At 66.7% G+C, this 57,671-nt stretch carries 50 protein-coding genes and 2 pseudogenes (2 of these 52 only partly in view); 32 read left to right on the top strand and 20 right to left on the bottom strand.

The window, feature by feature from the left end:
• Both LZP97_RS15530 and LZP97_RS15525 read right to left on the bottom strand, forming a co-directional pair.
• Positions 1–447, bottom strand: partial view of an NAD(P)/FAD-dependent oxidoreductase gene (locus tag LZP97_RS15530; protein WP_010593403.1) — the 5' portion only. The gene continues 792 nt to the left of window position 1, outside the view; the window shows 447 of its 1,239 coding nt (coding positions 1–447); the start codon lies at positions 445–447; its stop codon lies beyond the left edge, outside the window.
• Positions 444–1,775 carry a cytochrome P450 gene (locus tag LZP97_RS15525; protein WP_064065721.1) on the bottom strand — a complete coding sequence of 444 codons (1,332 nt, stop codon included), beginning with the start codon at positions 1,773–1,775 and terminating at the stop codon, positions 444–446. Before LZP97_RS15525 ends, LZP97_RS15530 begins: the two co-directional genes overlap by 4 nt.
• A 563-nt stretch (positions 1,776–2,338) precedes the next feature.
• On the opposite strand from LZP97_RS15525, the gene LZP97_RS15520 reads away from it, so the two are divergent.
• The 5 genes and pseudogenes from LZP97_RS15520 (at position 2,339) to LZP97_RS27485 (ending at position 7,400) form a co-directional block, all read left to right on the top strand.
• Positions 2,339–3,415, top strand: a complete 1,077-nt coding sequence (locus LZP97_RS15520) for a LuxR C-terminal-related transcriptional regulator (RefSeq protein WP_010593401.1) — start codon at positions 2,339–2,341, stop codon at positions 3,413–3,415.
• 117 nt (positions 3,416–3,532) lie between these two features.
• On the top strand, positions 3,533–3,757 hold the full coding sequence (locus tag LZP97_RS15515; RefSeq protein ID WP_010593400.1) for a hypothetical protein: 225 nt from the start codon (positions 3,533–3,535) through the stop codon (positions 3,755–3,757).
• Between the two features lie 180 nt (positions 3,758–3,937).
• Positions 3,938–4,711, top strand: a pseudogene (locus LZP97_RS27495) (serine/threonine-protein kinase); the annotation flags it as partial.
• Positions 4,712–4,991: 280 nt separating this feature from the next.
• Positions 4,992–5,357, top strand: a pseudogene (locus tag LZP97_RS27490) (AAA family ATPase); the annotation flags it as partial.
• 57 nt (positions 5,358–5,414) lie between these two features.
• The gene (locus LZP97_RS27485) at positions 5,415–7,400 is read left to right on the top strand and encodes a hypothetical protein (RefSeq protein ID WP_442792844.1); all 1,986 of its coding nucleotides are present in this window, start codon (positions 5,415–5,417) and stop codon (positions 7,398–7,400) included.
• Positions 7,401–7,440: 40 nt separating this feature from the next.
• Here the strand turns inward: LZP97_RS27485 and LZP97_RS15505 are convergent, their stop codons facing one another.
• The 5 genes from LZP97_RS15505 to LZP97_RS15485 all read right to left on the bottom strand — a co-directional run bounded on the left by LZP97_RS15505 (position 7,441) and on the right by LZP97_RS15485 (position 12,975).
• Positions 7,441–7,692, bottom strand: a complete 252-nt coding sequence (locus LZP97_RS15505; RefSeq protein ID WP_010593398.1) for a DUF3263 domain-containing protein — start codon at positions 7,690–7,692, stop codon at positions 7,441–7,443.
• Positions 7,693–7,767: 75 nt separating this feature from the next.
• Positions 7,768–9,213 (bottom strand): aldehyde dehydrogenase, encoded by a 1,446-nt coding sequence (locus tag LZP97_RS15500; RefSeq protein ID WP_010593397.1) that lies wholly within the window; start codon positions 9,211–9,213, stop codon positions 7,768–7,770.
• A 39-nt stretch (positions 9,214–9,252) separates the two neighbouring features.
• A complete protein-coding gene (locus tag LZP97_RS15495) occupies positions 9,253–10,359 on the bottom strand; it encodes an NAD(P)-dependent alcohol dehydrogenase (protein WP_029539947.1) in 1,107 nt (368 codons plus the stop codon).
• A gap of 2 nt (positions 10,360–10,361) precedes the next feature.
• Positions 10,362–11,648 (bottom strand): NAD(P)/FAD-dependent oxidoreductase, encoded by a 1,287-nt coding sequence (locus LZP97_RS15490; protein WP_099528045.1) that lies wholly within the window; start codon positions 11,646–11,648, stop codon positions 10,362–10,364.
• A 4-nt stretch (positions 11,649–11,652) separates the two neighbouring features.
• Entirely contained in the window at positions 11,653–12,975 is a 1,323-nt protein-coding gene (locus LZP97_RS15485) for a cytochrome P450 (protein WP_099528044.1), read from the bottom strand.
• Between the two features lie 368 nt (positions 12,976–13,343).
• Here LZP97_RS15485 and LZP97_RS15480 point away from each other — a divergent pair, with 368 nt between their 5' ends.
• Positions 13,344–13,664 (top strand): 2Fe-2S iron-sulfur cluster-binding protein, encoded by a 321-nt coding sequence (locus tag LZP97_RS15480; RefSeq protein WP_010593392.1) that lies wholly within the window; start codon positions 13,344–13,346, stop codon positions 13,662–13,664.
• Positions 13,665–13,736: 72 nt separating this feature from the next.
• On the opposite strand, the gene LZP97_RS15475 is transcribed toward LZP97_RS15480, so the two are convergent.
• Positions 13,737–14,684, bottom strand: coding sequence for a helix-turn-helix transcriptional regulator (locus LZP97_RS15475; protein WP_010593391.1), 948 nt, complete (start codon positions 14,682–14,684; stop codon positions 13,737–13,739).
• A 28-nt stretch (positions 14,685–14,712) separates the two neighbouring features.
• Entirely contained in the window at positions 14,713–15,843 is a 1,131-nt protein-coding gene (locus LZP97_RS15470; protein ID WP_234574749.1) for a LuxR C-terminal-related transcriptional regulator, read from the bottom strand.
• Between the two features lie 249 nt (positions 15,844–16,092).
• On the opposite strand from LZP97_RS15470, the gene LZP97_RS15465 reads away from it, so the two are divergent.
• Together LZP97_RS15465 and LZP97_RS15460 are read left to right on the top strand one after the other, a co-directional pair.
• Positions 16,093–16,872 (top strand): enoyl-CoA hydratase/isomerase family protein, encoded by a 780-nt coding sequence (locus LZP97_RS15465; RefSeq protein ID WP_234574747.1) that lies wholly within the window; start codon positions 16,093–16,095, stop codon positions 16,870–16,872.
• A gap of 269 nt (positions 16,873–17,141) precedes the next feature.
• A complete protein-coding gene (locus LZP97_RS15460; RefSeq protein WP_099528043.1) occupies positions 17,142–18,827 on the top strand; it encodes an AMP-binding protein in 1,686 nt (561 codons plus the stop codon).
• Positions 18,828–19,146: 319 nt separating this feature from the next.
• On the opposite strand, the gene LZP97_RS15455 is transcribed toward LZP97_RS15460, so the two are convergent.
• Positions 19,147–19,563, bottom strand: coding sequence for a MaoC family dehydratase (locus LZP97_RS15455; RefSeq protein WP_010593387.1), 417 nt, complete (start codon positions 19,561–19,563; stop codon positions 19,147–19,149).
• Positions 19,560–20,012, bottom strand: coding sequence for an FAS1-like dehydratase domain-containing protein (locus tag LZP97_RS15450; protein ID WP_010593386.1), 453 nt, complete (start codon positions 20,010–20,012; stop codon positions 19,560–19,562). The genes LZP97_RS15455 and LZP97_RS15450 overlap by 4 nt, the downstream gene beginning before the upstream one ends.
• Before the next feature lie 65 nt (positions 20,013–20,077).
• Here LZP97_RS15450 and LZP97_RS15445 point away from each other — a divergent pair, with 65 nt between their 5' ends.
• Positions 20,078–21,253, top strand: coding sequence for an acyl-CoA dehydrogenase family protein (locus LZP97_RS15445; protein WP_010593385.1), 1,176 nt, complete (start codon positions 20,078–20,080; stop codon positions 21,251–21,253).
• A gap of 2 nt (positions 21,254–21,255) precedes the next feature.
• Entirely contained in the window at positions 21,256–23,214 is a 1,959-nt protein-coding gene (locus tag LZP97_RS15440) for an AMP-binding protein (RefSeq protein WP_099528042.1), read from the top strand.
• A gap of 92 nt (positions 23,215–23,306) precedes the next feature.
• On the opposite strand, the gene LZP97_RS15435 is transcribed toward LZP97_RS15440, so the two are convergent.
• The gene (locus tag LZP97_RS15435) at positions 23,307–24,026 is read right to left on the bottom strand and encodes a FadR/GntR family transcriptional regulator (RefSeq protein ID WP_006934213.1); all 720 of its coding nucleotides are present in this window, start codon (positions 24,024–24,026) and stop codon (positions 23,307–23,309) included.
• A gap of 165 nt (positions 24,027–24,191) precedes the next feature.
• On the opposite strand from LZP97_RS15435, the gene LZP97_RS15430 reads away from it, so the two are divergent.
• The 14 genes from LZP97_RS15430 to LZP97_RS15365 all read left to right on the top strand — a co-directional run bounded on the left by LZP97_RS15430 (position 24,192) and on the right by LZP97_RS15365 (position 38,344).
• A complete protein-coding gene (locus LZP97_RS15430; protein WP_029539944.1) occupies positions 24,192–25,283 on the top strand; it encodes an acyl-CoA dehydrogenase family protein in 1,092 nt (363 codons plus the stop codon).
• Positions 25,284–25,341: 58 nt separating this feature from the next.
• The gene (locus tag LZP97_RS15425; RefSeq protein ID WP_010593382.1) at positions 25,342–26,508 is read left to right on the top strand and encodes an acyl-CoA dehydrogenase family protein; all 1,167 of its coding nucleotides are present in this window, start codon (positions 25,342–25,344) and stop codon (positions 26,506–26,508) included.
• Positions 26,508–27,257, top strand: coding sequence for an SDR family NAD(P)-dependent oxidoreductase (locus tag LZP97_RS15420; protein ID WP_010593381.1), 750 nt, complete (start codon positions 26,508–26,510; stop codon positions 27,255–27,257). Before LZP97_RS15425 ends, LZP97_RS15420 begins: the two co-directional genes overlap by 1 nt.
• Positions 27,257–28,450, top strand: a complete 1,194-nt coding sequence (locus LZP97_RS15415) for a thiolase family protein (RefSeq protein WP_010593380.1) — start codon at positions 27,257–27,259, stop codon at positions 28,448–28,450. The genes LZP97_RS15420 and LZP97_RS15415 overlap by 1 nt, the downstream gene beginning before the upstream one ends.
• The gene (locus LZP97_RS15410; RefSeq protein ID WP_099528041.1) at positions 28,450–29,688 is read left to right on the top strand and encodes an acetyl-CoA hydrolase/transferase family protein; all 1,239 of its coding nucleotides are present in this window, start codon (positions 28,450–28,452) and stop codon (positions 29,686–29,688) included. Before LZP97_RS15415 ends, LZP97_RS15410 begins: the two co-directional genes overlap by 1 nt.
• 30 nt (positions 29,689–29,718) lie before the next feature.
• Complete coding sequence (locus LZP97_RS15405) at positions 29,719–30,642, top strand: hydroxymethylglutaryl-CoA lyase (protein WP_234574746.1); 924 nt, start codon at positions 29,719–29,721, stop codon at positions 30,640–30,642.
• A 55-nt stretch (positions 30,643–30,697) separates the two neighbouring features.
• A complete protein-coding gene (locus tag LZP97_RS15400) occupies positions 30,698–31,456 on the top strand; it encodes an SDR family NAD(P)-dependent oxidoreductase (protein WP_010593376.1) in 759 nt (252 codons plus the stop codon).
• A 111-nt stretch (positions 31,457–31,567) separates the two neighbouring features.
• Complete coding sequence (gene menB, locus LZP97_RS15395; RefSeq protein ID WP_029539943.1) at positions 31,568–32,425, top strand: 1,4-dihydroxy-2-naphthoyl-CoA synthase; 858 nt, start codon at positions 31,568–31,570, stop codon at positions 32,423–32,425.
• A gap of 64 nt (positions 32,426–32,489) precedes the next feature.
• On the top strand, positions 32,490–33,275 hold the full coding sequence (locus LZP97_RS15390) for an enoyl-CoA hydratase-related protein (RefSeq protein ID WP_010593374.1): 786 nt from the start codon (positions 32,490–32,492) through the stop codon (positions 33,273–33,275).
• Between the two features lie 5 nt (positions 33,276–33,280).
• Complete coding sequence (locus tag LZP97_RS15385; protein ID WP_010593373.1) at positions 33,281–34,231, top strand: EamA family transporter; 951 nt, start codon at positions 33,281–33,283, stop codon at positions 34,229–34,231.
• An 84-nt stretch (positions 34,232–34,315) separates the two neighbouring features.
• The gene (locus LZP97_RS15380) at positions 34,316–35,506 is read left to right on the top strand and encodes a CaiB/BaiF CoA transferase family protein (protein ID WP_234575073.1); all 1,191 of its coding nucleotides are present in this window, start codon (positions 34,316–34,318) and stop codon (positions 35,504–35,506) included.
• Between the two features lie 60 nt (positions 35,507–35,566).
• On the top strand, positions 35,567–36,376 hold the full coding sequence (locus tag LZP97_RS15375) for an enoyl-CoA hydratase/isomerase family protein (protein WP_010593371.1): 810 nt from the start codon (positions 35,567–35,569) through the stop codon (positions 36,374–36,376).
• A gap of 5 nt (positions 36,377–36,381) precedes the next feature.
• Entirely contained in the window at positions 36,382–37,233 is an 852-nt protein-coding gene (locus LZP97_RS15370) for an enoyl-CoA hydratase/isomerase family protein (RefSeq protein WP_051009371.1), read from the top strand.
• A 76-nt stretch (positions 37,234–37,309) separates the two neighbouring features.
• Complete coding sequence (locus LZP97_RS15365) at positions 37,310–38,344, top strand: phosphotransferase family protein (protein ID WP_010593369.1); 1,035 nt, start codon at positions 37,310–37,312, stop codon at positions 38,342–38,344.
• A gap of 37 nt (positions 38,345–38,381) precedes the next feature.
• Here LZP97_RS15365 and LZP97_RS15360 read toward each other — a convergent pair whose 3' ends face one another.
• Together LZP97_RS15360 and LZP97_RS15355 are read right to left on the bottom strand one after the other, a co-directional pair.
• A complete protein-coding gene (locus LZP97_RS15360; RefSeq protein WP_010593368.1) occupies positions 38,382–39,227 on the bottom strand; it encodes a PaaX family transcriptional regulator in 846 nt (281 codons plus the stop codon).
• Between the two features lie 77 nt (positions 39,228–39,304).
• Positions 39,305–40,411 carry a CaiB/BaiF CoA transferase family protein gene (locus LZP97_RS15355; protein WP_234574744.1) on the bottom strand — a complete coding sequence of 369 codons (1,107 nt, stop codon included), beginning with the start codon at positions 40,409–40,411 and terminating at the stop codon, positions 39,305–39,307.
• A gap of 159 nt (positions 40,412–40,570) precedes the next feature.
• Between LZP97_RS15355 and LZP97_RS15350 the strand changes: the two genes are divergently transcribed.
• The 6 genes from LZP97_RS15350 to LZP97_RS15325 all read left to right on the top strand — a co-directional run bounded on the left by LZP97_RS15350 (position 40,571) and on the right by LZP97_RS15325 (position 48,044).
• A complete protein-coding gene (locus LZP97_RS15350) occupies positions 40,571–41,719 on the top strand; it encodes a 2-hydroxyacyl-CoA dehydratase subunit D (protein WP_234574743.1) in 1,149 nt (382 codons plus the stop codon).
• A gap of 30 nt (positions 41,720–41,749) precedes the next feature.
• Complete coding sequence (locus LZP97_RS15345; protein WP_010593365.1) at positions 41,750–43,090, top strand: 2-hydroxyacyl-CoA dehydratase subunit D; 1,341 nt, start codon at positions 41,750–41,752, stop codon at positions 43,088–43,090.
• A 30-nt stretch (positions 43,091–43,120) separates the two neighbouring features.
• Positions 43,121–44,074 (top strand): acyl-CoA dehydratase activase, encoded by a 954-nt coding sequence (locus tag LZP97_RS15340; RefSeq protein ID WP_234574741.1) that lies wholly within the window; start codon positions 43,121–43,123, stop codon positions 44,072–44,074.
• Positions 44,074–44,874 (top strand): SDR family NAD(P)-dependent oxidoreductase, encoded by an 801-nt coding sequence (locus LZP97_RS15335; RefSeq protein ID WP_010593363.1) that lies wholly within the window; start codon positions 44,074–44,076, stop codon positions 44,872–44,874. Before LZP97_RS15340 ends, LZP97_RS15335 begins: the two co-directional genes overlap by 1 nt.
• Before the next feature lie 236 nt (positions 44,875–45,110).
• Complete coding sequence (locus LZP97_RS15330; RefSeq protein ID WP_234574739.1) at positions 45,111–46,769, top strand: AMP-binding protein; 1,659 nt, start codon at positions 45,111–45,113, stop codon at positions 46,767–46,769.
• 171 nt (positions 46,770–46,940) lie between these two features.
• On the top strand, positions 46,941–48,044 hold the full coding sequence (locus LZP97_RS15325) for an acyl-CoA dehydrogenase family protein (protein ID WP_325051603.1): 1,104 nt from the start codon (positions 46,941–46,943) through the stop codon (positions 48,042–48,044).
• A gap of 162 nt (positions 48,045–48,206) precedes the next feature.
• On the opposite strand, the gene LZP97_RS15320 is transcribed toward LZP97_RS15325, so the two are convergent.
• Positions 48,207–49,220, bottom strand: coding sequence for a DUF7064 domain-containing protein (locus tag LZP97_RS15320; protein ID WP_010593360.1), 1,014 nt, complete (start codon positions 49,218–49,220; stop codon positions 48,207–48,209).
• Positions 49,221–49,246: 26 nt separating this feature from the next.
• A complete protein-coding gene (locus tag LZP97_RS15315; RefSeq protein WP_010593359.1) occupies positions 49,247–50,548 on the bottom strand; it encodes an MFS transporter in 1,302 nt (433 codons plus the stop codon).
• Positions 50,549–50,813: 265 nt separating this feature from the next.
• Here LZP97_RS15315 and LZP97_RS15310 point away from each other — a divergent pair, with 265 nt between their 5' ends.
• A complete protein-coding gene (locus tag LZP97_RS15310) occupies positions 50,814–51,971 on the top strand; it encodes a LuxR C-terminal-related transcriptional regulator (RefSeq protein WP_010593358.1) in 1,158 nt (385 codons plus the stop codon).
• A 149-nt stretch (positions 51,972–52,120) separates the two neighbouring features.
• Entirely contained in the window at positions 52,121–53,116 is a 996-nt protein-coding gene (locus LZP97_RS15305) for a helix-turn-helix transcriptional regulator (RefSeq protein ID WP_234574738.1), read from the top strand.
• A 125-nt stretch (positions 53,117–53,241) separates the two neighbouring features.
• Here the strand turns inward: LZP97_RS15305 and LZP97_RS15300 are convergent, their stop codons facing one another.
• From LZP97_RS15300 to LZP97_RS15285, 4 genes are all read right to left on the bottom strand, one after another.
• Positions 53,242–54,909 (bottom strand): AMP-binding protein, encoded by a 1,668-nt coding sequence (locus LZP97_RS15300; RefSeq protein WP_010593356.1) that lies wholly within the window; start codon positions 54,907–54,909, stop codon positions 53,242–53,244.
• Between the two features lie 236 nt (positions 54,910–55,145).
• The gene (locus LZP97_RS15295) at positions 55,146–55,943 is read right to left on the bottom strand and encodes an SDR family NAD(P)-dependent oxidoreductase (RefSeq protein WP_234574736.1); all 798 of its coding nucleotides are present in this window, start codon (positions 55,941–55,943) and stop codon (positions 55,146–55,148) included.
• Positions 55,944–55,970: 27 nt separating this feature from the next.
• On the bottom strand, positions 55,971–57,125 hold the full coding sequence (locus tag LZP97_RS15290) for an acyl-CoA dehydrogenase family protein (RefSeq protein WP_064065744.1): 1,155 nt from the start codon (positions 57,123–57,125) through the stop codon (positions 55,971–55,973).
• 210 nt (positions 57,126–57,335) lie between these two features.
• Positions 57,336–57,671 carry the 3' portion of a MarR family winged helix-turn-helix transcriptional regulator gene (locus LZP97_RS15285; RefSeq protein ID WP_010593353.1) on the bottom strand. The gene runs 192 nt beyond the window's last position, so only the last 336 of its 528 coding nucleotides appear in the window; the start codon falls outside the window, past its right edge; its stop codon occupies positions 57,336–57,338.

Raw genomic sequence — 57,671 nt, 5'->3', positions numbered from 1 at the left:
GCGCCCTTCCCCGACCCACTTGCGCAGGGCGCGGGCGTCGCCGAGATTGCGTAGCGCACCGACGCCGGCCAGGCCGGCGCCCGCCACCGGCAAGGGACGGGGACGGGACCCGGTGGCCAGGACCAGCACGTCGTAACCGATCCGCTCGCCAGAGGCCGTGACAATCCTGCCGGCTTTACGGTCGATCTCGGTGACCTGTTCGCCGAGGCGCACCTCGACGTCCTGCTCCCGGTAGAACTCCGGGGGTCGCAGCCACTGCTCGAGCTCTCCCTCGGCGAACTTCTTCGACAACGGCGGCCTGTGGTACGGGTAGTCGAGTTCCTCACCGAGCATCGTGATCCTGCCGGTGTGTCCCTCCTGTCGGAGCAGGCCCACGAGTGAGGCCGCGGCATGCCCTGCGCCCACGACCACCACATTCCGGTCGGCCGCCGACAGCGTGGTGGTCATGTGAGTTCCAATCGGACGGGAAGGTTCTTCAATCCACCGACAAAGTTGGTCTGCACGACTTTTCGCTCACCGGTGACCTCGATCGTGTGGATGCGCGGGAGCAACTCCTCGAACATGATCCGCAATTCCTGCTTGGCCAGATGCTGCCCGGTGCACATGTGCGGTCCGTATCCAAAGGCTATGTGTCGATTGGGCTTCCGGTCGAATCGAAACTCGTCAGGCGCGTCGAAGACCTCGGCGTCACGGTTGCCGGACTGGTACAGCATCATCAGCCTGTCACCGGCTTTGATGTGCCGACCCCGAAGTTCGTAATCCTCGGTGGCCTGGCGCATGAAGTGCTTCGCCGGTGAAATCCAGCGCAGACCCTCGTTGACCAGGTCACCGATCAGCGACGGGTCTCGCTGCAACGCGGCGAGTTGCTCGGGATGATGAGCAAGTGCTTCGAGGGTGCCGGCCAGGGTGGAAGCGGTGGTGTCGTGCCCGGCGGTGGAGATCGTCACGAACCAGCTGTAGGCAAACTTCTTGGGCCAGTACTCCCCATCGGCCTGCCGTGCGTTGGCGATGAGGGAGGCGAGATCATTTCGGGGATTGGCGCGGCAATCTTCTACCAGTACATCGAAATAGGCGAAGAAGTCCGAAAGGGCGTTGGCCCACTGCTTGGCCGCAGCTTCCGGGCTGAGCGGTTCGACGTCGTCTCTGGCTTCGTCCGGGTCGGCTGTTCCGAAGAACTCCTGCGTCAACGCCAGCATCCGTGGCTCGTCTTCCTCCGGAACTCCGAAGAGGGTCATGATGACGTGTAACGGGTAGAACATGGCGAAATCCTTGACGAGATCGATCTCGTTCACTCCCGGTCGCAGCCGCCGCGCAATCTCATCCACGGCCAGCGTTCGGATCCGGTCCTCCCAACGCTTGAGGTTGGCCGGACGGAACCAGTCCGCCGCGACATCCTTGACCGCGGTGTGCTCGGGCGGATCCAGGTAGGGCAGGGCATCGAAGATGCGGAGGCTCCCACCGGTGAGGCTTTTGGTGAAGGCATCGCCGGCCTGGTTGGTCAGGATCGGATTGTGCGAGCCGGGTTCGGACCCGCCCCCGTTGGAGAAGAGTTGCGGTTGGCGTTCGATCTCCATGATGTCGGCGTGCTTGCTTACCAGCCACAGCGGGTCGTAGCCTTCCACGTGCACCTTGGCGAGCGGATTGTTTTCCCGGAGCCATTTGTAGGCTGCGAACAGAGTGGTTTCGTCTCGGTGACCCTCGGGAAGAACGATCTGGCGGGCAATTTCGTCCGGTACGGGTCGGGTGGGACCCGTGATGGCCTCGATGGTGGTCACAGTTTTCCTCCGATGGGTGGCAGCAATGTCGCGGAGACGTCGCGGTCCGGCCGTCCGTTGCGTGACGCCGATCACTCGAGTCCCGATAATCTTCGATCCCGGGCGGGGTGATGCGCATCACTCCCTGGGCGCACGTTTCTCATCCCAACGGCTGACTCGGCCTCGACGACCACCTGCGCCCAAGGGGGACGAGCGCGTCGCCACGCCTATCGTTCGACGGACAGGAGGAAGATTCGAAAACATGCATCCATGTCTCACCCCGCGGTCGAGTGGCTCGGCGGACGGGCTCCTGGGCGCGGTCGGCGCGGGCGAGCGAGAAACGCCACCAGTCCGGGCTCGAACGAACTACGCCGATCGGATTCCTTCAGAAAACCCGGAGTATTGAGACATGCATGCATGATTTGCTAACGTTTCTCTTATCTGCTCTGGCAATATGGCCGGGAAGGAGCACCGAATACGTGGTACCGACGATGCCTTTCGGGTCGACCGCGGCCGGCCGCGCTTCTTCGCCTGCGCTACGCCCTGTCGGGAGTGTCGGCGAGGAGTTGGAGCGGGCCCGGGGCGTGCTGGCACTTGCCCACGAGCTCCTGGGACGGGGCGCCCCGGCGGATCCGCGCACTGCGGCCGACCTCGACGAGGCCGATATCGCCCTCGAGGTCGTCGAGGAGGCCCTCACGCGCAGGCTCGGTGAAACAGCGCCAGGCGCGGAGATCGCACGTCTGCTCGGATTGTCTCAGCAGGTCGGTCACGCGCGGGTGATGTTGCGCCAAGCCGAGTTGGCGCAGCGATCGGAGGCGATCGCCGGAGTCGGGCGGGCGCTCGATGCGCTGCGGACCGTCGGGTCGGTAGCCGACCTCGTCCGGTTCGCCCCGACCCATGTCGGCGAGCTGGGGTATCAGCGGTGCATGCTGTCCCGCGTCGAGGGCAACCGCTGGGTGGCGAAGTCGTGCTACGTGCGGAACGATTCGGCGCTCGCTGCCGAGATCCTTGAGGTCGGCAGTCGCAGCAGAACCCTGGGCCACCGGCTCATCGAAAGCGAGATCGTGCGGCGCCGTTCTCCGGTGCTGGTCCCCCGGGCGCAGGCCGACGACCGCGTGGATCCGGGCTTCAAGCAGGTCACAAGCACATCCTCCTACGTCGCCGCTCCCATCATGGTCGGCTCCGGAGTGTTCGGCTTCGTCCACGCCGACAGCCCGAGCGACGGGCGGGAGGTCGGCGAGTTCGATCGGACGCTTGTCCGCACGTTCTCGGAATGTCTCGGCTATGCCCTGGAACGTCTCTACTACCAGGAACGCCTCCGGACGATCCGGCGGCAGGTCACCGCCGTCATGGATGCCTCGCCGGACATGCTGGACGAAATGATCGGTTCCAACGAAGAGCCGGCGAACGATTCGGTCGTTGCGCTTCCGGGATATCGCCACCCGATGCAGTCTGGCCACCCTGCGGGGAATGTGGACCTGCTGACCCGGCGGGAGCTCGAGGTCCTTGCGCACATGGCCGAGGGCGACTCGAATGCCCGCATCGCGAACCGGCTGTTCATCTCGGAGGCCACCGTCAAGGCCCACGTGAGGCACATTCTGCGCAAACTCGGTGCCGCCAACCGAGCCGAGGCGGTCTCCCGCTACCTTCGGGCGGGGTAACTCCCTCCGGCGTCGAGGAATCCGACGCGAGCGGGGGCGGGGTGCCCTGCGGTCCCGGCTCCGGCTCCAGGAATCGGGGATCGCCGAGTCCGGTCTTCCGATGCTCCGGGGCCCGCTGTGACCGGACTCGAGCCGGGCGGCATGTTTTCACCGATGGTTCTGTGGCACGCCGAAATCGCTTCTCCCGTGCTGGAATTAGACAACCGCGCGATCGCCGCGCTCAGCATCGCAGGTGCCGTCGACCGATTCGGGCCCGAGCTCCACGCCTCCTCGGTCCGGGCGGGGGCAACCGGGGCGGCCGCCACCATCGCGAATCGGGCGCACATGCCGGAAGACACGTGAGATGTGGCGCCATGAGTGCGGGACGGGTCTGCTCCGACTTCCGTTACTCTCGCCGGCCTCGACTCCCGCCTCAGTCTGTGCCGGTAAGGCTAGAATGAGGAACCAACCCCAGGTAGAGCCATGAGTAACCATGATCCGACCGGAGACAGTCAGTGGCGTAACAGTCGGTGAGGACGAACCGTGTCCGACGAAGCCGTCGAGCATCCCTCGAATCAGTTCGAGGCAGAGATAGCGAACGAGCTGGCTGCTGTCGGATTCGACGAGCCTCGGGTGCTGGGCCGCGGCGGGTTCGGCATCATCTACCGTTGCCGTCAACCTGCCCTGGACCGGGTAGTGGCGATCAAGGTCTTGAGCTCGAGCCCCGGTGAGTCCGACCGCACCCGCTTCCTGCGTGAGCAGCAGGCGATGGGCCGGCTGTCGGGGCATCCGAACATCGTGCACGTGCTCGAGGCCGGCGTCACCCATACCGGGCGTCCCTACATCGTGATGCCGTTCCACCGCCGCGACTCGCTCGAAGCGTGGATCACCCGACGCGGGCCCCGCACGACCGCCGAAGTTGTCGACATAGGCATCAAGCTGGCCGGAGCCCTCGAGACGGCGCATCGGGCCGGAGTGCTGCACCGGGACGTCAAACCGGCGAACATCCTGATTTCCGAGTACGGCGAACCGCAACTCGCCGATTTCGGGATCGCCCGACTGTCGGACCGGCAGGACACCACCCGGGGGCTCATAGTGGGTTCTCCCGCCTACACCGCGCCGGAGGTGTTGCACGGACATCCTCCATCGGTTGCCTCGGACGTCTACGGGCTCGGCGCGACCTTGTTCACCGCCCTGGCCGGTCGACCGGCCTTCGCGCGCCACCGGGGTGAGGAACTGGTGGCGCAGCTGCTGCGGATCAGCACCGAACCGATCCCCGACCTGCGCGAGAACGATGTCCCGGAGGGCGTCCGGGTGGTGATCGAGCAGGCGATGGCCCGCGCCCCTGCCCACCGCTTCGGGACGGCGGCGGCGCTGGGGGAGGCGTTGCGCCGGGCCGGGACGGATCTGGGATACCTCATTGCCGACCTGCCGCTGCCGCTGGCGTGGGACGAGGAAAGCTCACCGCAGCGGGAAAAGCGTGAACCTGCGGGCACCGCGGCGTACCTGCGCCTCGATCCGTCGGCCGGGGCGTCCGGGCCCGTCCCTCCGCCCGCCGTGACCACCAAGTACCGCCCCCCCGGTCACGGCGCACGCGATGGTGCCGCGCGCCCGGCTGCTCGGCAGGCTCGGGACCGGAACCCGACCCCGGTTGATCTTGATTCATGGTCCGGCCGGATACGGCAAGACCACCGTGGCCGCCCAGTACGTGCAGATGCTCGAGCGCACCGGGGGGACGACCGCCTGGTTGTCGATCGACGAGGACGACAACACCCCGGCGTGGTTTCTCGCGCATCTCGTCGATGCGGTCACGGTGACCCTGCCCGGGTTGGGCAGAGAGCTGACCCGGGCGCTGGAGGGACACGGGGAGGGTGCCGAGCGGTTCGTGCTGACGACGCTGATCAACCGGGCGCACACGGGTGGACAGCACATCGCGGTGGTCCTGGACGACTGGCACCGGGTGACCAACCCTGCGAGCCGGGCCATCGCCCGGTTCCTGCTCGAGCAAGGGTGCCACCACTTGCAGCTGGTCGTCACCAGCCGGGCCCGGCAGGGTCTGCCGCTGAGCGGCCTGCGGGTGCGCAACGAGTTGATCGAAATCGACTCGGCCGCATTGCGATTCGACCTCGACGAGTCCCGGGAACTACTCACCGGCGCCACGGATCTGCAACTCGAGGACGAGGAGGTCGTCGATCTGGAGGAATCGACCGACGGGTGGGTGGCGGCGCTGCAATTGGCCTCGTTGGCCCTGCGCGAACACCGCGATCCGCGTGCGGCGATCCGGCACCTGTCCGGCCGGCACCGGGCTATCGGCGAATACCTCGCCGAGAACGTCCTCGACACCCTCGAGCCGGATCTGCTCGACTTCCTGCTTGCCACGTCGATCACCGAGCGCACGTGCGCTGCCCTGGCCACCGCCTTGACCGGTCGGGGGCATACCCAGACGGTGCTCGAAGACATCGAGGCGCGGAACCTGTTCCTGACGCGTCTCGACGAGGACGGGCAGTGGTTCCGCTACCACCACCTGTTCGCCGAATTCCTACGCCGCCGACTCGAGCGTGACGATCCGGAACGCCTGATCGGTTTGCATCTCACTGCCGCCCGGTGGTTTCTCGGACAGCATCTACTCAGCCCGGCTGTGGATCACTTCCTCGCCGCCGGCAGCGACGACGACGCGATCGATGCCGTCGAACACGAGGCGATACCGCTGCTCGAGCGCTCCCAGATGAGTACCCTGCTCGGGCTGGCCGCAAAGCTCCCCGGCACATCCAGCGCGCGTCGGCTGCGCCTGCAGACCGCGCTGGCCTGGGCGCACGCCGTCCTGCATCATCGCGCTGCCGCTGCCGAGGCGCTCGGCAACATCGCGGCAACTCTGCCGTCGGCAAGTGCCGACGAAGCTGACATCCGAGCCGAAGCAGCGCTCATCCAGGCCACGGTCAACGCCTTCGACGACCGGCTCGACGGTATGGATGCGGCGGTCGAGGCCTGCAGTGCCCGTTCCGACCGGCTACGCCCCTGGGTCGTGTGCGGCACCGCTGACGTCGCGTCGTTTCGCTCGATCCATCGGTTCGACTTTGCCGACGCCCGGCGTTGGCAGCAATGGGTACGTCCATACCATCGGCGGTCTTCCGGGCCCTTCAGCGTCATCTACGGGTACTGCCTCGACGGGCTGGCCGCAAGAGAACAACTCGACCTCGACGGTGCCGAGGCCAGTTTCCGCCACGCCATGCAGCTGGCAACCGAGCGAGGAGAGGAACTGTCCTACGGCTCCCGGCTCACCGGGGCCCTTCTCGGAGACCTGCTGTACGAACAGGGGAACCTGGCCGAGGCCGAGCGATTCCTCGACCAGAGCTACAGTCTCGGGGCAGAAGGCGGCACGGTCGATTTCATGCTGTCCACCTACGTCGTCGGTGCGCGCCTGAAGCACCGGCTCGGCAGGTACGACGCCGCTGCCGAGCGATTGAACGAAGGCGAACAGCTGGCACGCACCCTGCACCTTCCGCGCCTGTCGGCGCACCTGGTGAACGAGCGCATTCGCCTGGGAATCGGATCCGGGTATTTCAGCCCGGACAGCTTTCCTCGGCAGCTCTCGCAGGAACCGCAGGACGGTATCAGTCGGGTCACCACCGAGATCGCAGAAGAATCGGTCATCCGGCTCCTTGTTGCCGGCTCGCCCGGCGCCCGGACACAAGCCTGTGACAGGGCTCGCGTGCTTGCAGAGTCGATCGACGCCACCCAGCGGCCGAGAGCATCCCTCTATGCGGGCGTCTTGCTGACCGAGTGCCTCGCCACTGCCGGGTCGAGCCGTGAGGCGGAGCGCGTGGTTCTTCCGTTGCTCGAGCAATGCGCCGGGGTGAGGATCGTCCAGCCGTTGCTGGATGCAGGATCGGCCCTCCGCGCCCTTCTACACCGCCTCGCGCAGGAGGGAAGCGCCCACGCTCTCAGTCCCGCCACGGCTCTCTACCTGGACCGATTGCTGGAGAGCCCGTACCACCCACCGGGCTGATGTGGCTGTCCCGGGTCGCGTATCGGATCCGCCGTGCATGTCACCGTCGTCGGCTGCGCGACATCGGCTTCTGCTGGACGACTGGTGGATAGCCGAGTTTGCGTGTGCAGAGGTTCTTCAGACGGCGGCGGGTCCCGGCGTCGATCTTCGGTTGCGCGTCGAGGAGACATCGCAATCGGTGGTAGAAGTCGGTGGGGACGAGTCCGAACTCGGGAAGGATATGCTCGTCGCCGCCGCCGTAAGGTGCCCACTGCACCGCGAAGTCGAGCAGCGCGACTTCATCTTTCGTCATTGTGTCTCCTTTCCTGACACCTACCGCCGCGGGCGCGGTCGCATGCACGTGCATGCGACCGCGCCCACGCCGGGGTCATCGCATGTCGAGGTAGATGCTCTTGAGTTGTTGGTAGCTTGCCAGTCCTTCGGGTCCGAGTTCCCGTCCGAGTCCGCTGTTCTTGATGCCGCCGAAGGGGGCGGTGGGATCGTTGGCGTAGCCGTTGATGCCGACGGTGCCGCTGGCGATGTTGCGGGCGAACCGGGTACCGCGGTCGGGGTCTGCGGTCCAGACCGAACCGCCGAGGCCGTAGTCCGAGTGGTTGGCGATGGCCACGGCCTCGGCCTCGTCGGTGTAGGGGATGACCGACAGCACCGGGCCGAAGATCTCCTCTTGGGCGATGGTGTGCCCGGTCTGGACGTCGGCGAAGATGGTGGGCTCGACGAACCAGCCGTGCTCCGCGCCGGCGGGACGCTTGCCGCCGGTGGTGATGCGTCCGCCGTCCGACTTGCCCTTCTCGATGTAGCCTTCGACGCGGTCGCGTTGGCGGGCCGAGACCAGCGGTCCCATCTGGGTCGTGTCGGAGAGCGGGTCGCCGACCGCGATGCCCTTCGCGAGATCGGTGATGGTGTCGACGATCTCGTCGTAGCGTGAGCGCGGCGCCAGGACGCGGGTGCCGAGCCAGCAGATCTGCCCGTTGTTGAGCAGAGTCGCCGCGTAGAAGGATTCGACGTTCGCGGCGAGGTCGGCGTCGTCGAGGATCACGGCGGCGGACTTGCCGCCGAGTTCGAGGGTGACCGGGCGCAGCAGTTCACCGCAGGTGCGGCCGATGGCCCGGCCAGCGGCGGTGGAGCCGGTGAACGAGACCTTGTCGATGCCCGGGTGCGCCACCAGGTAGGCGCCGAGTTCGCGGCCGCCCGGGACGATGTTGAGCACACCGGCGGGCAGTCCCGCCGCGATCGCTGCTTCGGCCATCAGGAAGGCGTCGAGCACCGTCTCCGGAGACGGCTTGAGGACCACGGTGCAGCCGGCGGCGAGTGCCGGAGCGAGTTTGAGGAACGTGATGGCCTGGGGGACGTTCCACGGCACGATCGCGCCCACCACGCCGATGGGGGCGCGGGTGACGAGGGTCGCTCCCCCCAGCATGCCGGGACGGATCTCGTCCTCCTGCTGGGCCGCCATCTCGGCGTAGTAGCGCAGCAGGAGGGGCGGGAAGCCGCCCTCGAACTGCCGGGCCAGGCCGATGGGCATGCCGTTCTGGCTGCTCACCCGGGTTGCGGTGTCCTCGGCGCGGGCTTCGAGTTCGTCGGCGAACCGGCCCAGGACTTCGGCGCGCCGGGCGGCGCTCCAGGACGCCCAGCCGTCCGGGCCGGTGAATGCTGCGCGGGCGGCGTCGATCGCATCGTCGAGGTCGGACTCGGTACCGTCCGGGACCGAGCCGATCCGCTGTTCGGTGCTCGGGGAGATGACCGGGATCGTGGCATCGCCGGACGGTCGTACCCATCCGCCGCGGATGTAGAGCTCGGTGTAGTCGATCGTCATCGGGGTGTCCTTCTCGGGAAGTGTGTCGGGGTGGGGTGGTCAGTCCTGCACGAGCACGGGTTTGAGCACCTCGCCCCGGTGCTGGGCCGCGATCGCGTCGTTGATTTTCGCGAAGGGGAAGGTGGTGACGAGCTTGTCGAGCGGGAACCTGCCCGCCTTGTAGAGCTCGACCAGTTCGGGGATGAACTCGTCGGGGACACTGTCGCCTTCGATGATCCCGGTGATCGTCAGTCCCATGGCGAGGGAGTTGATGATGTTCAGCGGTACGGAGGCCGCCGGGTCGGCGGGCACGCCGATGAGGCCGATCTTGCCGTGGAAGGTCATGGCGCCGACGAGCGACTCGATCACGGCCGGGACGCCGGAGGTGTCGATCGCGTAGTCGACACCGGCCGGGACGATGGCACGGACCTGCTCGACGAGGGGGCCCGCGGCCGGATCGACGACGTGGGTGGCGCCGAGTTCGAGGGCGAGGTCGCGCCGGGACCGGTGGGGTTCGACGGCGATGATGGTGGTGCAGCCCTGCACGACGGCGCCCATGACGGCGGCCAGGCCGACCGAGCCGGCGCCGGCGACCAGGACCGCGGAGCCGGGCCGGCAGTCGAGGGAGCGCATCACCGCGCCGGCACCGGTCTGGATGCCGCAGCCGAGGGGGGCGAGGAGTTCGGCCGGGAGGTCGTGGGGAACCTTCACGACATTGCGTTCGAAGGCGAGGCTGTGGGTGGCGAAGGAGGACTGTCCGAAGAACAGGCCGGTGAGGCGTTCGCCGTCGGTGGTGGACAGCGGGCCGGTGCCGTCCTCGCGCACCCCGTCGTAGGCGAGGTGCATGAACTGGTGGCAGTAGGAGGGTGCCCCCGTGGTGCACGACGGGCAGGTCCCACAGCTGTGGAAGGTGATGCCCACGCGGTCGCCGGGTGTCACCTTGGTGACGCCGGAGCCGACTTCTCTTACGATGCCGCATCCTTCGTGGCCGAGGACGGCGGGCAGCGCGGTCGGGAGGGCGCCGTCGCGCGCGGCGAGGTCGGTGTGGCAGATGCCGACGGCCTCGATCTCGACGAGGACCTCGCCGGCCCTCGGTCCCTCGATGATGATGGGCTCGAGGGTGAACTCGGCGTGCGGCTCTCTTGCGACTGCTGCGAGTGCTTCCATCGTCACGTACTCCATGTCTTGTGGGCCGGCCCGGTCGGGGCGGCGGAAATCGTGATGCTCTGCAGAACGGCGTCCCGCATCGAGGTCGCGGGATCGGCGAGTGCAGTGGGATCGAGCTTGGTGCGGTTACCGATGAAGCGTTTGCCGGCCATGAATTCGGCTGCGGCGTTCACGGTCTCGACGGCGACAGGCACGCCGTCGCTGTCGAGGTGGAACAGGGCGAAGGAGGACTCGGACGGATTCCCGCGCAGGACTGCCCGGGTCTCGGGATCGACCATCCCCGCCATCTTCATCTTGAGGTCGAACTGGTCCGACCAGAACCACGGCACCTCGTGCGGTGGCAGTGGCGCACCGGTGATGACGGCTGCCGCCTGCTTCGCCTGCTCTACCGCGCTGGGAATGCTCTCCAGTCGCACCATCTTGCCCAGTGTGTCGTGCAGGCGGTAGGTCACATCCCCGATGGCGAGGACATGCGGATCGCTGGTGCGCGCGGAACCGTCCACCACGATCCCGGTGAGACAGTCGATGCCCGCGTCCCGAGCCAGCGCGTCGTTGGGGATCGCTCCGACGCCCACCAGCACCAGGTCGCAGTCGAGGTGGGTGCCGTCGGCGAGGGTGACTCCATCGACTCGACCGGCTGTCCCGGTGATCTCCCGGACCTCGGCTGCCGTGAGGATGCGTGTGCCGCGGTCGCGGTGGAACCGGGTGAGGACGGCCGACAGCTCCGGGCTGGCGACCCGCGCCAGCACCCGATCCTCACGCTCGACGACTGTGACTTCGCAGCCGCGGGCGCGGGCCGAGGCTGCGACCTCGAGTCCGACGTACCCGCCGCCGACGATGGCCAGGGAGGAGCCGGTGTGGACCGCCGCGCGCAGTTGTGTGGCGTCGGCGAGGGTGCGCAGGCTCAGGACACCGTCGAGGTCGCTTCCGGGGAGTGTCAGTGTCCGCGGTGTGGCGCCGGTGGCGAGGACGAGCGTCGTGTACTGGAGGATCTCGCCGGATGATGTCGTCGCGGTTCGCGCGTCCCGGTCGATGTGCACGACCGGATCGCCCAGCCGGGTCTCGATGGCGTTGTCGGCGTAGAAGGAATCCGGCTTGAGCCATTGCACGAACTCGTCGTCGGCGTACTTCTTCGACAGCGGCGGCCGGTGATACGGCAGATGTGCTTCCTCCCCGCACAGGACGATGCGGCCGTCGAACTTCTGTTGCCGCAGCATGCCGGCGAGTGTGCCGCCGGCATGCCCGGCCCCGACGATCACCACGGTGGGTGACGGGTGTGGCGTGAGCATCGTGTTACCCGGTGAACTCGATCTTGACGGGCATGTTCTTGAGTCCACCGACGAAGTTGGTCTGGATCATCTTGGTCTCGTCCACCAGCTCGAGGGACTCGATGTGGGGGAGCAGTTCCTCGAACATGATGCGCAGTTCCAGCTTCGCCAGATGCTGGCCGATGCACATGTGCGGGCCGTAGCCGAAGGCGATGTGCTTGTTGGGCCGGCGGGTGATGTCGAAGCGATCGGGGTCGGGGATGACCTCCGCGTCGCGGTTGCCCGACTGGTACAGCAGCATGAAGCGGTCGCCCTTCTTGATGTCGCGGCCGCGCAGCGTGTAGTCCTGCGTCGCCTGACGCATGAAGTGCTTCACCGGCGAGGCCCAGCGCAGCGACTCGTTGACGAGGTGCGGAGCGAGCGCCAGATCGGCCTTCACCTTGGCGAGCTGGTCCGGGTGGCGGCCGAGCTCGAGCACGCCGCCTGCGAGGGTGCTCGAGGTGGTGTCGTGGCCCGCGGTCGCGATGGCGATGAACCAGCCGTAGGCCATCTCGTTCGGGTAGTACTCACCGTCCTTGTCGCGGGCCAGGGAGATGATCGTCGCGAGGTCGTCTTTAGGGTTGGCGCGGCGATCCTGGAGCAGCCGTTCGAAGTACGCGTAGAAGTCCTGGATCGTGGCCACCCACTGCTTGGCGGCGGCGTCCGGGGTGAGCGGTTCGACATCCTCACGGACGGCGTCGGGGTCGGCCGTCCCGAAGAACTCCTGTGTCAGGGCCATCATGCGGGGCTCGTCCTCTTCCGGCACCCCGAACAGGCTCATGATGACGTGCAGCGGGTAGTTCAGGGCGAAGTCCTTGACGAAGTCGATCCGGCCGTCCGTATCGAGGAGTCGGGCGACGGACGCCTTGGCGAGGTCACGGATGGTGGCTTCCCACTTTGCGAGGTTGGTCGGCCGGAACCAGTCGATCGCGATGTCCTTGATCTCGGTGTGCTCCGGCGGATCGAGGTAGGTGAGGGTCTCCAGGATGCGGAGACTGCCGTTGTTGATGCTCTTGGTGAACTCGTCGCCGGCCTGGTTCGCCAGGATCGGGTTGACGGACCCCTTGTCCTCGCCGCCCGCGCTCGTGAAGATGTCGGGCTGGCGCTCGATTTCCATGATGTCGGCGTGCTTGCTCACCAGCCACAGCGGGTCGTACCCCTCGACCACGGCGCGGCCGAGCGGGTTGTTCTCGCGCAGCCAACGGTAGGCGTCGAACAACGCGTCGTTGTCCCGGTGTCCTTCGGGAAGGACGATCTGACGGGCGACGGTGTCCGGGATCAGCTCCGTGACCTGCTCTGTAGTGCTCATCGATTCCCCTTCGTGGTGCAGTGAGATCTTCGTGGTGCGGTGAGATGTAGCGCCGTACGTTGCGGCGCTCACGCTGACTGGAGTGAGTTCAGCCTGTCAGCCGTTAGGGTGAGGGGCATCACACCAGCGAACGAAAGTTGTCCACCTAACGGGGGATGTGTGCCCGGTCACCCCCGCTGCCCCGTGCCGGTCCGGCCGCAACTTTCACCCTCGGGGAGGGGGGTAATCGGTCGATGTGGTGATGCGTACGCCGAGTGACCGGCGACACAATGTGGACATGGAGAACGCGCCGCACCTTCCGGGTACGGCACTCGGCCCCGCGAGGCGGCCGCGCAGATGTTCACCGGTCGAACCTGAAGGAGATCGCCATGCCCACTGTCGTGTACCAGCTTCCGGACGGCTCGACGTCGTCCGTCGACGTCCCGGCCGGCCAGAGCGTTATGGACGGATCGGTACGCAACAACCTTCCCGGCATCGTCGCCGAATGCGGCGGCAGCTGCTCGTGCGCCACCTGCCACGTGTACGTGGACGAGGACTCCGCCGCGGTGTTCGGGCAGCCGACGGCAGAGGAGCAGGATCTTCTCGAGTTTCTCGACGGCGTCCAGCCGTGCTCTCGCCTCGCCTGCCAGCTCGTGCTGACCCCCGAGGTGGACACCATCACGGTGACCGTGCCACCTTCGGACGCCTGACGACGCGGCGCAGTGGGCCTGCATCGCCGGGCCCACCACGCCTGGACGAGTCACGGTGTCGGAGACGCCGAGTCACCGCGGGGTGGACTGATACTTCGCGATCAGTTCGGCGCGGTTGGTAGCGCCCAGTTTTCGGAGGATGCGTTTCACATGCGACTTGACCGTGTCAACGGTGATGACCAGCTCGGCGGCGATCGCGGCGTTCGAAGCGCCGGTGAGGATCAGCCGAACGACGTCCGCTTCGCGCTCGGTGAGCGGATCGAGCAGGCGCCGGTCCACGTCGTCGTGTTCTGTGTGGGACGGCGCGCTGTCGGGCGTGTCGCGTGGGAGCAGCGCGTCGAAGTCGGTGTCGCTGCCCCACCGCCGGGCGCTCTCGCGGAGGAGAAGGTCCTGGCGTTCGCGTCGCGATTCGAGGCCGACCCGCTCGAAGCAGCCGCCGAGCATTTCCGCGAACACGCTCAGGGCGTGGCGTCGTGGACCGTCCAGCACTGTGTCGACGTGCACGAGCGCAGTTGCCTTCCCGTCGACGACGACCGGAGCGGTAGAGAAACCATTGTCGCCCAGGGCATCTCGGAACGACTCGGCAACCACTTCGTCTACCGTGACCGTGTTCGTCGCGAGCGCGTGCGCTTCGGGCGAACCCGGCACGAGGTCGAACCCGGGGGGCAGCGACGGCGACGTGCCGGGGTCGGTGCTGAAGGAGATCACGGGAACGATTCGATCTCCCTCGAGCCGAGACAGGAGGACCTTCCGCGCAGAGCAGAGTTCGGCGACACGCTCGCACGCGCGTCGCAGGAGTTCCGCACTCGAGGCGGCATCGTCCAGGGCATGGACGGCACGATCGATGCCTGACGCAAGTGCACCGATCTCGGCGGACCGCTTCTCCGCGAAGGCCTTTCTGTGATCGAGGAGAACGACGAGGCGCCGGCCGAGCTCGGTGGCGCGTTCGGTGGTCGCGGTGCGCATGTCGGTGAGGATGTCCGAGATGGCGCGATCGAGCTCGGCGTCCCCGGTGTTCATGTCCGGATGTGCATGCGCTTCGGGTACGTCAGGCGCCACCGGTCACCGTCTTGGCGTTGGCGTACAGCGCTGCCACCTCGGCGCGCGTCGATACCCCGAGCTTTTTGAAGATCCGCTGGACATGGCTCTTGACGGTGCCGTCGGAAATGCAGAGCCGCCGGGAGATTGCCGCGTTGGTCGCCCCGGTCGCCAGGAGGGTGAGCACTTCGCGCTCGCGAGTGGTCAGCGACTGCGCGCGCGGAACGCCCGGGTCCCGCGACCCACTGTCCAGGGCCGCTACGTCGGAGCGGGACAGTTCACGGGTACCAAGTTCCGGCATCGTGACGGGTGCCTGCTCGAGGTGCCGTATTGCCCGGGTGAGACGTTGGATCTCGGCCTCGACGTGCTCGTTGCGCGCATGGATCTGCTGCCGCAGGTCGGCGCGTTCCTTCGACGAGGCGCACATCGCGGCGAGCGCGCCGACGATGTGGACGTCGGTGTCGGACAGTCCGTCGCTCTGCCGGTCGACGTGGATCATCGCCACTGCGCGGGAGCCGACGACGACGGGAACGGCGATGTATCCCGCCGGACGCGACAGGTCTATGAGGGGGCGGTACGTGTGCCGGTAGGTGTCGGCCGCCTCCACTGCGTACGGCCGGCGACGTCGGACCAGTTCGGCTTCCCGCGGGGCTTCCCGCAGGGAGATCTCCCGACCGTCGATGGCCTCGAGAAGTGGGTGGAAATCCCCTGTCAGTTCCGGATGGACGGCGAGCGCGATGGGTGACCAGATGGAACCGCGGACGACGGAGAACATGGCCTTGGCGTATCCGAGGTTCGTGCACAGTTCCTGCGTCACGGTCCGTGCGATCTGGTCGGCTCCGGCGTCGATGGTGCGCATCGCGTGTTGGAGCGCCTCGAACTGCTCGGTGTGCACGCGCAGGCGACGCGCAATGTCGTCACGTTCGGCGGCGTCGAGTCGTATGACGAGTTCGGCGAGCCGCACCGCCTGCTCGGGGGAGTTGGCGCCCTCCCGGAGTGTGCGGGCTGCGAATGCGCGGATCACCGCGGGGTCGGGCGCGCCACCGGCCGGGCGAACCAGGTTCGACTCGCTTCCGAGTAGTTCCTGCAGTTCTGCAATTGCCTGCTCGGCAAGCTCGAACGAACTCGTCGAAATGACCACTCACTACTCCTCGCGCCACGGCGGCCACACGGACGGCGGCGACGCCGTCGCGCCTCCCTGTGGCACAACACACAGTATAGAGAGTTGCATCGCCGGGACGTCCGGTCGCCGTCTGCGGCTCCCCTTCAATGTATATGGTCAGTCCAATCCCGTCAACCCCTTGGCGGGAATCGCTGCGATCGGCTCTTGTCTCCATCTGATCGCGACGCTAGGGTCGAATGGTAAGACCAAAATGGAAGGATGGGCAGTATGGCTCACCCCGTGCGATACGACGTCGACGAGCACGTCGCCGTCCTCACTCTCGACCGCCCGGAAACCCGCAACGCTTTGTCCGACGACCTGTTGGACGAACTCCTGGCCGCGCTCGAGCGCGCGCGGGCGGACGACGATGTGCGGGTTGTCGTGCTGGCCTCGTCGCACGAGAAGGTCTTCTCGGCGGGCGGGGACCTGAAGGCGTTCGCGAGCGACACCCCGACGATCGTCAAGTATGCGGGCCTGGACCGCTTCCCGCGGTTGTACCGACTCATCGGCGGTCTCGGGAAACCGGTGATCTGCGCCGCCGGTGGCGACGTGCTTGCGGGTGCGTTCGGGCTCGCGCTCGCCTGCGACTTCGTGCTGGCCAAGGAGTCGGCTCACTTCGGGTGCCCGGAGATCAATGTCGGCGTCTTCCCGTTCATGATCTCCGCGCTCATCTACCGGAACGTCGGCCGGCTCAAGGCCAATGAGCTGATGATGTATGGAGAGAAGCTCACCGCCGCGGAAGCTCGCGAACTGGGACTGGTGAATCGCGTGTTCCCGAACGGCGACTTCGATGCGGAGGTGTGTGCGTGGGCGCGCCGACTGGCGAGAAAGTCACCGCTGTTGATGCGCCTGGGCAAGGATGCGATCAACAACACTCGTGACATGTCGCTGCCGGACGCACTTGCGACGCTGCAGTCTCAACTGGCCCTTGCATTCACTACCGAGGATCTCGTCGAAGGTGTCACGGCTTTTCGTGAGAAGCGTTCGCCTGTGTGGAAAATGCGATGAAGGCTCCAGGGTCGTCTCCTGCGGTGCCGCCGTCGACAGGAACCGCGCTTATTGCCGGCCCGGCGACGGCCTCGAGGGATGCGGACGGCATGCGACATCGGTTGAACAGTGTGCCGTCGATGGTGAACATCTCTGGGCCCCTTTGCTTGCCGATCGACCGACGGGTGCGATGAGCGCTCGCGAATGTCACCGAAGGTGGTTGCCACTTCGGTCTAACCATTCTAATCTTTACGTGAACGTGTGGCAGAGCAAGAAGGACGGAATCCTCCATGACGCGCGAACGAAACCTCGGCCGATACACCCCTCAGCAGGTAGAGGAGTTCTATGCCAGTGGCCAATGGGCCGACGAGAACCTCACCGAGCTTCTGCGGGCACGTGCCGAGAGCAGTCCCGACAAGATCTTCGTCACCGACGGCACGCAGGAGCTGACTTTCTCGCAGCTCTACGACAAGTCGCAGCGGCTGGCGCTCGGCCTCCACCGAACAGGGCTCCGGGCCGGCGACCGTGTCGCCGTTCAACTGCCCAACTGGGGGGAGTTCGTCGTCGTCGCAGCTGCGCTCGCTCGGCTCGGCGTGGTGACGGTGCCGATCATGCCGATCTACCGGGCGGATGAGGTGTCACACGTTGTCGCCGACGCCTCGATCCGGATGGCGATCGCGCCGGCACAGTTCAAGGGCTTCGACTATGTGTCGATGTTCGACGGTATCCGGCGGTCGTCGCAGACGCTGGAGACGATCATCGCGGTGCGCGCTTCGGACGGGAGCCGTCAGACACTTGCCGAGCGGGACATCGAGGTTCTCGAGAGCCTCGTCGTGGACGCGGACCTGGACGTCATCGACACGGAGCTCGACTTCCGTGCCCACCCCGACGATCCGTTCGTCATCGTGTACACGTCCGGAACCACGTCGCGTCCCAAGGGCTGCCTCCACACCTTCAACACCTACGCTTCGGGCGCACGTGCGCTGAAGACGGCCTTCGGGCACACCGAGGCGGATGTCCAATTCGGGCCGTCCCCGATCACGCACACCACAGGGCTCGTCACCAGTGTGCTCATCCCTCTGCTCAGCGGCGCGGCGACCCACATCATGGCGGAGTGGGACCCCGAGCGCGGGTTGGCCGAGATCAAGAAGTTCGGATGTACGGCCGCGGTCACGGCCACCACCTTCCTGCAGACGTTGTTGGCTGCGGCCGAAGAGGATCCGGACGCCGATCTCTCCTCCCTCCGGGTCTGGGTGTGCGCCGGCTCCCCGATCCCGGCGGCCGTGGTGGAGAAGGCGAAGTCCGACCTGCCCACCACCGCCATCCTGTCGCTGTACGGGAGGAGTGAGAACCTCACCACGACGACCTGCACCGTCGAGGACGACCCGAGCCGGGCGGTCACGTCCGACGGCGCCGCGCTGCCGGGGGCAGAGGTCAAGGTTGTGGGCGAGAACGGCCTCGAGGTGGCACGGGGGAGTGAGGGCGACATCGCCTATCGCGGGCCCTCGCATATGATCGAGTATCTGAACCGGCCCGAGGACACTGCGGAACTCTTTACTCCCGAAGGATTCTCGAGGTCCGGAGATCTCGGAGTCATGGATGCCGATGGGTTCGTCCGGGTTACCGGCAGAACCAAAGACATCGTGATCCGCGGCGGCATGAACATCAGTGTGCGTGAGGTCGAGGACAAGTTGGCAGAGCACCCCGATATCCTCGCTCTCGCCGTAGTGGGGATGCCCGACGAGCGGCTCGGGGAGAAGGTGTGCTGCTACGTGGTGCCCAAGGAGGAGCAGAATGCTCCCACCCTGGACCATCTCCGCAACTATCTGCTGGAGCGGGGAGTTGCGATTCAGAAGGCCCCTGAACGCGTCGAGGTGGTCGCCGAATTGCCCATGACCGCCACCGGGAAGATTCAGAAACACCTCCTCCGCAAGCGCATCGCGGCAGAGTTGGCTGCCGGTGCCCAACGCCCATGAAGGTTGAAAGGCAGGTGAACTCCTGGTAGCTCGTCGAGTGGCTTACGCCACGACCGACCAGGAGTTCACCTGCGCTCATCGCGCCATGCCCGTCCTGCCCCGACGCTGACACGGTGCCCGGACACGGGGGTGCGATGTACCCGTCGTCGCCGACCGACCCCCGGTGGCGGCAACTGCCGGTGGAATTCTCCGCCGGCGACGACGGTGTACGCGATCGTCGCCGGCTGCGTGCGGGCCGCGTCGCGGCTGCGGATCCACGACGTCGTGTGCGGGATCCGGGTCGCCGAATACGCGGCCTTGGAATCCGGTCAGCGAGCTGTCAGGCCTCGGCGACGACGACCGTCGCCGACCCGGTGACCACCGGCCCCTTCGCTCCGGAGACGACGAGATCGAGCTCGGCCCGCGCCTCCCCATCGGTCTCGGTGATCGCCGTGATCGTCCCACCGACGGTCAGGGTGTCGCCCAGGAAGACCGGCGCGACGAAGCGGACGCCGAAAGCCCGGACGTGCTCGACGCCGAAGATGTCGGAGAGCCAGCCGGCCAGGATCCCGGCCTGCATCTGGCCCATCGCGATGACGCCCGGAAAACCCGACGTCGCGACGAACTCCGGATCGTGGTGCAGGGGGTTGAAGTCGCCTCCGGCGCCGGCGAATCGCACGATGTCCGTCTGGGTGATCGGGCCGACGACACGCGTGTCGACGACCGCACCGATGCGGGCCTTCGTAGGTGCTCTCATCGTTGTTCTCCTCGTTCGATCAGCATTTCCTCCAGTCGCACCACCGGATCACCGTCGGCGTCGACGTATTCGGTCTCCAGCGTTACGACGCGCATCGATCCGCCGCGCTTGCCCTCGCGCCGCGCGTCGTCGACGACGCGCCGCGTGCCGACGACGTGGTCGCCTGCAATCAGGGGTCGAAGGTATGTCCACTTCACCGAGCCGACCACCACTCGTTCGAGCGCCAGGCCGAGCGTTTCGACAAACCTGCGCTGGTCGCGCTGGTGTCCGGCGACGACCGTGTGGGTCAAAGTCGCGGGGACATCGGCGAATCCGGCGGCGTGCGCGGCGGCCCGGTCCGTGTGGGCGGGATCGGTGGTGAACGTCGCACGGGCGAACTCACGAATCTTGCCGCGCTCGACGTCGTACTCGACTCGGTCCACCTCGCCGCAGTGGAGTGGTTCTGGCATCACGGTCCTCCTCTTTTGGACTGACCTATAGTATCATTTGGCCTAAATATGTGAGGAGGGGTTCTATGGAGCTCGCTGATTCCCCGGACGAAGCCCGGTTCCGCGCAGAAGTCCGAGAATGGGCCGAGAACGCAGTCACGACGTTGCCCTGGCCCGAACCGGTGGATCTGGTCGACAAGGTCCCGTTCTGGCGACAATGGCAGCGGTTGCTCTTCGACGCCGGCTACGGAGGAATGTCGTGGCCGAAGGAGTACGGCGGGCAGGCTGCCGACCCCATTCGCAAAGCCATCTTCACCGAGGAGATGGATCGCGTGGGCGCGCCGGAGCGACTGAACACGATCGGTGAGGACTTCGCCGGTCCCACCATCATCGACTTCGGCACACCGGCCCAGAAGGAACGGTTCCTCCGCCCGATCCTCACCGGAGACGAGATCTGGTGCCAGTTGTTCTCCGAACCGGAGGCCGGGTCCGACCTCGCGTCACTGCGCACCAAGGCCACGAAGGTCGACGGCGGATGGAAGATCAACGGGCAGAAGATCTGGACCAGCCGCGCTCACATCGCGGCTCATGCCATCCTGCTCGCGCGCACGGGCGGGGGGCCACGTCACAAGGGCATCACCTTCTTCCTCGTCCCCATGGACAGCGAGGGAATCACGGTTCGCCCGCTCGCTCATATGCTCGGTGAGGCCGAATTCAACGAGGTCTTTCTCGACGACGTGTTCATCCCCGACGATCTCGTCGTCGGCGACGTCGACGGCGGGTGGAAGGTGGCCATGGGCACGCTCGCCTACGAGCGAGTGGCGATCGCCACCGGCCGGGTCAACACCAAACGGGCCGTCGACGACATCGTCGGCGACATCGCAGAGATGACCGACGAGTCCGGCCGCCCGCTCGGTTCGGATCCGGTGATCCGGCAGAAGGTCGCGGACCTCTACGGCCGCGCGCTCGTGCACTATCTCATCGGCCAGCGCGTGATCACCTTGGCGGCGAACGACGGCCCACCCGGTCCGGTGACGTCGATCGGCAAGCTGTTCTTCTGCCCGCTCGTCGAAGAACTGGCGGATTTCCGTCTGTCCCTCGAGCCCGCCGGCGGCCAGTTCGCGCTCGACGACGAGCAGCAGCGAACGTCGCGCTGGCTCCGGCTGGCGTATCAGGCGCGCGGCACCGCCATCGCCGGTGGTTCCACCTTCATCCAGCGCAACATCGTCGCCGAGCGCATGCTCGAGATGCCGAGGAGCTGACAATGTCCGACTACACGTGGGTCCCCACTGCCGACTACGTCGACAACGCCAACGTCACGCGGCTCGCCCGCGCGCACGGCCTCGGCGGCCTGGACGAGTTGCGTGCCCGTTCCGTCGCCGACGTGCGGTGGTACTGGGATGCGGTGGTCCGTGATCTCGAGCTGCCGTTCCACGTGCCGTATCGCGAAGTTCTCGACACCTCGCGCGGCATCGAGCATCCCGACTGGTTCGTCGGCGGACGGACGAACGTCGTCGATGCGTGCCTGCGGCGCTGGGCCGCGGATCCGGTGGCCGCCGATCGGCTCGCCGTCGTGCACGAGGCGGAGGACGGCACTGTCCGCACGCTGACATATCGCGAGCTGGAGGCGGAGGTGGAGCGTGCGGCCGCGGGACTGCGGGAGCTGGGAGTGGGCCGGGGCGACGCTGTCGCCTTGTTCCTGCCGATGATTCCGGAGGCCGTCGTGTCGGTGTACGCGGTCGCCCGGCTCGGTGCGGTTCTCGTGCCGCTGTTCTCGGGGTTTGCGCCCAGCGCGATCGCGTCCCGCATTCAGGATGCGGATGCGAAAGTGGTGGTCGTTGCGGACGGCACCGTACGCCGGGGCAAGTCGGTCGCGATGAAGCCGGCCCTCGACGAGGCCCTGAGGACCTGCCCCACGGTGAAGTCGGTGGTCGTGGTCGACAACCTCGGTGCCGGAGCAGGATCGGGTGAGCACGAGATGTCCTGGACCGGACTGCGCGCGAGCCGTGATGCGGGTCCGATCGAGGCGATGGACGCCTCCGAGCCGTTCGCGCTGGCCTACACGTCCGGCACGACCGGCAAGCCCAAGGGCGCCGTTCACACCCACGCCGGGTTCCTGGTGAAGACGGCGAGCGAAGTGGCGTACTCGTTCGATCTGAAGCCGGGCGGAGTGTTCTGCTGGATCACCGACATGGGCTGGATCATGGGTCCGTTGTCGATCGTCGGCACGCATGCCAACGGGGGGACGCTGCTGCTGTACGAGGGCTCACCGGACGTACCGGACCGGGACCGGCTGTGGCAGCTGACCGAACGGCATCGAGTGACGATGCTCGGAGTCTCGCCGACGCTCATCCGGACGCTGCGCGGGCAGGGAAGCGATGTCGCCGCACGGTACGACCTGTCCTCGGTGCACACGATCGGCTCGACCGGGGAGCCGTGGGACCCGGACTCGTACGAGTGGCTCGCACGCGAGGTGTTCGGTGGCCGCGTCCCGATCATCAACTTCTCCGGCGGTACCGAGGTCGGCGGATCGTTCCTCGCACCGTATCCGGTGCAGCCGATCCGCAGCTGCTCGCTGGGCGGTCCGTCGCTGGGCATGGACGTCGACGTCGTCGACGATGCTGGCCGTCCGCTGCGCGGTGAACAGGGCGAGCTGGTGTGCCGGCAGCCGTGGCCGTCGATGACCCGCGGGGTCTGGAAGGACGAGGAGCGGTACCTCGAGGCGTACTGGTCGACGTTCCCCGGTATGTGGCGGCACGGAGACTATGCGCTTGTCGACAGCGACGGGCAGTGGTACATCCGGGGCCGGTCCGACGACGTCATGAACGTGGCCGGCAAGCGCCTGGCTCCGGCGGAAGTCGAGGCGGTCCTGACCGCGCACCCGGCCGTGTCGGAGGCCGCGGCGGTCGGTGTCCCGGACCCGAAGAAGGGGGAAACGGTCTGGGCGTTCTGGGTGCCCCGCCCGGAGGCGGACGGGACGGACATCTCGGGGGAGCTGGCCGCCAGTGTGGCCGCAGAGCTGGGTAAGCCGTTTGCGCCCAGCGTGGTTCATCGGGTGTCGCGTCTGCCGAAGACGCGGTCGGCGAAGATCTTGCGCCGCGCGGTGCGAGCGGCGGCGTTGGGCACCGATCCCGGTGACTTGTCCGGTGCCGAGAATCCGGAGGCGGTGGAGGAGATCCGCGCCGTGGTGACCGGCGCCGAGCCGGGCGCCGTACGAACGTAGGCAACACGATGGCCGCCCGTACCGAAGTGGTACGGGCGGCCATCGTTTCTGTCCGGTGAGGGGACGCCCGCGAGCCTGGGCAGGGGCGTCGCTCAGGACTCCTGGTCCAGTGGAATGTCGGTTCGCTCTTCGAACTCCCGGATCGACTCGGCGTACGAGTGGACGTGGCGGCTCATGCGACGGACCGCAGCATCGGGGTCGCGGTCTCGGATCGCTCTGGTGACCGAACGATGCGCCTTCACGGTGATCTCGCGGACCTTCTCGTCGATGAAACCCTCGTTCTCGGTGGCAGCGTAGATGGCACGGGACAGCGAGATCATCAGACCCGACAGCAGTTCGTTGTGGCTCGCGCTGGCCACGGCGATGTGCCAGTCGACGTTGGCCTGGAGGAACGCGTCGAGCTTGTCGCCGGCGGCCGCGATGTCCTCGTTCGCGGCGTCGAGCCGCGCGAGATCCTCGTCGGTCCGATGACGGGCGGCCAGTTGCGCGCAGAACGGTTCGATCGCCTCACGCGTTTCGAGCAGCGCACCCAGGCGGATCTGGCGTCCTCGGATGAGCAGCGCCACGGTGTCGGCCATCGACTGCTCGCCGGGTCGCTGGACGAAGGCACCCCCGGCGCGTCCCGCCTTGATTCGTACCAGGCCCTGTACCTCGAGGATGCGCAGAGCCTCGCGCACCGTGGTCCGGCTCATCTTCGTCTGGACGACGAGTTCGCGTTCCGGGGGAAGCGGGGTCCCTTCGGTGTATTCGCCGCTGAGGATGCGTTCGCGCAGCTCGTTGGCAAGAACATCCGACGCCTTGGGAACCTCCATCGGAGTCAGCTGGATGGAGGAACGTCCGGTCCGGGTCGTACTCGGTGCGGCTGGTGACATGACTCCCCGCCCTCTCTGGTCTAACGGTCAGACCTAATATACCATCGAATCGTCGCTGCATTCATCTTGCAGGGTATTCCCCGACTCATCGAGAGGACCAGTTCCATGCGTTGGGAGCTGTCAGAAGAGCAGGAAATGTTCACCGAAGCCCTCGGCGGCTGGCTCGAGCGATTCGCGGCACCCGCGAACGTGCGGAAGTGGGGCGAAGCGGGTGAACCTGCAGAGTTCGAGCGCAGGTTCGTGGACGAGGGGTGGTTCTCGGCCGGTCTGCCGGAGGACATGGGCGGACAGGGCGGCGGTCTGCTCGAGCTCGCGCTGACCGCCGAGGCGCTGGGCCGGTATGCCGCACCGGCGAGCGCGTGGACCGCCTCGGTGCTCGCGGCCCCTCTGTTGCCGCCTGATGTCGCCGACGCGGCACTCACCGGTGGCGAATTCGCTTCCCTGGCAGTCGATTCCAGTCGCCCCCTCGGGCTCCGCGATGCCGTGCGCGTCGACGAGCGAGGGGTGCTGACCGGTCGCGTGTCCGCCGTGCTCGGCGCCGAACGGGCCGCCCGGCTCGTCGTCCCCGCCGACGACGGCGACGGAACGGCCCTCTACCTCGTCCGGGTCGCAGACCCGGGCGTCACTGTCACGCCGCGGCGCTTCCTCGATCCGTCCCGGGGCGCGGCCGACCTCCGGTTCGAGAACGTCGTCGCGCAGCGCCTCGACGTCGACGCGCCGGCCGCGCTGACCGACGCGGGATTGCGCGCCGCCGTGCTCGTCTCCGCGGACGCGCTCGGCGCGATGGAGCGGATGCTGCACTTGGCAGTGGACTACAGCCGAACACGCCACCAGTTCGGTGTGCCGATCGGTTCCTTCCAGGCGATGAAGCACGCTGCCGCAACGATTCTCGTGTCCGTGGAGGCTGCTCGGTCCATCGCCTACTATGCCGCGGCCTCGGTGGACCTCGGGCTCGGGGAGCGCGCGATGCATGCGGCGATCGCGAAGGCGCAGGTGACCCGGAGCGCGGTCCAGGCCGCCGACAGTGCCCTCGTGATGCACGGCGCGATCGGCTACACGTGGGAGCACGACCTGCAGCTGTTCTACAAGCGCGCCAAGCTCGACGAGAAGCTGTTCGGTAGCCCGGAGGTGTGGAACGAGCGTCTCGCTCGGGATCTGCCTCTTCTGCCGGCGGCCGGCCGAGTCACCGTTGACTAAATGGTCTGTCCTTTAGTAACTTAATGCCAAACGGTAGCGACGACGACGGGACTGTGTTGTGGACTTCGATCTGACCGAGGATCAGGCAACGATCCGAGATGCGGTACGAGAACTCGCCGGCAAGTTCGACGAGCAGTACTGGGTGGAGAAGGATGCCGCCCACGAATTCCCCACGGAGTTCTACGACGCGTTCGCCAAGGGTGGCTGGCTGGGCATCACCACCCCCGAGGAGTACGGCGGACACGGCCTGGGCATCACCGAGGCCTCGATCCTGCTGCAGGAGGTCGCCGCGTCCGGCGCCGGTATGAACGGCGCCAGCTCGATGCACCTGTCGATCTTCGGCATGCACCCGGTGATCGTGCACGGCTCCGAGGAACTCAAGCAGCGCACCCTGCCGCGGATCGTCAACGGAGACCTGCACGTGTGCTTCGGGGTCACCGAGCCCGGCGCGGGCCTGGACACCACCAAGATCACCACCTTCGCGCGGCGCGACGGCGACAAGTACATCGTCAACGGACGCAAGGTGTGGATCTCGAAGGCGATGGAGTCGGAGAAGATTCTCCTGCTCACCCGCACCACCAAGTTCGAGGACGTGACGAAGAAGACCGACGGTCTCACGCTCTTCCTCACCGACCTGGACCGGACGAAGGTCGAGATCCGCCCTATCAAGAAGATGGGCCGCAACGCCGTCACCTCCAACGAGTTGTTCATCGACGGCCTCGAGATCCCCGTCGAGGATCGGGTCGGCGAGGAGGGCAAGGGCTTCAAGTACATCCTCGACGGGCTCAACCCGGAACGGATGCTCGTCGCTTCGGAGGCCCTCGGCATCGGCCGTGCCGCCCTGCACCGCGCCACCCAGTACGCCACCGACCGTGAGGTGTTCGGCCGCCCGATCGGCATGAACCAGGGCATCCAGTTCCCCCTCGCGGATTCCCTCGCCCACCTCGACGCCGCCGAGCTCGTCCTGCGCAAGGCGACCTGGCTCTACGACAACGGCCGCCCCTGTGCACGCGAGGCCAACATGGCCAAGTACCTGTGCGCCGACGCCGGCTTCCAGGCCGCCGACCGTGCCCTGCAGACCCACGGCGGCATGGGCTACTCGGAGGAATACCACGTCGCGCGCTACTTCCGTGAGGCGCGCCTGACCCGCATCGCACCGCTGAGCCAGGAAATGGTTCTCAACTACCTCGGCGAGCACGTGCTCGGCCTTCCCAGGAGCTACTGATGTTCGAACTCACCGGAAGATCCGCCCTCGTGACCGGCGCGGGCAGCGGCATCGGCGCCTCCGTGGCGCACGCCTACGCCGCCGCCGGCGCTGCCGTCCTCGTCACCGATGTCAACGAGGACGCGGCCGCCGCCGTCGCCGCGGAGATCATTGCCGCCGGCGGTACCGCCAAATCCGCCGTGCTCGACGTCCGCAACGCCGCGCAGGCCGCCGCGGCGGCGGAACAGGCCGCCGCACTCGGTGGCGGCGTCGTCCACATCCTGGTCAACAACGCCGGGGCCATCGCACCGGCGATGTTCCCGAATCTCGAGGAAGACGACTTCCGCCGCATCGTCGACATCCACCTCGTCGGCAGCTACGTGTGCAGCAAAGCCGTGCTGCCCTATCTGCCGAAGGACGGCACCGGGCGCATCATCAACGTCACCTCCGCCGCCGGCCTGCAGGGCACCATCGGCCAGGCCAACTACGGGGCGGCCAAGGCGGGCATCATCGGCCTGACCAAGTCGCTGGCCCGCGAGCTCGCCCGCAAACAGGTCACCGTCAATGCCATTGCGCCCCTTGCGGCCACGCCGATGACCGAGAACATCCGCAGCAACGACAAGCTCGCGGCCAAGACCCTCGAGCGTGTCGCGCTGAGGCGCTGGGCCGAGCCGAACGAGATCTCGGCCAGCTTCGTGTTCTTCGCCTCCGACGGCGCCTCGTACATCACGGGCCAGGTGTTGCCCGTCGACGGTGGAACGGTGATCTGATGACCAACGCAACCAACCCGTTCCAGCGCTCCGCGCGCGAGGTGATCATCGCCGAAGCGGCTCGTACCCCGATGGGCCGATCCCACGCCGAACGCGGGTGGTTCCGCGATACGCATCCGAACGAGATGCTCGGCGCGGTCTACACGGATCTGATCCGCCGCAGTGGTCTGGCCCCGGCGGCAGTGGAGGACCTCGTCGTTGGTTGCACCGCGCCCTTCGGTGAGCAGTCCCGCAACATCGGCCGCAACGCATGGTTGCAGGCCGGATACCCGCCCGAGGTGCCGGCCGTCGTCCTCGACCGCCGTTGCGGCTCCGCGCAGACCGCGGTCGAGATGGGTGCCGCCCTCGTCGGGTCCGGCACGCACGACCTCGTCATCGCCGGCGGCGTCGAGCACATGGGCCACGTGCCGATCAACTCCCCGGCCAAGATCTCCGAGCTCTACGGCGATCCGTGGCCGGCCGAGCTGCGGGAGAAGTACGACTTCGTGCACCAGGGCGAGAGCGCCGAGCTCATCGCCGACCGGTGGGGCATCACCCGGCAGGAGATGGACGAATTCGCCGTCCGATCCCATCGTCTGGCGACCGAGGCCATCGAGGCCGGGCGGTTCGACGAAGAGATGATCCCCCTCGAGCTCGACGGCGAGGTCCGCAGGACCGATCAGACCGTCCGGCCCGGCACGAGCCTGGACACCCTGGCCGGTTTGAGGACCGCGTTCCGGGAGAACGGCCGGATCACCGCCGGCAGTTCGTCGCCGATCTCGGACGGCGCGGCCGGTGTCCTGCTCGCGTCCCGGGACGCGGTCGATACCCACGGCCTGCGCGCCCGCGCCCGGATCCTCGACCAGACCACGGTCGGAGTCGACCCGATCATCATGCTCACCGGTCCGATTCCGGCAACGCAGAAGCTGCTCGACCGCAACGGGATGACGATCGACGACATCGACCTCTTCGAGATCAACGAGGCGTTCGGTTCCGTGGTCCTGGCCTGGGAGCGCGAGCTCAAGCCCGACCTGGACCGGGTCAACGTCAACGGCGGCGCGATCGCGCTCGGGCACCCGGTCGGTGCCACCGGCGCCCGTCTCATCGCGACGATCGTCGCCGAACTCGAACGTCGCGACGCCGAAATCGGGCTGGTCACCATGTGCTGCGGTGGCGGACTCGGAACCGCCACCCTGATTCAACGGATCGACTGATGATCGACCTCACGCCCCACGTCCGGGCCGGCGACGGAATCTGGTGGAGCCAGACGAGCGCGGAACCCACCCCGCTCGTCCACGCCCTGCTCGACCAGCTCCCGTCGATCGGCGCGGTCCGGGCGTTCGTGGGACTGACCTGGGACCGCCGACTCACCGAGCAGACCCCGGACGAATTGTCCGTCGTCTCCTACGGTGGGCTGGGTGAACTGCGCCGGCTCAGCCAACGGGACCGGCTCGAGGTCGTGCCCTGCCACTACGCGGCGTTGCCCCGGCTGTTCGCCGAGCACCGCCTGCCGTGCGACGTCGGGTTCGTGCAGGTCGCTCCTCCCGACGCCGACGGCAACTGCTCGCTCGGCGTCGGCGTCGACTACGTCGCCGACGCACTCGAGCACACCCCCGTCCTGATCGCTGAGATCAATCAGCGCATGCCGAGAACCCACGGTGCACCCGCGATCCCGCTGTCGCGGTTCGCGGCGGTCGTCGAGACCGACCGGCCGCTGCTCGAAGCGCCCGACCGTGAGCCCGCCGCCGTCGAGACGGCGATCGCCCGGCACGTCGCCGGCCTCGTCGAGGACGGTGACACCATCCAGGTCGGCGTGGGCACGCTGCCCTCGGCGGTGCTGGCGGCCCTGGAAGGACATCGGGACCTCGGTCTGCACTCCGGCATGATCTCCGATGCGGTGCTGCGGCTGATCGACAAGGGCGTGCTGACCGGTGCGCGCAAACAGATCGACGTCGGACGCCACGTCACCGGGGCGGCGCTGGGCACGGCCACCCTGTACGAGCGTCTGCCGCATCTGCCGGTGGAATTCCGTCCCGCCAGCTATACCCATGCGCCGCAGGTGCTCTCGCAGTTGACCGCGCTCGTGTCGATCAACTCCGCCATCGAGGTCGACCTCACCGGGCAGGTGGGGGCGGAGCAGGCCGGAGCCGCCTACGTCGGCGCGGTCGGCGGCCAGGTGGACTTTTCCCGGGCCGCGGCCCTGACCGGTGGCCGCTCGATCATCGCGCTGCGGTCCACCGCGCGCGGCCGCTCGTCGATCAAGCCGGCCCTCGAGTTCGGCTCCGTCACCACGGCGCGCGCCGACGTGGACTACGTCGTCACCGAGCACGGCGTCGCCGAACTGCGGGGCTGTTCGCTCGTGGAACGGGCCCGACGAATGATTGCGGTCGCAGCCCCGGAACATCGTGAGCACCTGGACATCGCACTGACCGAGCACGACCTTGCTTCGTAGCGGAGCGAGCGGAAACGAGGAGTGAACGCCATGACGCGTCCCCAATGGGTACAGATCCGAGAAGTCGGTCCGCGCGACGGCTTCCAGAACGAGCCGGAGACCATCCCGACCGACGACAAGGTGCGGCTGATCAACGCCCTGGGTCGTGCCGGCCTGAAGCGGATCGAGGTCGCCAGTTTCGTGCGGCCCGACGTCATTCCGCAACTGTCGGACGGGGTGGAGGTGCTCAGCCGCATCGACGTGCCCGACGACGGGAGGCTGATGGTCCTCGTGCCGAACAGCAAGGGCCTGGACAACGCGCTGAAGGTTCGCGACACCTTCCACGAGGTCGCGATCTTCGTCAGCGCGTCCGAAACCCACAACAAGAAGAACGTCAACCGCACCGTCGACGAAACCATGGCGGACAACGACATCATGGCTCGCCGGATCGTCGCCGAGGGCCTGCACTGCGCCGCGGTCATCGCGACGTCGTTCGGATGCCCCTTCGAGGGCAAGGTGGAGTTGAAGCGGGTGTTGGACCTGGCGGAGCGATTCGCCGAATCCGGAGCCACGGAGATCGGCTTCGGTGACACTACCGGCATGTGCAATCCGGCCTATGCCTCGGAGTTCTTCGCCGCGGCCATCGAACGTCTGCCCGGCGTCGAGGTCACCGCGCACTTCCACAACACCCGCGGCCAGGGCCTCGCGAACGCGTTCGCCGCGCTCGAGGCGGGATGCGCGAGCTTCGAGTCGAGCTTCGGTGAACTGGGCGGCTGCCCCGTCCCGGTGGGGTCGACCGGCAACATCGCCACCGAGGACCTGGTGAGCATGTTCCACGAAATGGGTGTGGACACCGGCCTCGACCTCGACCTGGTCATCGACGCCGCTCGCGAGGCTCAGCAGGTGCTGGGCCGCAAGCTCACCAGCCACTCGATCGTGGCCGGCCCGATCCAGTGGGCCGCGGGCGTGCGCTGACGCCCTCGTCCCCGGTACGACTTCGACATCAGAACCGACAACACGGAGTGAAATCATGAGCAATCGAGTCGCATTCGTCACGGGCGGCGCGCAGGGCATCGGCAAGGGAATCTCCGATGCGCTGGGTGCCGCGGGCTTCCGCGTCGCGGTCGCCGACCTCAACCTCGAGGCCGCGGAGGAGACCGCGGCCGCCATCCGCGAGGCCGGAGGCCAGGCAATGGCCGTTCCGGTCGACGTGACGGACACCGAGTCCGTGCAGGCGGCGGTCAAGCAGGTCGCCGAGCAGTTCGGCCCCGTCGAGATCGTCGTCAACAACGCCGGGTGGGACGACTTCATGCCGTTCGTGAAGACCGACGAGGCGTTCTGGGACCGGATTCTCGAGATCAACTTCAAGGGCCAGCTGCGAGTCGTCCAGGCGACCCTGCCGGGCATGGTCGAGCAGGGCTGGGGGCGCGTCATCAACATCGGTTCGGACGCCGGACGCGTCGGCTCGTCGCTCGAAGCGGTGTACTCGGGTGCCAAGGGCGGCATCATCGCGTTCACCAAGACCCTCGCGCGGGAGGTCGCCACGAAGGGCGTCACCGCCAACACGGTGTGCCCCGGTCCGACGGACACCCCGGCCCTGCGCAAGTTCGCCGACAACTCCGGCCAGGAAGCCGACAAGGTGATCGCCGGCATGACCCGCGCGGTGCCGATGAAGCGGCTCGGCAAGGCCACCGACATCGGCGCCGCCGTGGCGTTCTTCGCCTCCGACGAGGCGGAGTTCGTCACCGGCCAGACCTTGTCCGTCAGTGGTGGTCTGACGATGGCCTGACGGTCATCGGTCGGTTCTCACCCCGACAGCGCGGTCCGGAGCCTATCCGGCCGCGCTGTCGTGCGTCGCGGTCCGTTAACGATCGTTTGCAGGAGAGCTTATGATCGGTATATGACGAATAATTGCGATACAACGGATTTCGTGGAATGGACCTCGCTCGGCGAGTACGCGGACATTCGGTACGAGCACAGCGGCGACGGGATCGCAAAGATCACGATCTGCCGTCCGGAGGTGCGCAACGCGTTCCGGCCGCAGACGTTGATGGAGATCTCCGACGCGTTGGTCGATGCCCGGGAGGACTCCTCGATCGGTGTCATCGTGCTGACCGGGGAGGGGCCCGATGCATTCTGCTCGGGCGGGGATCAGCGGGTGCGTGGCGACACCGGCTACCTCACCGAGCCGGGCAAGGCCGGCGGCGTGGGGCGCTTCCACGTCACCGACCTGCAGATCCAGATCCGCCGACTGCCGAAGCCGGTGGTGGCCATGGTGGCCGGGTATGCGATTGGTGGCGGGCACATCCTGCATCTGGTGTGCGATCTGACGATCGCAGCGGACAACGCCCGCTTCGGCCAGGTGGGTCCCAAGGTCGGTTCCTTCGACGGCGGGTACGGCGCGGGTCTGCTCGCGGAGTTGGTCGGGGTGAAGAAGGCCAAGGAGATCTGGTTCCTGTGCCGCCAGTACGACGCGCAGCAGGCCCGGGAGATGGGGCTGGTCAACACCGTAGTCCCGTTGGCCGATCTCGAGCGCGAAACCGTCCAGTGGTGCCGCGAGATGCTCGAGCTCTCCCCCTTCGCGCTGCGCCTGATGAAGGCCAGCTTCAATGCGGCGGAGGACGGCATGGCCGGCATCCAGCAGCTCGCCCACGATGCGAATCTGCTGTTCTACTCCACGGAAGAGGCGAAGGAAGGGCGGGAGGCGTACAAGGCGAAGCGCCGGCCTGAGTTCGAGAAGTTCCCGCGTCGGCCCTGACCTTCCATTTCGGTCCAACAATTAGTATGGTTGGGTCATTGTTGGACCGAACAGGATGGTGTGCATGTCGGAAACCGCTACGCCCGCAGTCGCATGGAGTGACGTCGACGCCGGTGTCATGACGATCACGCTCCAGCGCCGGCCCGCGAACGCCCTGGGCCTGCCGATCATCGACGGCCTGAACGCGGCGCTGGACGCCGCCGATGCCGACGGTTCGGTGAAAGTGATCGTCGTCCGATCGGACATCCCCAGCTTCTTCGCTGCAGGGGCGGACATCAAGCACATGTCGTCAGTGGACGCGGAGTCGTTCACCGCCTACGGCGATCGGCTCCGCGGGGCGCTAGACCGGCTCGCGTCCGCCGACCGGATCACGATCGCCGCGGTGGACGGCCTCGCGCTCGGGGGCGGCCTCGAACTCGCAATGGCCTGCACCCTGCGGGTCGGCGGTGCGGACGCGAAGTTCGGGCTTCCCGAGGTCAAACTCGGCCTCATCCCTGGCGCCGGCGGTACCCAACGTCTCCCACGCCTCGTGGGCCGGGGCCGAGCGCTCGACATCATGCTGACCGCCCGCCAGATCTCCGCCGACGAGGCACACGCGATCGGGCTGATCGACCGGCTCGTCGACGCCGGCGGCGCGACGGACGCGGCGCTCGCCCTCGCGGCCGAGCTGTGCACGATGTCGCTGCCCGCGCAGCGCGCCGTCATCCGGACCGTCGACGCGTCCTTCGACACGCCGCTCGACGAGGGCTTCCGCTTCGAGGTCGCCCAGGAACAGGACCTGTTCGAGAGCGGGGAGGCGAAGGAGGGCATCACCGCGTTCCTCGAGAAGCGCACCCCGCGCTTCGCCTGAGCGCCGTGCCGTCCGGGTCCGCCGGGCGCGGAGCGATCGCACTCGCACTGTCGCTGGTCTACCTGATCTGGGGGTCGATCTACCTCGCGATCCGCCTGGTGATCGAGGAGGTGCCGCCCCTCGGCTCGATGGGTGCGCGCTTCCTTCTCGCCGCCCTGCTGATGGCCGTGTTCCTCGCCGTCCGTGGCGGCTGGAGGCGGCTGCTCGTCACCCGGCGTGAGGCCGGCGGGGCCGCGTTCCTCGGGGTCCTGCTGCTCGCGTGTGGAAACGGCTTGACGTCGGTGGGCCAGTTGCACGGTGTGCCCTCCGGAGTGACGGCGCTTCTCGTCGCGATGGTGCCCGTGTGGATCTGCCTCTACCGTTCCGTGTCCGGCGACCGCCCGCGAGCTCTCGAACTGGCCGGCGTCGGGGTGGGCCTCGTCGGCCTGGCCGTGCTGGTGCTGCCGACCGGAAGTGAGCGTTCGAGCCTTCCGCTGGTCGGTGTGGCGGTCATCGTGCTGTCGAGTCTGTCGTGGTCGTTCGGCTCCTGGATCAAGCCGAGGCTCTGGTTGCCGCAGGACGTGTACGTGGGCGCGACGTATCAACTCCTGGCGGCCGGTGCGGCGATGATGCTGGCGTCGGTGGTTACCCGCGAGCGCTTCGGAGGTGAGATCGGACTGCGGGCCTGGGGCGCGTTCGGCTACCTCGTGGTCTTCGGCTCGGTCGTCGGATTCACCGCGTACGCGTGGCTGCTGCACCATGCACCGCTTCCGCTGGTGGCCACCCACACGTACGTGAACCCCGTGGTGGCCGTCGCCCTCGGATCCGTCGTCCTGTCCGAGCCGGTCACTCCTGCGCTGGTCGTCGGTGGCGTCGTGGTCCTGGTGTCCGTCGTGTTGGTGGTGAGTGCGCAGGCTCGGTCCCGGCGTGGGCGCGCTGCCGACCGCTCGGGGGAGACGAGCATGGTCCGCGACTGAGCTGGAGCATTCCGGGTGTTCTGGGAAGCTTCCCTGAACAACGCGAAGGTATTATTATCGGACCAAATTCGGGAAGGTGCAGCAATGACGCAGAACGGCACGAAACGCTCGTTCACGGGTCCGCTGTCGGGTCTGAAGGTGGTCGAAATCGGTTCGATCGGCCCGGGGCCGTTCTGCGCCATGCTGCTGGCCGATCTCGGTGCGGACGTGGTGCGGGTCGACCGCGCCACCGGCGCAGGGTTGGTCAGGCCGAATGCAGAGTTCCGCACCGAACTGCTGCACCGGGGACGTCGTTCGCTTGCCGTCGATCTCAAGCACCCGGACGGAGCGGAGGTGGTGCTGTCGCTCGTAGCGGACGCCGACGTGCTGATCGAGGGCTTCCGCCCCGGCGTCACCGAGCGGCTCGGGATCGGACCGGACGACTGTGCCCAGCGCAATCCGCGGCTGATCTACGGTCGCATGACGGGCTTCGGGCAGGACGGCCCTCTCGCGCAGCACGTCGGTCACGACATCAACTACGTGGCACTCAGTGGTGTCCTGTCGCTGATCGGACGCCACGGTCACCCGCCCACCCCGCCGCTCAGCCTGATCGGTGACTTCGGCGGTGGCGGAATGCTTCTCGCCATGGGAGTGCTGTCTGCACTCTACGAGAGGCAACGTTCGGGCACCGGGCAGGTGATCGACGCCTCGATGGTGGAAGGAGCCGCCCTCCTTGCGACGCCGTTCTTCGGCTTCACACAGAGCGGGTCGTGGAACCGTGAACGCGGCACGAACCTCGTCGACAGCGGCGCACCCTTCTACGACGCCTACGAGACCGCCGACGGCAAATGGCTCTCGGTCGGCGCGCTCGAACCGCACTTCTACGCCGACCTCGTAGCCCTGCTGGGCCTGCCCGACGATCTGCCGGATCAGAACGACCGCGCGCAATGGCCGCAGATGAAGAAGGTCTTCGCCGACGCCGTACGGGGCCGCGCCCTCGCGGAGTGGCTCGACGCGGCCGAAGGACACACGCCGTGCATCGCGCCCGTCCTCGACGTCGACGAGGCACCGTCGCATCCCCACCATGTCGCCCGCGGGACCTTCGTCGAGGTCGACGGACTCGTCCAACCGGCCCCCGCGCCCCGATTCAGCCGGACGGCGGCGGCAGTGGACCGCCGTCCGCCGACTCCGGGGGAGCACACCACCGAGATCCTGACCGACTGGGGAATCGACCCCGACCGCACCGACCAATGGCTGCGCTCGGGCGCGGTACGACACGCCCCCGCCGAAGCCTGACCGATCACACGAACTCACGGCGCCCACCTGGAACCGCCGGACCGAAGAAGGAGTGAACCCGTGACCGAGCCCACGACATGGGAAACGTTCACGCTCGAGCGACCCGAACCCGGGATCGCCGTCGTGACGCTGAACCGTCCCGAACGAATGAACTCGATGACGAACACGATGTTCGTCGAACTCGAGAAAGTGGCGTTGCACCTCGACCACGAGGACGACCTGCGGGTCGTGATCCTCACCGGAGCCGGCAAGGCATTCTGCGGCGGGTTCGATCTCGACGACGCCGAAGGGCTGTCGTCGTTGACGCCGATGGGGATGCTCGATCAGCAGGAGCTGGCGGCGCGGGCGCTCTCGGCGATCCGCAACATCCGCGTTCCGGTGATCGCGGCGGTCAACGGCGCGGCGGCCGGTGGAGGACTGTCCCTGTCCCTGGCTGCCGACATCCGGATCGGCTCGCCGGCCGCGCGGTTCAACGCGGCGTTCGTGCGAATCGGCCTCTCGGCTGGGGACCTGGGCGCCTCCTGGCACCTCACCCGGCTGATCGGCCCGGCGCGGGCCGCGGAGTTCGCCTACACGGGCCGATTCATCGAGGCCGTCGAGGCGGAGTCGCTCGGGCTGCTGAACGCGGTGGTTCCCGCCGAGTCGCTGCTCGACGAGGCGCTCGTGATGGCGCGCCTCATCTGCGCGAACTCGCCTGCCGGCGTGCAGCTATCGAAACGCGCACTGCACGCGAACATGGAGGTGTCGTCCTACGCCGCGGCGCTCGAACTGGAGAACCGTGGCCAGGCGCTGCTCACCCGTGGTGAGGACATGCCCGAAGCGCTGGCCGCGTTCAAGGACAAGCGCAGCCCGAAGTTCACGGGCCGGTGATCGACATGACGCAGATGGACACGCGGGAAAATACGTCCGTGCTGAGCAACTACGAGCCACCCCGGCTGGAGACCCTCACCCTCGAGGTGCTCGAGGGCAAGATCGCCGTTCTCACGATCAACCGGCCCGACCGGATGAACTCGATGGTCGTGAAGATGTTCGAAGAGTTCAACACGGCCGCCTACGCATTGCGCGACACCGACGCGCGGGCACTGATCATCCGCGGTGCGGGCGAGCGGGCGTTCTGCGCCGGGTTCGACCTGGACGAGATCAGTGTGATCACCGAAATGGGCGTGCGCGAGTTCCTGAAATTCCAGGAGACCGCGACCGGAGGCCTTGCTGCGCTGCGGCATCTGCCGTTCCCGGTCATCGCGGCGATCCACGGCGCTGCCTCCGGCGGCGGTATGTCGCTCGCCCTCGCCGCCGACATCCGGCTCGTCGCCCCGACCGCGAAATTCAACGCGGCCTTCGTCAAGGTGGGGTTGTCCGTCGGGGAACTCGGCACCTCCTGGCAACTGACCCGCCTTGTCGGGCCGGGCCGGGCGGCGGAGATCGCGTACACGGCGCGCTTCGTCGGCGCCGAGGAGGCGGTCCGGATCGGGCTGGCCAACCGCGTGGTGCCGAGCGAGAACCTCTTCGACGAAGCCGTCGCACTGGCCGAGACGATCGCGACGAATTCTCCCGGCGGGATCCGGATGTCGAAGCGCGCGTTGCAGCGGAACCAGGAGGTGACCTCGTACGCGGCGGCGCTCGAGTTGGAGAACCGGGGGCAGGCGCTACTGACCCGATGCGCTGACATGCCGGAAGCGCTGGCCGCATTCAAGGAGAAGCGCGCTCCGCGTTTCACCGGGGCGTAGACGTCGACGAACGACTGCGTGCAGCGATCGGGGCCGGGCGGCGCGGCCGGCGGCACAATCTGATGGAGGCGAGAATATGACCTGGGAATGGACTCCCGACACCCTCGGCGCGCTAGAACGATTTCTGCGTGAGCGGGGTATCACAGATGGACCGCTGACGACGTCGCGTATCGGTGACGGGCATTCCAATCTGACGTTCCTGGTGTCCGACGGGGTACGTCGGGTGATCGTCCGTCGACCGCCCCCGCCGCCCGTCCCGCCGGGTGCTCACGACATGCTGCGGGAGGCTCGGCTCGTCGGTGCACTCGCCGGCAGCGGCGTGCCGGTGGCGGCCGTTCTTGCCGTCGGTCAGACGGGCGACGTGCTCGACGTCCCGTTCTACGTGATGGATTACGTCGCCGGTCCGGTGGTCACCACCGAGACCCCGGCCGCGCTGAGCGCGCCGGCCGACCGTCGCCGGATCGGTGAGGCGCTGATCGACACCCTCGCGGCACTGCACGCGGTCGACTGGCGGGCCGCCGGCCTCGGTGACCTCGGCCGGCCGGACGGTTTCAACGAGCGTCATCTGCGCCGCATGGGCCGGTTGGTGGCTGCCGAGGACGGGACGCCGCCGCCGGAGTTCGCGGAGATCGATGCGTGGCTCGCCGCCCACGTTCCCGCCGAGTCCGGTGCGGCGATCATCCACAACGACTACCGCATCGGCAACGTCATCCTCGCTTCTGACCCGCCGGGACGTATTGCGGCGGTGCTGGACTGGGAGCTCGCGACGATCGGCGACCCGCTGTTCGATCTGGGGTATTTCCTTGCGTCGTATCCCGTCGAGGGGGAGGAACGCACGCCGACCGAAGATCTCGGTGTCGCGGTCCTCGAGGAGGGGTATCCGACCCGCGACGAACTGGCCCAGCGGTATGCGGCTGCCACCGGCGCGGACCTGTCGAACCTCGACTGGTACACGGCACTGGCCCTGTGGAAGCTGGCGGTGCTGTACGAGTACGGGCGGCGCCGGGCCGTGGCCGGCGTCGGGGATCAGTACTACCGCGACGGCGCCCTGGTGCGTGCCTTTCTCGACGCCGCGCACCGGGCGGCGGGGCTGACGGTAGCCGGGGTCTGATCGGGCCGGTACCAGCCGGGCTCCGACCCGGTGGCCCCTACCCGACGCCCGCGATCTCACGCCAGCGAGCGTGCGCTGCCGGCGTCCACTCGGTACGCAGGTCGCGCAGTCGCTTCGCCGCCCGCAGTCCGGCCCAGTCCGGCAGCAGGACCTCGGGCAGTCGGGGGTCCAGGTAGGGCATCCGGCGCAGGGAATCGGCCAGCTGCAGGTGGGTGATGAGCAACTCGTCGTCCGAGGCGAATCCGCGCACGTCGAACCGGGCGAGCAGCTCGTCGTAAACCTTCTCGGCCTCGTCGAGATCCCAGGACCGCCGCACGAGTTCGGCCTCGGTGATGCCCGGCTGGCCGATTGGGCCGACGAAGGTGACCGTGTTGTCGGTCAACCCCAGCGACTCGATCGTCCTGGCGGCCTCCGCGGCGCGATCGACGTGGGGGGTCACCCAGACCCCGGGGGTCGGGTTTCCGAAGCCGGCCCACCGCAATGCCGCATACAGTTTCTTGCGGCTCGAGCGGTGAGATTCGGGAACCGGGACGTTGATCACCAGCCAACGGCCGTCCCACTGGGTGACGTCGACATCGGGGGGAAAGACACGCATGTCGCCTTCGGCGAACAGTCGGTGCGCTTCGTCGGTCAGGTGCCACAACGTCTCCCGACCGACCCGCTCGGCGGCGATCAACCCGGACGATCCCGTGCGGGCCAGAGCCTGCCGTGCCGCGGGCTCACCGAATCCAAGTCCCTTCAGGACGTGGAGCAGTGCCGCGGTACGAACCGGTCGACCGTATGGTTCGACCAACTCGCCGAGCACCGTCACAAGCACGGATCGGGCGCTGCGGGTGGGGGTTGCGTCCTTGTCGGACGCGGATCCGATGTCGGGATCAATCATGGGTCCATCGTCGCGCAGGCGGTCGGAGCAACGCCACACCGGACCCCGGCGGGGCGGGGGCGGCGGGATGTCGCACATCAGTCCGCACCGTCGACACCCCAGTCGCGCAAGACGGCGTCGGTGTCCGCGCCGGGCACGCGAGGTGCCGAGTACGTGGCCGGCGCCGCGTTCGCGAAGCGTGGCGATGCCGCCGGCTGACGCTGTCCGAACGATTCGACGACTGTCCCGCGTGCGGCGATGTGCGGGTGCGCCGCGACCTCGTCCAGGGCGAGCACCGGCGTGAAACACGCGTCGAGGGGGGCGAAGTGCTCCACCCATTCGTCGCGATCGCGTCCGCGGAAGATCTCGGCGAACCGAGTGCGCACCGTAGGCCAGGCCGTGCGATCGTATTGATCGGGAAGGTGTGCCGGGTCGAGTCCGAGGCCCGTGAGCAGGTGCGCGTAGAACGCCGGCTCGACCGCGCCGACTGCGACGTACCGCCCGTCGGCACATTCGTAGGTGTCGTAGAACGGGGCCGCGCCGTCGACGACGTTGGTTCCCCGGTCGGCGGACCATAGGCCGTTTTCGGTCATCGTCCAGTACATCGTCATCAGCGTGCTGACGCCGTCGACCATCGCGACGTCGACGACGTCACCCTGCCCGGACCGCTCCCGCGCATAGAGGGCACCGAGGATGCCGGTGATCGCCAGCATCGAGCCTCCCCCCAGGTCGGCGACCAGGTTGAGCGGCGCCAGCGGGCGTTCGCCTTTCCGTCCGATCGCGTTCAACGCCCCGGTGAGGGCGAGGTAGTTGATGTCGTGCCCCGCGTAGGGGGCCAGCGGACCGTCCTGTCCCCATCCGGTGATCCGGGCGTAGACGAGTCGGGGATTGCGTGCTCGGCACACCTCGGGGCCGATGCCGAGGCGTTCCGCCGCGCCGGGGCGGTAGCCCTCGATGAGCACATCCGCATTGTCGACGAGGTCCAGCACGCGCTGCAGATCGTCGGGATCTTTCAGATCGGCGCGGACCGAGCGACGGTTGCGCAGGCCGGCGTCCTGCTCCACGGGCAGGAGTTGGCTCACCCCGCCGGGACGTTCGATCCGCACGACGTCCGCCCCGAGGTCGGCCAGCAGCATCGCGGCATGGGGGGAGGGGCCGATCCCGGCCAGCTCGACCACCCGCAGCCCGTCGAGTACACGCGTCATCTTCTACCTCCGAACGGCATCAATGTTTGACAACTCTGGATACTAACTACCAAATTAAGTATTATCTAGCTCGACGTCGCAGCGAAGCACCGACTTGTCGCTGTCGGCATCCATCGACGAATCCGAGGGCGAAACGTGAACAGACTCAGTCCAGAACTGATGGCGACGCTGCGCGCCGCGGCCGACGATCCGGTCACCTACGCGCAGACATGGAAGGCGACCCATGGCCGCAGCTTGATCGGTTCCTTCCCGATGAACTTTCCCTCCGAACTCGTGCACGCCGCCGGCGCCCTTCCGGTGCTCATCCAGGAGAACCGGACCCCGATCACCGAAGGCCGCAACCTGCTCGCCGAGTTCTACTGCGGATACACCCGCAGTGTCGCCGATCAGGCGGCGCTCGGTCAGCTCGACGTCTTCGACGCCTTCGTGGCGGCGGACCACTGCGTGCAATTGCTCGGCGCGGTGGACGTGATCCGATGGGCGCGACCCGAGAAACCTGTGCACTTCGCCCAGCTCACCAGCGCCATGGACGATACGTGGACAAGACCGCGGGTGGCGGGTCGCATCGGCGAACTCACCACCGAGATCGAAGCCGCCCTGGGTGTTTCGATCACTTCCGATACCTTGACCGCCAGCATTCGGATGTTCAACGCCAACCGGCGTCTGCTGCGCGAGTTCTATGAGCTGCGTCGCTCCGGCCGGCTCCGCATCACCGCAAGCGAAATGCAGGTGCTGGTGAAGTCGAGCATGGTGATGGACATCGTCGAACACACCGCTGCCCTCGAGCGCCTTCTCGACGCGATCGAGCCGGCTGCGGAAGCGCAGCCCGACGTGGTCAGGCTCTATCTGTCCGGCCACTTCTGCCACGCCCCGCGGCCCGAACTGCTGGACGTGATCGAGGAGACCGGGGTGATCGTGGTCGACGACGACCTGTACACCGGATACCGCTACATCTCCACCGATGTGCCCGAGAACGGTGATCCGTTCGAGGCGCTGTCGACCTGGTATCTGGAGCGAAACCTCAACACCCCATGCCCCACCCGAGTGACCACTCAGGTCGACTGGGACCGATACCTGATCGACGAACTCGCTCGAAGCAACGCGAACGGCGTGATCGTGATGATGGCGAAGTTCTGCGAACCTCACATGCTCTACTACCCGGAACTGCGGAAAGCGCTGGAGAGTAACCGAACCCCCGTGCTCCTCATCGAAACCGAACACGAGGGCAATCCTGTGGAAACACTCCGGACCCGGGTCGAGACCTTTGTGGAGCGAATCCGCCGGCTCCCCGCGCCGGTGCTGTCCTGAAACCTGCTCGACCACCCGAGGGAGATCGTGATGACTGTTGCACAACCGCGCAAGGACAAGGCCCACCGTCTGTCCAGTACCCGCGTCGGCGGCAAGCTGGTCGCCGACTACTGGGAAAACATTTTCACCGCGAAGGAGCGCGGTAAGCACGTCGTCTGGTACAACGGCGCAGCGTTGAACCCGCTCTTCCAGGCGGCCGGCCTCGAATGGTGCCACGGTGAGGCGTTCGCTGCACGACTGGCCGCCCAGCATCTCGAGGGTCCGGCTCAGGCCGCCGGGGCCGAGTACGGCTACATCAACGAGCTGTGCTCGTACGCCCGCACGCACCTCGGCTGCGCCGTGCTGACGCATCAGAACAGCGGGCGGAGCGAGACCGGCGTCGTGGGCCTGACCGATCAGCAGGAGCTCGCGAGCAAGCTGCCCGCTCCGGACTTCTTCGTGAACGGATATGCCGGCTGCAGCACCGGACAGCAGTGGGACGCCATGACGTACCGAGTGTTCGACCGCAAGTTGCCTCTGTTCAACGTCTCGCTCCCGATGCTGTGGGGAAACAAACCCGACGCGGGATACATGCGCGGGGAGGAGTGGGTCGAGGTCGGCAAGTACGTCGAGGGCCAGCTCCGGGAGCTGGTCGACTTCCTGGAGTACCAGACCGGCCGGCCGTTCGACTGGGATGCGCTCAGCGAGAGCATGTCATACATCAAGCGAGCTTCGGAGTTGCGTCTCGAAGGTATGGAACTTTGCCGGCAGGCGCCGACCCCGGCGACCTACTGGGACTGGGTGGCGAGCATCGCGCCGATCAACTTCCTGCCTGGCAACCAGGATCTCGTGGACTACTTCGCCGGGGTGAAGACCGAGATCGAACAGCGGATCGCCGACGGTGTCAGCGCCGTGGAGAACGAGCGCTACCGGGTCTACTTCGACGGGATCATGAACTGGAACAAACTCGGATTCCTGACCAGGAAGTTCGCCGAGTACGACGTGGCCGTGGTGGCAGGCCGGTACACCCACGAATCCTTCTGGCAGGAACCACAACTCATCGACGTCGACAATCCGCTGCTCGGTATGGCGCAACACTACCTGCTCTGCCCGCTCAACCACGGGCTGAAGAACCTGCAGGAGCTGTTGTTGCGTCGTCTCGACGAATATGCGATCGACGGCATCGCCTTCCACTCCACCCGGACCTGCCGGGCGATGACCAACCCGCAGTCGATGCTCGCCCGGGCCGCCGAGACCGGGCGAGGAGTCAAGTCGTTCTTCTTCGAGGGGGACGTTGCCGACGCATCGTTCTACAACGACGAGTTGTTCGACAGCCGCCTCGAAGCGATGCTGGAGGCGATCGATGTGCAGCGGATGAGGTCCGCGGTCTAGCGCGATACCGTACCGGAAGAGACGAGTGCGATGAGTACCGACAAGTGGTTCGTCATGGGCGTCGATCTGGGATCGACGACCGCGAAGGCTGCCGTCGTCGATCAGGACGGTGCGTTGTGCGGGACGGATGTCGTGCAGATGGGCGCTGTGAGCCGCGAAGCTGTCACCCGTGCGATCGAGGGTGCCGCCGTCGCGGCAGGAGTGCCACGCGAGGCCATTCGATGGACAGTGAGCACCGGGTACGGCCGCCGATTGGTTCTGGGCGCCGACCGCACCTTCACCGAGATCACCTGCCATGCGCGCGGCGCGGCAGCACTGCGTCCGGGGGTCCGGCTCGTCATCGACATCGGCGGCCAGGACAGCAAGGCGATCATCGTCGACGACGACGGATTGGTGGAACGTTTCGCCATGAACGACCGTTGCGCGAGCGGAACGGGTCGATTCTTCGATGTGCTGGCCCGCGCGCTCGAGATCGACATCGATGCGGTGGGGGATCTTGCGCTCGCCGGTGCCGACGGCCTCGAGGTCAGCAGTATGTGTGCCACATTCGCCGAAACCGAGGTGATTTCCCTGCTCGCACAGGGGCAGGACAAGGCCGACATCGCCGCGTCCGTGCACCGTGCGGTTGCGGCGCGCACCCTGGGGCTGGTCGGTCAAGTCGGCAGGGCCACACCGGCGGTGATGACCGGCGGTGTGGCCAAGAACCCGGCTGCGATCCGGTGTGTATCGCAGGCGTTGAGACATCCGATCGAGGTGCTCGACCAGCCGCAGATCGCCGGTGCCTACGGCGCGGGGCTGCTTGCACGCGACGAGTATCGCGGCGCCCGAACAGCCCTGCCCGCTCGCGATGCCGCGACGGAGACGAACATGGCATCGCGAAGTCCGGGCGGTGGTCAGCACTGTGCGAGCTGCGACGGTGTCCTGGACGGTGATCATGCGCATGCCGGCCGACCGGTGATGCTCGATCTGCGGAGGAACGATTGATGATGAGAGAACCGAGTGAGTTCCGGGTGCCGGTACCGGCCGAGTCGACGATCTACATCGTCGGGGGGACGAGTGGTGTCGGGCTCGAGGTGGCGCGTCGGTTCGTGCGTGCGGGCGTCCAGCGGATCGGTCTGGTGGGGCGCAACGTCGAACGTGGCGAGAAAGCGGCACAGCACATTCGGACCCTCGCACCCGGCGTGTGGTGTCTGTTCGCTGCGGCCGACGTGAATGTTCCGGGGGAGGCCGTGCGGGTTGTGACGGAACTTGCGGATTCGCTGGGTGCTGCCGACATCCTCGTCAACAGCACGACGGGTTCGTTCAACCCGCGACTGTTCCACGAGATGGACCCCGAGGACATTCCGGGGGTGCTGTTGAGCCAGGCTCTCGGTCCGATCAACATGTGCCGAGCCGTCCTGCCCGCGATGCGACAGCAGCGCGGCGGGGTGATTGTGAACATTGCCTCCGATGCGGCGAAGCACCCGACGCCGGGCGAGAGTGTGATCGGTGCGGCCATGGCAGCGATCGTCATGTTCTCCAAAACCCTTGCAATGGAAGCCAAGAGGGACGGCATCCGAGTCAATGCCGTGACGCCGTCGCTCATCCGCGACACCGGTGGCTTCGATCGCGTCATGTCCGAGCCGTTCAGTGCGAAGCTGTTCGAGAAGGCGAGTCGGCTGGCGTCGTTGGGGGTGGCGGAGCCGGGCGATGTTGCCGACCTCGTGCTGTTCCTCTGTAGTGCGCAGGCGCGGCGGATCACCGGGCAGGTGGTCAGCCCGAACGGGGGGATTTCCGCGGGATAGTGGTTGCCGCGAGAAGCCGGCCGAGGTGGGAACCTCGGCCGGCTTCAGGTGCTTCGGGGATGGACCCGGAGGTGTCGTCTTCCAAAATGTTTGACAGATCTGTAGCGGAAGGCACCTGACGCGTACTATATTTTGTGTGACCGCGATTACAATTCGGGGTGCCCGGTCCAGGGCCCTGGTCGGTCCCTGCAGTCTTCCTTTCTTCCATCTCGCGCAGCCGAAAGCAGGAGCACACCATGTCGCTACAGATGTCCTATTGGCCGGCGGCCACGAGCACGGGCATTCGAGACATCACGTTCAGTGATCTTCTTCGGGAGGGGGCCGCGACCGTTCCCGACCGCGTCGCGCTCGTCGACGGCGTTGCCGACCCGGCGGACCGGAGAGAATGGACCTACCGCCAGTTGCTCGCCGACACCGAATCGACGGCCCACGCGTTGCTCACACGCTTCTCCCCCGGGGATCGGATCGCGGTGTGGGCGCCCAACAGTGCCGACTGGGTGATCCTGCACCAGGCCATCGCGATGGCGGGCATGGTGCTGGTCGGCATCAATCCGGCGTATCGCGCACACGAACTCGAATACATCCTGCGGCAGTCCGAGGCAGCCGGTCTCTTCTTCCGCGAGTCCTATCGCGGTGCGGATCTGTCCGCGATTCTGGACGAGGTCCGGCCGACTCTGCCCGGACTGCACACAGTGGTGTCCGGCAGCGAGTGGGCCGAGTTCGTGCGTACGGGTGATCCGAACGCGCAGTTCCCGGCCGTCGCGCCGACGGACGCGGTGCAACTGCAGTACACCTCGGGCACCACCGGATTCCCGAAAGGCGCACTGCTGCACCACAAAGGTCTTGTCAACGAGGCCGCGTTCGTGTTCGAACGGGCCGGCCGGACAGACCCGCTGGTGTGTGTCAATGCCATGCCGATGTACCACATCGGGGGCGGTGGCGTCACCGAGCTCGGTACGTTCGCCGTCCATGGAACCTACGTGATCTTGCCGGCCTTCGAGCCGGCCGCGATGCTCGAGATGATCGAGACCTGCCGGGGCACCCACTCGTTGATGGTGCCTACGATGCTCATCGCTTTGCTCGACCACCCGGACCGGCACACGCGTGACCTGTCGAGCATCCACACCGTCATATCCGGCGCGGCGGCAGTACCCGAGGCGCTCGTCGAACGGGTGACCCAGGAACTCGACTGCAACTTCACGATCCTGTTTGGCCAAAGCGAGATGCACGGAGTGATCAGCCAGACGCGGATCACGGACGATGTCGTCGACCAGGCGACCACGGTGGGACAGCCGCTGCCGGAACTCGAGGTCAAGATCGTCGATCCGTTCTCCGACGAGGTCGTTCCCGTCGGTGAGCAGGGCGAGGTGTGCTGTCGCGGCTACCAGGTGATGCTCGGGTACTCGGACATGCCCGACGAAACTGCCGCCACCATCGATGCGGACGGATGGCTGCGCATGGGCGATCTGGGTGTGATGGACCGCCGTGGGTTCCTCCAGATCACCGGTCGTCTCAAGGAGATGATCATCCGGGGCGGCCTCAACATCTATCCCCGCGAGATCGAGGAACTGCTCTACCGGCATCCCGCCGTCGCCGAGGTGGCGATCATCGGTGTGCCGGACGAGAAATGGGGTGAACAGATCGGCGCCGTCGTACGGGTGAAGGACCCCGACTCGCCCCCCAGCGCGGCGGAGCTGAAGTCCTGGCTCCGCGAAAGGCTCGCCGCACACAAGACGCCCGCCCTGTGGTACTTCACCCGGTCCCTTCCCATGACCCCGTCGGGCAAGATCCAGAAGTTCCGTGTGCAGGAACAGATCGCCGCCGGGACGCTGACCGCGGCACCGATGGCCGAGGGCGACGCGGCCGAGCAGTCCTCGGCCGATCTGGTGTCGTGACGACGTCCGCCGCGGCCGAGAACCGACCCGTGACCGGCGGAAGGACCACACCTTGACACAGTTGCTGAACTCCGATGTGCGCGGGATCCGTGACGCGGTGCGGGCCTACGCGGCGAAACGCCCGGCACCCGGTATCTCGAGTGCACGGAATCCGCCACGTTCCCATGGGATCTGCATCGCGAGATCGCCGGCCTGGGACTCAACGGTCTGCTCGCGGGGAAGGGGTACAACCCTCTCGAGCGGGAGGACTTTGTTGCGGCCGGCGTCGCCGTCGAGGAACTCGCCTACGCGGACTTCAACGTCGCCAACATCACGATCCCCGTCATGCTGATGAGCACGTTGATCCGGCACCACGCATCCGAGACGATCGCCGAGGCGTGGCTGCCGCGCCTGATTGCGGGTGAAACGTACGTCGCGTTCGGCTCGACGGAACCCGAGACCGGATCCGACGCCGCCAACATCAAGACCGTCGCGCGAGCTACCGCAGATGGGTACGCCATTTCCGGCGAGAAGACGTCGGTGACCATGCTCGCCGACGCGGAAGCGATCATCCTCGCCGCACGGACCATCCGGGACGGCAAGGATGCCGGCGTGTCGACGTTCCTGGTGCTGCTCGATGCGCGTGGCATTGCCACGTCGACGGTTGCGGATACGGGATGGGGCATCCTCGGTCGCGGGGTCCTGCATCTGGACGGAGCCGAGGTGCCACCGGAGAACCTGATCGGCCTCGAAGGCCGTGCGTTCTCCCGCGTGCTGAACGGGTTCGACTTCACTCGGCCGCTGCTCGCACTGACCGGACTCGGCGCGGCCCGGGCGTCCCTCGACGAGACAGCCGAGTACGTGCGCCGGCGCACGGCGTTCGGTGCTCCGCCGGCGAAGTTCGAGGGCGTGTCGTTTCCCATGGCCGAACACCTCACCAAGGTCGAGGCGGCGCGGATGATCTGCTACGCGGCGCTCGAGAAACGCTCCCTCGGTCTGCCCCACACCATCGAGGCGGCGATGGCGAAGTGGTACGGCCCGCTCGTCGCGAGCGCAGCGGTCAAGGAATGTCTCCTCCTGCACGGCAACTACGGTTACTCGCAGGAACTTCCGTTCGAGCAACGCCTGCGTGATGTGATGTCCGTCGAGATCGCCGACGGTACGGCACAGATCCAGAAGATCATCATCATGCGGGAGAAGTATGGGACCGACTTCGTTCCCTACGAGAGGCGCGGCAGCGACGCGGCCTCGTCGTGGCAGAGAGGAGCGGCCCGCCCCGCGCCCGCGACACAGTGAGTTCGTCGAGTGTCCATCACCTACCGACAGGCGAAGGGGGACCCGAATGGCCGGGCCTGCCGATCTCATGGTGCGGATGCGAGCTCGAGTCTGAACGTGATTCCGCCCTGGGCTACCCCTGCACCCTCAGATAGGCGCAGGGGTAGTCACGGGCTCGGCGTGTTACGCCAAGGAGGGGCGGTAGGCGTACGACGACGACCGCGACAGGGCGAATTCGAAAATGCCGTATCCGGTCTGTCCGTTCCAGCCGAACGTGCAGCATCGGTCCGTCAGGGCGGAGTCGAGAGTCGTCGGTCCCACCGTCCCGTCGAGGGGATAGACGTCGAACTCTTCGAAGTCGCGACCGCGAACCTTTCCGTGGTGTCCGCCGTAACCGCCACCGGCCATGTATCCACCGCCGGCCGAGGCGTCGGCGTCGAGGCGGTAGGTCGCGCCGGCGGCGGTCACGATCTCCACGGTGCCGCTGGTCAGGTCGTTGCCTGCCGTGAACGCCAGGTTGTGCCGGACGCCGGTGATGTCGTCGAGTCGGCCGTCGTCGTGCATGACGGCGCCCTCCAGCAGGATCCGTCCGCCGTTTCGGCCCTCGACGAGGAGGAATCCGAACGTGCGGTCCGGGAACTGGGCCTGGTACCAGATGTGCAGGCCCTGGCCTCCGGACATGGTGCGTACTCCGCGGGAGCGGTCCCGCAGTCCGTACCATCCGGCGACATCGGTGGTGGTGCCGTCCAACGTGAGCGTGCCTTCGTAGCGGCCGGGCTGGAAGAGGTGGTCGAACGAGGTGACGTTTCCGTCGGTGTTCGCCACATCCACCGACCCGAGCCAGTAGGGCGCCCGGGCGTGCCAGAGGAGGTCGAGTTCGAGTCCGGTTTTGTTCTCGTCGAGCTGGATTCGCCACGCCGTGTTGTCCGCGACGGTCTCCCAGCGCAGGGGTCCGACGGACGCGGCGTCGGTGGTGTTGTGCTCTGTGGAGAAGCGGAGGTTGCGTTGCTCGGACCCGGTGGTCAGCACCACGAAGCCGTCTACGACGTTGCGCGGCGGATAGACTCCGGCACCGAGGATCACCGACGGTGCGGTGCTGCCGTCCGGATGAAGATTGAACATGAACCGGTCGAAGAATTTCTCCGGCATGTCCGGGGTGGCCCGGGTTACCAAGGCGTCGTGGAATCCGTCGGTCATTCGTGCTCCTTCTGGTCGACGGGTTATCAGTTGGAAACCGGTGATGTCATTGTCTCCTGGGCCTCATCAGCAGCGTCGACCTGCTTGTGGTCGAGGGTGAAGCGGTAGGAGCCCATCATCAGCAGGCAGGCGATGCCGATGCCGACCAGCACGATGATCGGTATCGCGCCGGCACGGTAGGAGCCCGTGGCGCCGTAGATCTGTCCGAGCAGGAAGATGCCGAATGCCGCGCCCTGGGCGTAGAGGAAGTAGATGAATCCCAGCACGCGGCCGTACGAGTGCTTGGGGAAGTATCGGCTCACCATGTAGGCGGCGAGGTCGCCCTCGGATCCCAAACCCAGGCCGATCAGCAGGGAACCCACGAAGAGCAGGCCGATCTCCGACGAGGTGATCATGAGGAAGACTCCGACTGCGCACAAAGCGAAGATGATCGAGCCGATGACTGGAGCGTAGAACCGGTCGAGCAGATAGCCGACGAGTAGACGAGCGGAGATCGACGCCAGGCTGAGTACGGACAGGATGGAAACGGCAGTCCCCTGGCTGATGCCCTTGTCGGTGGTCATCGGCACGACCTGCGACATCAGACCGAAGGTGGCCGAGGACACCACGAAGATCGCGACGGAGAGCAGCCAGAACTGTCGATATTTCCGCGCCACGGTGAGGAGGGACTCCCCGGCCATCCGGCCCTGCAGACGTGCGGCCGTGCGCTCGGCATCGTGTTCGGCGGGCATCCGGGTGACGAATGCGTAGACCGACGCCGGGATTACGGTGCACACGGCGCCGATGACGAGGAAGGCGACGCGCCAGCCGCCCATACCCAACACCCAGTTCGCGAGATAGGGCATCAGTACCCCGCAGGCGCCGAGACCGGCCATGAGGACGCCCAGCGCCATGCCACGGCGATCCTGGAACCACGCGCTGACCACGGTGGAGTGCGCCACCGGGTTCACGGCGCCCGCGCCGGCACCGATCACGATGCAGAGGGCAAAGAAGAGCATTTCGTTGTTCGGAAGTGCGGACATCAGCATGAGGCCGATTCCGAACGCCAAGGCCATCGGTACCGAAGGCATCTTCGGACCGTAGCGGTCGATGAGGAAGCCGAGGATGACGATGCTGACTCCGACCATCACCGTCTCGAGGGACAAGCCGTTGGCGATGACACTGCGGTCCCATCCGAACTCCTCGGTCATGGGCTTGCCGAGGACGTTGAACAGAACGTTGACCGTGCTGGTGCCGAACAACAGGGTGACAAAGCCGGTGATGACGTACCACCAGCGGTTCAAGTGCCGCGAGGGCGCCTGCAACCCAGTCGTGCCGACTGCGCTCATGGAAGCTCCTGTGATTGATATCGGTGGTCGGGGCGGCGATGCTGCGCACGAATCCACGAGGAGTGGTCTCCGTCACACGATGAGAGCATACGGACAGTCCAATGTAAAGGACAGTCCAAAGTGTTCGGATGAGCGGGCGGGGCGACAGCGTGCTGCACGTGCGGCGCAGCGTGATCCCGTGAGCGATGGGTCATACCATTGGACTGTAGGTCCCCGTCTGGGTACCATCGATCGGTGATTTCAATCACAAAGAGGTGGGAGTGCCGTGGACAACGAGGTCGGGATGCGAGACGAAGGTGAGTCGGATGACTTCACGCATCTCGTAGAGCGAGCCGCCGAGTGCCTCGGTACGGCCGGCAAACTGCTGGGCGACCGAACCTGCGACATGCGCTCTTCCGCGCTGTCGGTGTCGCTGGCCATGGCACGGCGTCGACTCGCCAGGGCGCTGACCGAGGGACGGGTGACCGGAACGGACATCGAGGACGCGTGTCGAGTTCTCGTCCGCATCGAACACCTCGAGGAGCAGTTCGCCAAGGCCGAGGCGATTCGTCCTGTCGCCGAAGTGGTCGAGGTGCACGACGCGGCACTCCAACTTCGGGAGCTTCCGCCGCGCGAGATCATCGAGTCGGCTCCAGAGATCGTCTGCACCGCGTTGCCGTTCGCACGCTCGTTGATTTCCGCGGTATCGGGCACTCGGTGGCAGCCGCGCCGCCTCTATCTGCGGCCCGAACTCGACGGCTCCCCCCTCGACTTCTCCGACTACGTAGACTCCGCCGAACTCTCGTTGGTGGAGGCACCTCTGGAAACCGAGCTGGTACGTCGACGGGTTCCGGCGCTGGTTGCGGCCCCGGCCGATGACAACCGCACACACAGGGAGATGGTCAGTGCGTCCCGGACGTCGGCGTACGTCGCTGCGCCGGTCATGTCCGGGGGAAAGGTCATCGGGCTGCTCCATGCCGATCGTCCTGGCTCGACCGAGGCGCTCGACCCGGGGGATCGAGACCGATTGGACACGTTCGCAACCATCCTGGCGATCATTTACGAACAGGCCGTTCTGAAGCATCGGCTACAACTACAGCGTGCACGGATCGAGAAGTCGTTCGACGCAACTCAGGCCATGCTCGATCGGATCTCGAAGGCCGACGCGATTCTCTCCCGCCGTGCCGACGGTCCGGCGGACGGTGCCGTTGGCAAGCCCGACGACCACCATGTGGTCGAACTGGCCTCGGTACTTACCCCCCGCGAACGCGAGATCCTCTCCCATCTCGCCACCGGAGCAACGAACAGCCAGATCGCCCGAGCACTGGTCATTTCCGAGGGCACCGTGAAATCGCACGTGAAAGCGGTACTCAAGAAGCTGCACGCACCTACGCGCGCTGCCGCGGCTGCTCTCTACTCGAGCCAGGCTCGACGACCGCGATGAAGGAGAAATCTCAGGGGCAAAGAGCCGCCCGGGCGGCCGTCGACCGCGAATTGTCACACGCCGTGATCGCCCTCCTCGACCATCTCCGGAACACCTACGGCGTCGGTCCGCGTCCCTGCACGACTCGGTCGGATTCACTCGACACTCGAATGACACTGCTGGACGAAGCCACCGAATCTGCGTTCGCCGCGCTTGCCGACCTCGACCCGGAGCGGCAACGGGCACTCGGTCGCCTCATCGTCGACCTCCAGGACTTGCGCCGGCGAATCCGCACGGAGCATTCCGGACCGGTACATGCGTTCTCGCCCCACGACTTCGCCGGCGCGATCCGTCGTCTTCGCGGAGCCGAGTCGGTCGCCGGTCTCCGCAAACTCATCTGCCGAGAAGTGGCGCACACCGCCCACCTCGACCGAATACTGTTGTCCGAGGTACACAAAGGAACGTGGACAGCGCTCGAACTCTACAGCGCGTCAAGGACGGAGGAGGTACTCCAGTTGCCGCACGCCCTACCCCTAACCTCCGAATCGGCCGAGGGCAGGGCCTGGGAGACACGGTCGGCGGTACTCGCCGGCTCGGGCACCGACGTCGGACCGACGCAGGAGGCTGCGCAGATGCTCGCCTCGAGCTCGTACGTGGTGGCTCCGATCGCCGTGTCGACCGGTGTGATCGGGCTCGTGCACGGAAGCCGCACCACCGGTGAAGCGTTGGACGCGGTGGTACGCGATGTGGTCGGCGAATTCGCGCGAAGTTCCGGAACGCTGTTCGAACGGCTGATGCTCGCCGATCGCCTCAGCGAACAGAAGAACCTGATAATCCAACGATTGCAGCAGGAAGCCAGGGAAGCCGAGCTTCTCGAGCATGCCGATGTGCATTTCGTCGACGAGAACTCCACTCGGTGGGCCGTCGCGTCGGCGGGGGGCTCGAACGAAGACCTGGATATCCCGGCGCTCGGCTCTCTGACTGCTCGTGAACGTGAGGTCTTCGCATTGGTTGTCCGGGGTGCGTCCAACGCCGACATCGCCGAGGAGTTGGTGATCAGCATCTTCACGGTGAAGACACACGTCAAGAAGATTCTCCGAAAACTGGGCGCGATGAATCGGTCCGAAGCCATCTACCGCTACCTCGAGATGACAGGCTCGCGGTAGGCAGCTCGAATCCTTTCGCTGACGGACAGATACGCGGTGGCCGGCGATCTCGAAGTGCACAACTCCTTCGTGGCCTGCCGTCCGAGGCCGGCTCCCGATGAGCCGCCCCGGGCGGCGGTAGCCGATCAGGCGTCGGTAACCGATTCGGCTGCCTGCTTGCGGAGGAGGAACTTCTGGATCTTTCCGGTCGCGGTGGTAGGGAGTTGATCCACAACCACAAGCTTTTCCGGAATCTTCTGCATCATGGCCTTGCGTTCGTTCCGGAGGAAGTCGGCCACCTCCTCCAAAGTCGGCGCGGAGTCGTTGACGACGATGAAGGCGCACACCTTCTCGCCGAGGCGGGCGTCGGGCATCGACACCGCAGCTGCCGCGACGATCCGCGGATGCGCCAAGAGGTGCTCCTCCACCTCCCGTGCCGAAATGTTCATGCCTCCACGGATAATGAGGTCCTTGATTCGTCCCGTGACCCGGAGATAGCCGTCCGCATCGACGCGGCCGAGATCACCGGACGCGAGGAACCCACGGCCGTCGACCGACGCGGCCGTGCGCTCGGAATCACGCCAGTATCCGAGGAAGATGCCCGGTCCTCCGTAGAAGATCTGACCTTCCTCGCCTGCCGGCAGGACGGTCCCCTCTTCGTCGCGGACCTCGAGATCGACGCCGTCGAAGGCCCGCCCGTCGGAGGAGAGCACCCTCTCGACGGGATCGTCGATGCGCACGGCTGTCACCAGGAGTCCCTCACTGCTGCCGTACACCGGAAGGAGGGTGCAATCGGGGAGCGCCGCCTTCCAATTCCGCAGTAGGGTTTCCGGGATCGGGGCCCCGGCGCTCACCCAGAGTCGCATCGAGCTCAGGTCGTGAACTGCGCCGGCCTCGATCGCCCCGAGCCCCATCTGGAGGAACGGCGTCGCGGCCATGCTGACGGTCGTCCTGTACTCCGCGATACGTCGAAGTCCCTCGTTGGGCTCCCACACGTCGAGAAGGTGAATTCCGCTTCCGAGGATCAACGGTGTCGCCACGCCCACGGCGAGCCCGGTCGCATGCGTCACCGGGGAAGGCATGAAGACCACATCGTCGGAATTCAGGCCCATCACCTCACGACCGAGACCGTAAACGGTGAAGGACAGGGTGTTGAACGTGTGCTGGCAACCTTTCGGACGTGATTCCGTCCCGGAGGTGTAGATGATCGCGTGGGCGGCATCGGCCGACGGTGGCGATCCGAGCTCGTCGTTACCGGGCACATGGTTGCCGGCGATCAGCGAATCGAACGAGAGCTCTCCGACGCCTACCGCCCCGCGTACGACGACGACGTGCTCGAGGCCGGGCACTTCCCGACGGACGTCGGTCAACATGTCGGCATAGCGGAACTTGCGAAACTCCTCGGTGACGAAGGAGATCTTGGCACCGGAGTGCTCGAGGACGTAGCGCACCTCGTCATGTCGGTAAACCGGCATCGTCGGCACCAGAACGGCGCCGATCCGGGCCACGGCCACATAGATGACGACGAATTCGTTCCAGTTCGGCAGCTGCACCTGCACCCGGTCGCCAGCGGAGATTCCGAGTCTTCTCAGAGACGCCGCCAGTCGGTACGCCTGTGCGCGAAGTTCGCTGCGGGTGAGCGCTGCATAGCCGTCGGTGACGGCGACGAAACCCGGGTCGACCTCCGCCCAGCGGTCGACGTGTTCGGTCAGGCTCTCGTCACGCCAGTAGCCGTTCGAGCGGAACGCGTGCAGAGTGCTCGCGCTGTAGCGGTCCTCGGGAAGGATTGCCCGTCTGTGCTCCACGACGTCCATGTGCGGATCCTTGCTTTCAGGTGCCCCTCCGCAGGGCGGAAGCGGGCCGAAGTTGTCAGTCGAACCATGATGTCGACCGGGAATGGGGAAGAGAACGATTCGGACGCGATCTCAGCCTCGAGGGGGAAGAAGTTGCCCCGATGGGATGAGAGGCCGGGAGTGGCGCAAACGCGCCCTACCCCCAGCGGCGTGGTTGATGGTGAAACAGGGTCGGGTCTTCGCTTCGGAGGTAATTTTCAGGCCGCGGATATCCCCCCGTTGACGCTGATCGCCTGTCCGGTGAGCCGCCGTGCGGCGGGGGAGGCGAGGAAGACCGCGAGTGCTGCCAGGTCCTCGGATTCGGGGACGCCGAGGTGGGCCTGCTGGGCGGCCTTGGCGAACAGTTTGGCGCTGAATCCGTCGGAGGTGATCCGCTCGGTCGAGCCGGTTCCGGCGACCAGTGACGGGGTCAGGACGTTGACTCGGATCCCGTTGCGCTTGGCTTCGATAGCCAGGGTTCGGGTGAACATGACGATCGCCGCCTTGGCTGCTCCGATGACCGCTTCGCCGGGCGTGGCGGTCTTCGCGGCATCCGAGGCGACGTTGATGATCACCCCGGACATCCTTGCCGACATGTGCGGAACGATTTCGCTCGCAAGGTACATGCACGGCAGTGCGAGTTGGTTGAAGATGCGTGCGATGTCGTCGGTGGGGATGTTCGCGAAGAGTTCCGGCCGGGTGTCGGCGGCTGTCGTGGAGACCAGGATGTCGACGCCGTCCAGGACCCGTTCGGCCTCGGACGCGATGTGCGCGGCGCCGTCGACGGTGGTCGCATCGGCGGACAGGAAGGTCACGTCGCACGACGAGTTGGCGGACGAGATACGTTCTCGGGCAGCAGCTCCACGTTCCGATCCGCGACCGACGATCATGATCCGCGGTACCCCGGACTGGGCGAGGCCCACGGCGGTCGCCAGGCCGATTCCGGCTGTGCCTCCCACGACCAGGGCGCTGCTGTCCTTCAGTTCCTTCGGTGCTGCAATGTCAGGCGTGCTCATTCGTGTATTCCGTTCGGGAGTGGTGGGTCAGAGAGATACCGTGCCGCGGGCGAAGATGTCCTTGGCGATGACGCGCTTCTGGATCTCGGCCGTGCCGTCGGCGACGAGGTAGGCGGTGACGTCGCGGTATCTCTGCTGCAGAGGTGATTCGGTCGAGTAACCGAGGTTTCCGTGGACCCGCATGGCGAACTCGATCGCGTTCTTGGCCACGACGGGCGGCCACCACTTGCTCATCGACGCGAGGGCGGTGTGCGGTTGAGCGGTTTCCCGCAGCCACAGCGCCCGATAGCAGATCCAGCGGGCACCCTCGAGGTAGGTGGCGTGTTCTGCGAATTGGAATGCGAGGCCTTGGTGTTCGGAGAGAGGATGCCCGAAGGTTTCCCGATGCCGGGCGTAGTCGGCGGCCTCCTCGAGGCTCTGCTTCGCGGCTCCGAGACACATCAGCCCGAGGGCGGCACGGCTGAAGTCGAAATGCTCCATGACCGAGTGGAAGCCTTTGCCGAGTTCGCCGACGAGATGCGATTCGGGGACGAAGACGTCGGACAGGTGGATGCTTCCCCAGCCCAGCGGGAGGCAACCCATGCCCGGCATGTGGCTGACGGTGACTCCGTCCGCGTCGAGCGGGACGACGAAGCAGCTGACGCCCCGCGCCCGCTCCGATCCGGGCTCGCGGGCATAGACGAGTGCCGCGGTGGCGTTCATCGCCCACGAGATCGCGGTCTTCTCACCGGTCAGGCGCCACCCGCCCGCCACGGCGGTGGCGGTGGTGCGAAGGGCGCTCGCGTCGGATCCGGACCCCGGCTCGGTCAAGGCTATGGCGACGGTCTGTTCGCCGCGAATCAGTGGTGGAAGGTAACGCTCCTGGACCTCGTCCCGGCACAGCGCCAGCTGGGAGGCGACCAGACCGATCTGTACGGGAGCCGATGCCATGTTCACGTCGCCGTATGCGAGAGTCTCGGTGGCGATTCCGAGCAGAATCGGATCTTCGGTGCCGGTCCCGCCGTACTGCTCGGGTAGCCCGATGCCCAGTAGGCCGATGTCGCCGAGTCTCTTCAGGATGTCGAAGGGAAAGTCCGTCGATGCTGCTCGGTCGCGGTAGCCGGGGAGGAGAACGCGGTCGCTGAACGCTGTCAGCGTCTTTCGGAACTCCTCGTGCTCGTCGGTGAATGCGAAGGAAACCATCGGAGAGTGCTCCTGTGCGTGATTCGATCGGGGGTGATCACGGCGAGGGAAGCGTTGACGCGCAATGTGAAGGCGGGTGGACCTGTTCCCTGCCGGGAAAGAACTCTAGATTTGAATAGTAGGTCGATAGAGTTGTTCTGGCAAGGGGTGTGGGGCGGGAGCCGGAGAAGCGCGGCACACGACTGCTACTGCCGCGAAAGGTTCAGTCGCTCAGTGGCCGGTCTCGATGTCGCCGACGGCGCGGCGGACGAGCTGCAGGTGTGCGATCAGGGATTCCAGTGTCTCGGTGTCGACCGAGGCGAGACCGAACCGGGCGCCGGCGAGTCGATCGTTCGCTTCCTCGACCACGTCCATGCCGGCTGGGGTGAGAGTGGCGAGAACGGTCCGGCGATCCGTCGCATGAGCGTGGCGTTCGACGAGGCCGGCCTTTTCGAGTTGGTCGACGGCCATCGATACCGTGGTGGGATGGACCATGAGGTACTTGCTCAGCTTTCCGAGCGGGCGGGTTCGGTCCTCGGAGAGTTGCAGCGACGTCAGAATGAGGTA

Source organism: Rhodococcus sp. DMF-1 (assembly GCF_021441945.1).
Classification (GTDB): domain Bacteria; phylum Actinomycetota; class Actinomycetes; order Mycobacteriales; family Mycobacteriaceae; genus Rhodococcus; species Rhodococcus ruber.
The sequence above is the reverse complement of the archived record's forward strand: the minus strand, read 5'-3'. Positions and strand labels throughout refer to the sequence as shown.

Bases quoted from the DNA above. Each gene is read 5' to 3' on its own strand.
- LZP97_RS15500 (WP_010593397.1), bottom strand. From the start codon at position 9,213: ATGACGATCGACTACACCGAGCTCTACATCCGCGGCGGATGGGTACGA.
- LZP97_RS15485 (WP_099528044.1), bottom strand. From the start codon at position 12,975: ATGAGCACTACAGAGCAGGTCACGGAGCTGATCCCGGACACCGTCGCC.
- LZP97_RS15315 (WP_010593359.1), bottom strand. From the start codon at position 50,548: ATGAGCGCAGTCGGCACGACTGGGTTGCAGGCGCCCTCGCGGCACTTG.
- LZP97_RS15480 (WP_010593392.1), top strand. From the start codon at position 13,344: ATGCCCACTGTCGTGTACCAGCTTCCGGACGGCTCGACGTCGTCCGTC.
- LZP97_RS15370 (WP_051009371.1), top strand. From the start codon at position 36,382: ATGACGCAGATGGACACGCGGGAAAATACGTCCGTGCTGAGCAACTAC.
- LZP97_RS15320 (WP_010593360.1), bottom strand. From the start codon at position 49,220: ATGACCGACGGATTCCACGACGCCTTGGTAACCCGGGCCACCCCGGAC.
- LZP97_RS15390 (WP_010593374.1), top strand. From the start codon at position 32,490: ATGTCGGAAACCGCTACGCCCGCAGTCGCATGGAGTGACGTCGACGCC.
- LZP97_RS15435 (WP_006934213.1), bottom strand. From the start codon at position 24,026: ATGGAGGTTCCCAAGGCGTCGGATGTTCTTGCCAACGAGCTGCGCGAA.
- LZP97_RS15450 (WP_010593386.1), bottom strand. From the start codon at position 20,012: ATGCCAGAACCACTCCACTGCGGCGAGGTGGACCGAGTCGAGTACGAC.
- LZP97_RS15440 (WP_099528042.1), top strand. From the start codon at position 21,256: ATGTCCGACTACACGTGGGTCCCCACTGCCGACTACGTCGACAACGCC.
- LZP97_RS15300 (WP_010593356.1), bottom strand. From the start codon at position 54,909: ATGGACGTCGTGGAGCACAGACGGGCAATCCTTCCCGAGGACCGCTAC.
- LZP97_RS15335 (WP_010593363.1), top strand. From the start codon at position 44,074: ATGATGAGAGAACCGAGTGAGTTCCGGGTGCCGGTACCGGCCGAGTCG.
- LZP97_RS15420 (WP_010593381.1), top strand. From the start codon at position 26,508: ATGTTCGAACTCACCGGAAGATCCGCCCTCGTGACCGGCGCGGGCAGC.
- LZP97_RS15345 (WP_010593365.1), top strand. From the start codon at position 41,750: ATGACTGTTGCACAACCGCGCAAGGACAAGGCCCACCGTCTGTCCAGT.
- LZP97_RS15410 (WP_099528041.1), top strand. From the start codon at position 28,450: ATGATCGACCTCACGCCCCACGTCCGGGCCGGCGACGGAATCTGGTGG.
- LZP97_RS15505 (WP_010593398.1), bottom strand. From the start codon at position 7,692: ATGACGAAAGATGAAGTCGCGCTGCTCGACTTCGCGGTGCAGTGGGCA.
- LZP97_RS15290 (WP_064065744.1), bottom strand. From the start codon at position 57,125: ATGGTTTCCTTCGCATTCACCGACGAGCACGAGGAGTTCCGAAAGACG.
- menB (WP_029539943.1), top strand. From the start codon at position 31,568: ATGACGAATAATTGCGATACAACGGATTTCGTGGAATGGACCTCGCTC.
- LZP97_RS15415 (WP_010593380.1), top strand. From the start codon at position 27,257: ATGACCAACGCAACCAACCCGTTCCAGCGCTCCGCGCGCGAGGTGATC.
- LZP97_RS15430 (WP_029539944.1), top strand. From the start codon at position 24,192: ATGCGTTGGGAGCTGTCAGAAGAGCAGGAAATGTTCACCGAAGCCCTC.
- LZP97_RS15490 (WP_099528045.1), bottom strand. From the start codon at position 11,648: ATGCTCACGCCACACCCGTCACCCACCGTGGTGATCGTCGGGGCCGGG.
- LZP97_RS15295 (WP_234574736.1), bottom strand. From the start codon at position 55,943: ATGAGCACGCCTGACATTGCAGCACCGAAGGAACTGAAGGACAGCAGC.
- LZP97_RS15475 (WP_010593391.1), bottom strand. From the start codon at position 14,684: ATGAACACCGGGGACGCCGAGCTCGATCGCGCCATCTCGGACATCCTC.
- LZP97_RS15340 (WP_234574741.1), top strand. From the start codon at position 43,121: ATGAGTACCGACAAGTGGTTCGTCATGGGCGTCGATCTGGGATCGACG.
- LZP97_RS15405 (WP_234574746.1), top strand. From the start codon at position 29,719: ATGACGCGTCCCCAATGGGTACAGATCCGAGAAGTCGGTCCGCGCGAC.
- LZP97_RS15400 (WP_010593376.1), top strand. From the start codon at position 30,698: ATGAGCAATCGAGTCGCATTCGTCACGGGCGGCGCGCAGGGCATCGGC.
- LZP97_RS15305 (WP_234574738.1), top strand. From the start codon at position 52,121: ATGACACTGCTGGACGAAGCCACCGAATCTGCGTTCGCCGCGCTTGCC.
- LZP97_RS15380 (WP_234575073.1), top strand. From the start codon at position 34,316: ATGACGCAGAACGGCACGAAACGCTCGTTCACGGGTCCGCTGTCGGGT.
- LZP97_RS15365 (WP_010593369.1), top strand. From the start codon at position 37,310: ATGACCTGGGAATGGACTCCCGACACCCTCGGCGCGCTAGAACGATTT.
- LZP97_RS15355 (WP_234574744.1), bottom strand. From the start codon at position 40,411: ATGACGCGTGTACTCGACGGGCTGCGGGTGGTCGAGCTGGCCGGGATC.
- LZP97_RS15330 (WP_234574739.1), top strand. From the start codon at position 45,111: ATGTCGCTACAGATGTCCTATTGGCCGGCGGCCACGAGCACGGGCATT.
- LZP97_RS15460 (WP_099528043.1), top strand. From the start codon at position 17,142: ATGACGCGCGAACGAAACCTCGGCCGATACACCCCTCAGCAGGTAGAG.
- LZP97_RS15495 (WP_029539947.1), bottom strand. From the start codon at position 10,359: ATGGAAGCACTCGCAGCAGTCGCAAGAGAGCCGCACGCCGAGTTCACC.
- LZP97_RS15455 (WP_010593387.1), bottom strand. From the start codon at position 19,563: ATGAGAGCACCTACGAAGGCCCGCATCGGTGCGGTCGTCGACACGCGT.
- LZP97_RS15465 (WP_234574747.1), top strand. From the start codon at position 16,093: ATGGCTCACCCCGTGCGATACGACGTCGACGAGCACGTCGCCGTCCTC.
- LZP97_RS15360 (WP_010593368.1), bottom strand. From the start codon at position 39,227: ATGATTGATCCCGACATCGGATCCGCGTCCGACAAGGACGCAACCCCC.
- LZP97_RS15445 (WP_010593385.1), top strand. From the start codon at position 20,078: ATGGAGCTCGCTGATTCCCCGGACGAAGCCCGGTTCCGCGCAGAAGTC.
- LZP97_RS15350 (WP_234574743.1), top strand. From the start codon at position 40,571: ATGGCGACGCTGCGCGCCGCGGCCGACGATCCGGTCACCTACGCGCAG.